Source organism: Ventrimonas faecis, assembly GCF_040096075.1.
Taxonomy (GTDB): domain Bacteria; phylum Bacillota; class Clostridia; order Lachnospirales; family Lachnospiraceae; genus Brotaphodocola; species Brotaphodocola faecis.
Genome location: NZ_JBBMFJ010000031.1, coordinates 1 through 43,631 on the forward strand (window position 1 = coordinate 1; position 43,631 = coordinate 43,631).

Below are 43,631 nucleotides of genomic sequence, written 5' to 3' on the forward strand. Positions count from 1 at the left end.
ATAGGCGGCGGAGCGCACGAAGTACAAAATTCCACTCAGTGTCTGCGGTTTTGTATGACCGCCCCGGAACTTCGGACTTTTATTAGGTTTTGCAATTTTTTTATTCGTGATAGTGATAGCTGTCCAGCAGTTCATTCTTCATATCCCACAGCGGCTTGGACAGATCCACATGCACTCTGTGCGGGAACTCCAGTCGCAGGGACTCTTCCCAGAGCGTTGCAAGCTCGCTCTTGCAGTATTTCTGGATATCCATCACCCTCGGGGACTCGTAAACACATTCTCCCTTTAAGAATACCGGGATCATCATCTCGCGCATGGTGTAGGTTCCCGGTGCGAGGTGGGTCTTTTTCCAGGTTTCCTTCGGGTCGAAGAGCAGGAGAGATTTGTTGGTGTCGTACTCCTCATCGACCAGGCAGATCAGGTCTGCGATGATCTTGCCGTTTTCCTTATCGTAAATACGGCGGATGGTCTTGTTGCCAGGATTGGTGATCTTTTCTGCGTTCTCGGACAGTTTGATCTTCGGAATGAATTTTCCGGTTGCTTTATCCTGGATTGCAGCCAGCTTGTACACGCCGCCGAAGGACGGGCAGTCCTTGGAGGTAATCAGGTTGGTGCCAACGCCCCAGGAGTTGATGGTGGCGCCCTGCAGCTTCAGGGAAGAAATCAGGGTCTCATCCAGGTCATTGGAAGCGGAGATGACTGCATCCGGGAATCCGGCAGCGTCCAGCATCTTCTTGGCTTTCTTGGACAGGTAAGCCAGGTCGCCGCTGTCTAAGCGGATTCCGTAGAAGGTAAGCGGAATGCCGGCTTCGCGCATTTCTTTAAAGACCTTGATGGCGTTCGGAATACCGGAGTTTAAGGTATCGTAAGTATCAACCAGAAGGATGCAGGCATTCGGATACAGCTTTGCGTAGGTGCGGAATGCGGTCAGCTCATCCGGGAAGCTCATGATCCAGCTGTGGGCGTGGGTGCCTTTGACCGGAACGTCAAACATCTTGCCGCAGAGCACGTTGGAAGTACCGATACATCCGGCAATCATGGCAGCGCGGGCACCGTAGATACCGGCGTCCGGACCCTGGGCGCGGCGCAGGCCAAACTCCATAACACCATCGCCCTGGGCTGCGTAAACCACGCGGGCTGCCTTGGTGGCAATCAGGGACTGGTGGTTGATGATATTTAAAAGTGCAGTCTCAATAAGCTGCGCCTCCATGATCGGAGCAATGATCTTTACAAGGGGTTCTCTCGGGAAGATGACACTGCCTTCCGGGATGGCGTAAATATCACCGCTGAAATGGAAATGGCGGAGATAGTCGAGGAAATCTTCCTCGAACATGCCGGTGGTGCGTAAGTAGTCGACGTCATCGTCATCAAAATGCAGGTTCTTTACGTAATCGATCACCTGGTCTAAGCCAGCGCAGATCGAATAGCCGGAGCCTACCGGGTTGTTTCTGTAAAACGCGTCGAAAATAACAGTTTCATTTGCATCTTTTTCTTTAAAATAGCCCTGCATCATGGTCAGCTCGTAAAAGTCTGTGAGCAGGGTCAGGTTACGTTCACTCATGCCGGTTCTCCTTCTGGTTATGGGATTATTGTTAAAATTGTGTAAAACAATAGTAGTATACCATCAGTTTTCGCAAAAAACAATGCACCTGATATAAACTTAACAAATAGACCACCTATAGAAACCTTGACAATTCTCAGTCAAATTAATATAATGAGAAAGAATGTAATATCAAAAAGGCTATGACGGAGACAGTAGCGCTGCAAAGAACGTAAAGGCAGGACGCAAAAATTTGCGAGATGCAGGAGCGAGCCGGGGGCGGTGGAAGCCCGGTGCAAGTAAGGCAGCAGTCGAAGATCACTCCCGAGCCGCAGGCTGAACAAATTTACAAACGGTTTCAGTAGGCCCCGCCGGCATTCCACCGTTAGTTGGAACTCATATGTTTGTATGCAGTAATAGGTGGTCAAAAGTGGCAAGAAGTGTCGTTTCCTGTTTGCAGGAAGCGGCTTTTTTTATATCAATGGATCGTCTCGGCAGTCCTGCTGCGGCGCCAGAATCCGGCAAGCTGGATTCTTCATTGATACCCAAACACAAGATGTCCCGCTGCATGCGTCAAAGATTGGAGGCAAAGAAAAGCATGTATGAGAAAGTACCTACAAATATGAATTTTGTAGAGCGAGAGAAAAAAATTGAAAAGTTCTGGGATGATGAGCACATCTTCCAGAAGAGCATGGATTCCCGCAAAGAGGGTCCGACCTACACCTTCTACGATGGCCCGCCAACCGCAAACGGCAAGCCTCATATCGGCCACGTACTGACCCGTGTCATCAAAGACATGATTCCGCGTTACCGCACCATGAAAGGCTGCATGGTTCCGCGTAAGGCAGGCTGGGATACCCACGGACTTCCGGTAGAGCTGGAGGTAGAGAAGATGCTTGGCCTGGATGGCAAGGAGCAGATCGAGCAGTATGGTCTGGAGCCGTTCATCGAGCATTGTAAAGAGAGCGTCTGGAAATACAAAGGCATGTGGGAGAAATTCTCCGGCACCGTTGGTTTCTGGGCCGACATGGACAATCCGTATGTTACCTATCACAATGACTTCATCGAGTCCGAGTGGTGGGCATTGAAGCAGATCTGGGAGAAGGGACTCCTGTACAAGGGCTTCAAGATCGTTCCTTACTGCCCGCGCTGCGGCACCCCGCTTTCCTCCCACGAGGTAGCTCAGGGATATAAAGATGTCAAAGAGCGTTCCGCTATCGCGCGATTCAAAGTAAAAGGCGAAGATGCTTACATCCTGGCATGGACCACCACCCCTTGGACCCTGCCGTCCAACGTAGCACTCTGCGTAAACCCGAACGAGACCTATGTTAAGGTACAGAACGGTGATTACACCTATTACCTGGCAGAAGCACTTTGTGATACGGTCCTGGAAGGTGAGTATACAGTCCTGGAGAGTTATAAGGGCAAAGACCTGGAGTACAAAGAGTACGAGCCGCTGTTTGACTGCGCAGTAGCAATCTGTGAGAAGCAGAAAAAGAAAGCATTCTACGTTGTCTGCGATACCTACGTAACCCTGACCGATGGTACCGGCGTGGTACACATCGCTCCGGCATTCGGTGAGGACGACTCCAAGGTCGGAAGAAAATACGACCTGCCGTTCGTACAGTTAGTAGACGCCAAGGGTGAGATGACCAAGGAGACTCCTTGGGAGGGCGTATTCGTAAAGAAAGCCGATCCGCTGGTATTAAAGGCACTGGATGAGAAGGGCCTGTTATTCTCCGCACCGAATTTCGAGCACAGCTATCCGCACTGCTGGAGATGTGACACCCCGTTAATTTACTACGCAAGAGAGTCCTGGTTCATCAAGATGACCGCTGTGAAGGATGACTTAATCCGCAACAACAACACCATCAACTGGATCCCGGAGAGCATCGGTAAGGGCCGTTTCGGTGACTGGCTGGAGAATGTTCAGGACTGGGGCGTAAGCCGTAACCGTTACTGGGGCACCCCGCTTAATATCTGGGAGTGTGAGTGCGGCTGCCAGCATTCTATCGGAAGCCAGGCAGAGTTAAAATCCATGAGTCCGAACTATGCGGACGTCGTAAAGAAATACGCAAAAGAGATGGACAAAGAGGCCAACGGAGAGGTAGAGCTGCATCGTCCGTTCATCGATGATGTCACCATCACCTGCCCGCAGTGCGGCAAGCAGATGCACCGTGTACCGGAGGTTATCGACTGCTGGTTCGATTCCGGTTCCATGCCGTTCGCACAGCATCATTATCCGTTTGAGAATAAGGAACTCTTTGAGAAGCAGTTCCCGGCAGATTTCATTTCCGAGGCGGTAGATCAGACCCGTGGCTGGTTTTACTCCCTGCTGGCTATCTCCACCCTGATCTTTAACAAAGCTCCGTACAAGAACGTTATCGTTCTGGGTCATGTACAGGATGAGAACGGCCAGAAGATGAGTAAGTCCAAGGGCAACGCGGTGGATCCGTTCGATGCTCTGGAGACCTACGGCGCAGATGCGATCCGCTGGTATTTCTACATCAACAGCGCACCGTGGCTGCCGAACCGTTTCCACGGCAAAGCCGTACAGGAAGGGCAGAGAAAGTTCATGGGTACCCTGTGGAACACTTACGCCTTCTTTGTACTGTATGCAAACATCGATAACTTCGACGCAACCAAATACACCCTGGATTACAGCAAGCTTCCGGTTATGGATAAGTGGCTGCTTTCCAAGTTAAACTCCATGGTCAAGGATGTGGATGACAACCTGTCCAACTACCGCATCCCGGAGGCTGCAAGAGCCCTTCAGGATTTCGTGGATGACATGAGTAACTGGTATGTAAGAAGAAGCCGTGAGCGTTTCTGGGCAAAGGGCATGGAGCAGGATAAGATCAACGCTTACATGACTCTGTACACCGCCCTGGTAACCGTATCCAAGGCAGCAGCTCCGATGATCCCGTTCATGACCGAGGACATCTACCAGAACCTGGTAAGAAGCATCGACAAGACCGCTCCGGAGAGCATCCATCTGTGCGACTTCCCGGCAGTCGATGAGAACTGCATCGACAAGCAGCTGGAGTCCGACATGGATGAAGTCTTAAAGATCGTTGTATTCGGCCGTGCGGCAAGAAATACCGCAAACATCAAGAACCGTCAGCCGATCGGCAAGATGTACGTCAAGGCAGAAAACAAGCTGTCCGATTTCTATGTAGAGATCATCGAGGATGAGTTAAATGTCAAGAGCGTTGAGTTCGTAGACGATGTCAGAAACTTCACCTCCTACAGCTTCAAGCCGCAGCTTAAGACCGTCGGACCGAAATACGGCAAGCAGCTGGGCAACATCCGCAAGGCTCTGTCCGAGATCGACGGCAATGCCGCTATGGATACCTTGAAGGCAGAGGGCGCACTGAAGTTTGACTTCGGCGGCGAGCTGGTAGTTCTGACCGAAGATGACCTGCTGATCGAGATGGCCCAGACCGAGGGCTATGTATCCGAGGGTGACAACTACGTAACCGTAGCCCTGGATACCCACCTGACTCCGGAGCTTCTGGAAGAGGGCTTCGTCCGCGAGGTCGTAAGTAAGATCCAGACCATGCGAAAAGAAGCAGGTTTTGAGGTTACCGATCATATTAATGTATATCAGGATAACAACGACAAGATCGCTGATATCTTAAAGAAATACGCAGACACCATGAAAGGCGAAGTACTTGCCGATCACATTTTCCTTGGACAGATGAGTGGATACGCAAAAGAGTGGAATATTAACGGTGAGACCGGAATGTTGGGTGTTGAGAAAGCAACAGACGGCAGCTGCCAGAAATAAGCGTGTAAAGATACACCCGGGGCCTCGCAATACGGGGCCTCTTCTGGGAGATCGTAACTGAGGAGAGGAGATCCAGTATGACAGTAATGGCAAACAAAGGGTTTGACAAAGAAACATTTAAAAAGAGCGTGGTCGATAATGTAAAGAATCTGTACCGCCGCACCATCGATGAGGCTACCCCGAACCAGGTGTTCCAGGCAGTCGCTTACGCGGTAAAAGATGTCATCATTGACGAGTGGATCGCAACCCACAAGGAATACGAGAAGAAGGATGTAAAGACCGTTTACTATCTTTCCATGGAGTTCTTAATGGGACGCGCGCTGGGCAACAATATCATCAACATTCGTGCAAGACAGGAAGTCCGGGAGGCTCTCGATGAGCTCGGCTTTGACTTAAATGTGATCGAGGACCAGGAGCCGGATGCGGCCCTTGGAAACGGCGGTCTGGGACGTCTTGCAGCATGCTTCCTGGATTCTCTTGCAACCCTTGGATACCCGGCATACGGCTGCGGCATCCGTTACCACTATGGCATGTTCAAACAGAAAATCGAAAACGGTTATCAGGTCGAGGTGCCGGATAACTGGTTAAAGGACGGCAACCCGTTTGAGGTACGCCGCTCCGAGTACGCAACCGAGGTCAGATTCGGCGGCTATGTGCGCACCGTATGGGAGAACGGCAGAGAGCATTTCGTACAGGAAGGCTATCAGTCTGTTATGGCGGTTCCGTATGACCTGCCGATCGTGGGCTACGGCAACAACGTAGTCAACACTCTGCGTATCTGGGACGCACAGCCGATCAACACCTTCAACCTGGATTCCTTCGATAAAGGTGATTATCAGAAGGCCGTGGAGCAGGAGAACCTAGCTAAGACCATCTGTGACGTGCTTTACCCGAACGACAACCACTATGCAGGTAAAGAGCTGCGCTTAAAACAGCAGTACTTCTTCATTTCCGCAAGTGTACAGCGTGCGGTAAGCAAATACATGGAGAAGCATGATGACATCCGCAAGTTCTACGAGAAGAACGCATTCCAGTTAAACGATACCCATCCGACCGTAGCCGTTGCAGAACTCATGCGAATCCTTCTGGATGACTACAACTTAACCTGGGAAGAGGCGTGGGATGTTACCACCAAGACCTGTGCTTACACCAACCACACCATCATGGCTGAGGCACTGGAAAAATGGCCGATCGAGCTGTTCTCCAGACTGCTTCCGCGTATCTACCAGATCGTCGAGGAGATCAACCGCCGCTTCATCATTGAGATCCAGCAGAAATATCCGGGCAACCAGGAGAAGATCGCGAAGATGGCAATCATTTACGACGGTCAGGTCAAGATGGCTCACATGGCCATCGCAGGCAGCTTCTCTGTCAACGGCGTAGCAAGACTGCACACCGAGATCCTGGAGAAGCAGGAGTTAAAAGACTTCTACGAGATGATGCCGCAGAAGTTCAACAACAAGACCAACGGTATTACCCAGAGACGTTTCCTGCTTCACGCAAACCCGCTTCTGGCAGACTGGATCACCGACAAGATCGGGGATGAGTGGATCACCGACCTTTCCGCTATCAGCAAATTAAAGCTGTATGTGGACGATGAGAAGTGCCAGCACGAATTCATGAATATCAAATATCAGAATAAGGTGCGTCTGGCAAAATACATCAAGGAGCACAACGGCATTGATGTTGATCCGCGTTCCATCTTCGATGTTCAGGTTAAGAGACTGCACGAGTACAAACGCCAGCTTATGAACATTCTGCATGTGATGTATCTGTACAACCAGCTGAAAGATAACCCGAACCTGGATATGGTTCCGAGAACCTTCATCTTCGGTGCTAAGGCAGCAGCGGGATATAAGCGCGCGAAACTGACGATCAAGCTGATCAACTCCGTTGCAGATGTCATCAACAACGATAAGTCCATCAACGGCAAGCTGAAGGTTGTCTTCATTGAGGATTACCGCGTATCCAACGCTGAAATCATCTTCGCGGCAGCCGATGTCAGCGAGCAGATCTCTACCGCAAGTAAAGAGGCATCCGGTACCGGCAACATGAAGTTCATGTTAAACGGTGCTCTGACCGTGGGAACCATGGACGGCGCAAACGTGGAGATCGTAGAAGAGGTTGGCGCAGAGAATGCGTTTATCTTCGGTACTTCCTCCGACGACATCATCCGCATGGAGCATGACCACAGCTACGATCCGATGCAGATCTTCAACAACGACCAGGATATCCGCCGTGTGCTGATGCAGCTCATCAACGGCTACTACGCACCATATGATCCGGAACTGTTCCGTGATATCTACAACTCTCTGCTGAACACCTTAAGTAGCGACCGCGCAGATACCTACTTCATCCTGAAAGACTTCCGGATGTACGCAGACGCGCAGAAGCGTGTAGATGAGGCATACCGCGACGAGCAGTGGTGGGCAAAGGCAGCTATGCTCAACACCGCATGCAGCGGCAAGTTCAGTTCCGACCGTACCATTGAAGAGTACGTAAGAGATATCTGGCATCTGGATAAGGTGAAGGTAGAGCTGTAAAAGACTGCCTGAACCAAATGCACACAAGTACAGGAAAAGCCTGTCATGGATGCATGAAAAAATCTCAGGAATAAAATAAGAAATCCCTCCGTAGATTAAACTGACGGAGGGATTTTTTATGCGCAAAATCGGGATTGTGTTTGCGGTGGTGTTTGTGGTGTCCTGGATGTTTTCGCTGTTCTGCATGCGTGCGGCAGGACAGGCTGGGGAACGTTCTTTGGGAGAAAATGGAAATGTTGTGAGTGGAGAAACTATATCGGATGGTCAGGCAGGAATGGAACGAAGTGTGTCCGGACAGGTGGCAGACTGGAGTCTGAATGGTGACAGCCAGAGCAGTGGGAAAACAGGTGGGTGGAACGGCAATTCCCACAGTGCGGATCAGGGGGATGGAGAATCTGTGCCAGACTCAAATGTGCCGGGGCAGCAGGTAAATCAGATGGGGCCAGACTCAAACGTGGCGGATCAGCAGCAGGCGAATCAGGCGAGGCCAGACTCTGCTGCGAAAGCGCGCTCCCGCCGCGTCATTCTGGAGCGCTACGGTGTCCGCACCTACCTTTTGGTGGAGGATTACCTTCCGGGCGTCATGGTCTGCCAGACCGGGCCGGAGATGGGAATGGAAGCACTGAAGTGCCAGGCAGTCATTGCCCGCACCTACATATACCGCCAGATGGGCGAGCGGGAGGAGATACAGGAGGAAGAACTGGATCTCGACTATCTGGGGGACTATACGGCACAGGCAGGAAAAACACTGACCGTGCACCAGAAGGAAGAACTGGCAAAGCGTCTGGAGCAATGTAAGCAGGCGGCAGACGCCACGGCAGGAACGGTGATGAAATATGAAGGCCGCTATATTTTGCCGTTGTTTCATGAGCGCAGCGCCGGACGGACACGCACCGGGGAGGCAGATTATCCGTATCTGCAGTCGGTGGAAAGTAAGTGGGATGTCATGGGAAGCAATGAAAACGGAAAATCACAGGAATTGCAGCAGGGAAACGAGTCGGAAACCGAAACGGGAACCGTGGCAGTAAAGGAGACTGGGGCCGGAGTGTCGGAAGTTTCTTTCAGTCCGTCGGAATTCGTACAGCGCATCAAAAATTTGAGTGACGCTCCTGCGTTGGATCCAGACCGTATTTCCTCGGAAATCCAGATTGTAAAGCGGGATGATGCCGGGTATGTGCTGCAGATTAAGATTGGCCCGCGCACCTACACAGGAGATGATGTGCAGTACGCGCTGAATCTGCCCTCCGCCTGTTTTACCATCAGCACCAGAACATCGGGAACCATCACGGTGACAGTGAAAGGACGCGGCCATGGTTACGGCCTCAGCCAGAACGGCGCCCAGGCCATGGCAGAGGAGGGCTGGAGCTATTCCGACATTTTAAACTATTATTATAAAAATATTTCACTGGTGACTGAATAAGAAAAAGCACTTTGGCAAAACTACTACCGAGGTGATAAACGGTGAAAGAAAAAATGAATCAGATGTTCCGGGATAAATTATTCCTGGTCATGTTGGTGCTGGGCCTGCTGACTATGGTTGCCGCAGCAGGCGTCGTTACGATTCGAAGAGGAAACGGACAGGAACAGAAACCATATGTGGATATGCAGGGGCAGGATGAATATTTTGCAGAGGAAGCAAAAGATCAGGCGCCGGTTGCAGGAAATTCCAATGCGGAGAATTCCGGATCCGAAATCACACAGGAGGAACAGGTTCTGGCTGAAGCTGCGTCTAATCAGGACAACGCAGCAGCAGAACAGGGACACATTGCAGAGGAGGCAGGGCCGGAGACCGGAAACGGACAGAATACCGGACTTGCAGCAAATGGTACAAAGGATGACGGGGCAGATCCGGCTGTGAAAGAGGCCGGTGCAGGCGGAAGTGCCGCCACCGCGCTGGTATTAAATTTTGTCGATACCAGCAAGATGCTGTGGCCGGCAAGAGGCAATGTCCTGCTGGATTACAGCATGGATTCCACCATCTATTTCCCGACCCTGGAACAGTACAAATGCAATCCAGGCCTGGTCATCCAGAGCGAGGTCAGCACCCCGGTGTATGCTCCGGCTGCCGCAAGGGTACTGGAAGCAGGAAACAACGAGGAAATTGGGGACTATGTGGTTCTCGACCTGGGAAATGATTACACGGTAACCTGCGGGCAGTTAAAAGAGATTACCGCCGTGCAGGGAGAGTACCTGGAAGCAGGACAGCTCCTGGGTTATGTGGCAGAACCAACCAAATATTATACCATTGAGGGAAGCAATGTCTTTCTGGAAATGCGCCACGGAGAAAAAACGGTAGATCCGCTGGATTACCTGGAATAGGATTACAGCCGGTAGAGCAGTATTATGGGAGTGTTGAAATTGTTCCACTCCAGGGGTTTCGAAAGAATTTAGAATTTGTTCATAGAATGGTCGAAATTGTATGGTATGCTTTTGGCATAAGATGAAAGGCAGCTGCGCCTGATCCATTCGCCGGGCCGCAGTGCTGCGAAAAATACAATTTGAGGTGAACTATGAATATCCTGTTTTTTCTGACTCCAAAGAGCGAGGTAGCTCACATTTACGAAGATGACACGGTGCGTCAGGCACTGGACAAGATGGAAGGCTTCCGCTATTCCACCATCCCGCTGCTCTCCAAAGACGGCACCTACGTCGGAACCATTACGGAAGGAGACCTGCTCTGGGGAATCCGGGAAGAATACCAGATGAACTTCAAAGAAGCAGAAAACGCGCCCATCGCATCAATTCCGCGGCGCGCAGACTATAAACCGGTCACAGCCGAATCTAAAATGGAAGACATGATTGACCGGTCTCTGAACCAGAACTTCGTGCCGGTGGTGGATGACCGGGGGTTCTTTATCGGGATCATTACGAGAAAAGATATTATCAAATACTGTTATTCGAAACTGGAAAAGGAAAATTAAAAAATTCCGGGCAGATCCAAATGGGCTGCCCGGTTTTATTTTATACCAAGATATTAACTATTCCCAGAATTTTTCGTTCTCCGGCCTGGATCAAACGCTGGGTTAAAGGCATAGAAATTCTTGCTGTTCAGCTGATCCTGCACATGCCGCAGGGTCTCTCCAAAACGCTGGAAATGCACGACTTCCCTTGCCCGCAGATACCGGATCGGATCGCAGACTTCCGGATCTTTTACGACGCGAAGGATGTTGTCGTAAGTGCTCCGGGCTTTCTGTTCTGCAGCGAGGTCTTCAAATAAATCTGTAATCGGGTCACCCTTAGACTGGAACTCACAGGCATTAAACGGAACACCGCCTGCTGCCTGAGGCCAGATTCCGGTGGTGTGGTCAATATAATAAGGGCCAAAACCAGAATCTTCGATTTCCTGTGGAGTCAGGTTGCGAGTAAGCTGGTGAACGATGGCTGCCACAATCTCCAAATGCGCCAGTTCCTCGGTTCCGATATCGGTCAGAGAAGCTTTTGCTACGTCATAAGGCATAGCATATCTCTGGGATAAATAGCGCATGGCCGCACCCATCTCGCCGTCGGGACCACCATACTGACTCATGATAAACTGCGCCATCTTCGGATTCGGCTGTGAAATCTTTACCGGATACTGCAATCGTTTTTCATACCTCCACATCAGCGCATTCCTCCTTCCCAGGGCCATGGGCCGTTGATCCAGTTCCAGTTATTGGAATCGGCATCAGCAACCTGGAGTGGTCCATCTACTTCTTCATACGCTTTCATGGCCTGGCGGTTCATGCGCCGGGCATTCTGAAAATACTGCATGGCTATCGGGCAGTTTGGATGAGTGTCGAGATACAAGGTTGCCTCATCCAGGGCAAATCCGGTTTCATATACAGCCTGCAGGAGTTTGTCATCGCATCCACACATCATCGGCACCTCCCTATCACGAACGGCAGATCCAGTTCCGGGAAAATGGTTCCCCGGGTAAGTCCGCGGCTCATATCATACACCTGGTTCCAGCGCTGCATGGGGACATAAGCCATGGCAATGGACATGTCACTTAAGCAGTCTCTTTGTGTATTTTCTCGATCCGGCTGCAGGGGACGCTGGGCCGCCCATCCGCAGGAACTGGCTGTCGGACGATTGTCTGAGCATCCACCTGAATTGCCTGACATACGCTGGTTCACAGACCCGCAGGAGTTCCCTGTATTGGTATGCGGCGGTTCGGGCAGATGTGGTCTCTGCATACAGCCGCACCGGTTATTGGAATAATCCATGATCATAAATCCTTTCCAGAGTTTCTAGTATCATCTTATGTGAAAGCAGAAACAGCGGTGCATTGGAATCTATCATATGACAGAAAGCAGGGTTGTCACCCTTGTCTGCATTTGCTCATAAGATACAGTACAAACAGCAAAAAAGGAGATTTCGATATGTGTAGCTGGAATGGTTGTGGTAACAATTGTGGCGGCTGCGGCAATAACTGCAGCGGTTGTGGATGGAATAACTGGGGATGGGGCGGTTCCTGCGGATGGAACCGGAATAACCGGGAAGCATTCCGTAACGGATTCCGTGAAGGATATGATGCCGGCTTCCGCGATGGATTCCGGGAAGGACGGGACGATGACCGCAGACCGGGTGGACCTGGAGGTCCGGGGCGGCCGGGAGATGGCTGCAATTCCGGGTGCGGATGCAGCTGAGTTATGGGAAATTTCGATGCCACTGATGTGCGTCGTAAATAGTTGACAGATCTGTCATTCCATACTATACTAATAACACAATCGAGATTTGGGCGTGTTACTGGTAAAGCAGGCATTAACCGAAAGGGCATCGAAGAGATGTCCTTTTGGTTGATGCCTTTTTCATTTTCCAAATAAAACTACACTTCCGAGAAGCGACTGAAACGGACTGTTTTGGGTATGCTGATAGGAGCGGGTTTCTTTTCTGCACAGGTGAAATACGTAAAATGGAAAGACGTTTGTGCGTTTGCAGGAAGAATTTTCGGGAGATGTGAAAACTGTCAGAAAGACACACCCGAATACTCAGAAAAAAAGGAGAAAGAACATGAAAGACAAGATTTTTGGGGTGCTTCAGCGAGTAGGACGCAGCTTCATGCTTCCGATTGCGGTGCTTCCGGTTGCTGGCCTCCTGCTGGGGATTGGAAGTTCCTTCACCAATGAGACTACCATTGCAACCTATGGCTTACAGGGGATTCTTGGTAATGGAACCGTCCTGCATGCACTGCTTATGATCATGAGCAAGGCCGGAAACGTCATTTTTGATAATCTGCCGATCATCTTTGCGGTGGGTGTTGCCATTGGCATGGCGAAGGCGGAAAAAGAGGTTGCGGCACTTTCGGCTATGATTTCTTTTTTTGTGATGCATGCATCAATCAACGCAGTGCTTTTATTGGCAGGAAAAGTCTTAGCGGACGGAACAATTGCGCCGGATGTACTTGAGGGAACCATTGCCAGCGTCTGCGGTATTCAGACCTTGCAGATGGGTGTATTTGGCGGTATTCTTGTGGGACTTGGTGTGGCAGCACTCCACAACCGGTTTTATAAGATTGAACTGCCAAACGCGCTGTCATTTTTTGGCGGCTCCCGTTTTGTACCGATTATTTCTACCGTTACTTACGTTGGTATCGGTATTCTGATGTACTTTATCTGGCCGGCTGTCCAGAATGGCATTTTCGCGCTGGGGGGTCTGGTTACAGGAACCGGTTATTTCGGAACCCTGATTTTTGGTATCATTAAGCGTGCGCTGATCCCGTTCGGTCTGCATCATGTGTTTTATATGCCTTTCTGGCAGACTGCGGTAGGCGGCACCATGATGGTGGATGGAAATCTGATTCAGGGCGGCCAGAACATTTTCTTTGCGCAGCTGGCTTCGTCAGATGTGACGCATTTCAGCGCGGATGCTACCCGGTATTTTTCCGGTGAGTTTATTTTTATGATTTTTGGACTTCCTGGTGCGGCGCTGGCCATGTACCGGTGCGCAAAACCGGAAAAGAAAAAGGCAGCAGGAGGTCTGCTTTTAAGTGCGGCGCTGGCCTGCATGTTTACCGGTATCACAGAACCAATTGAGTTCTCTTTCCTGTTTGTAGCACCAATGCTGTTTGCGGTTCAGGTGATTCTGGCCGGAAGTGCCTATATGGTTGCGCATATTTTGAACATTGCAGTGGGCCTTACATTTTCCGGTGGTCTTCTGGATCTGGTGATTTTCGGTGTGCTTCAGGGCAATGCGAAAACCAGCTGGCTTCGCATCATTCCGGCAGGAATTGTGTATTTCCTTCTGTATTACTTTTTGTTTAGTTTTCTGATTAAAAAATTTGATTTGAAAACACCGGGACGTGAGGACGATGACGAGGAGACGAAGCTCTACACGAAGGCTGATGTGAATGCCCGCAGGACTGAAGCGAAAGAGGGAGAAAGCTGCAGCCAGGCAGAAAACAGGAAAGACAGCCGGAGTGCAGCCATTGTAATGGGTATGGGAGGAAGAAACAATATCACTTCCGTGGACTGCTGCGCGACACGGCTCCGCTGCTCTATCACAGACTCGTCGCTGGTTGATGAAAAGCTGTTGAAGTCGACCGGCGCGGTAGGCGTTATCGTAAAAGGGCAGGGAATCCAGATTATTTACGGACCGCAGGTGACTGTGATCAAATCCGAGCTGGAAGCTTATCTGGCAGAGGAACATGAGGAGGATACCGCAGAAGCTACAGATGGTGTAGAGAATATGGGCACCAAAGTGACTGCGGAAACCGAAGCATCTGTGAATCTGGCAGAGAGCAAGAACATCGCAGAAAACGTCCATAAACTTTACTCTCCGTTCCAGGGCGTATTAAAGCCGATTACGGAGGCACCGGATGAGGCTTTTGCCAGCAAAGCGATGGGCGATGGCTACCTGGTTATGCCGGAAGATGGAATCGTTGCGGCACCGGAAGATGGTGAAGTCATGTTTGTATTTCCGAGCAAACATGCGATTGGCCTGAAAGCAGCGGATGGTATGGAATATCTGCTCCATATCGGTGTAGACACTGTGAAACTGAATGGGGAGGGTTTTACCGTATTTGTAAGCGATGGACAGAAAATCAAAAAGGGAGATAAGCTCATGGAATTTGACCCGGCCTATATCCGGGAACACGCAGTGAGCGATGCCTGCATCGTTATTTTTACAGGACTGACGGAAGGAGAAAGCTTAAGCTTAGAGGGAGAAAAGCAGGTAAAACGGCTGGATCCGATCGGACAGATCTGCAAGTAAGATAAAAACTTAGGGAGTATTTATCATACGAAACAAAAAGTACTTCCTGCATCCTAAGGTTGTCGTGTATAATAACAGGACAGGCATAAGATGCAGGAGGTATTTTTTATGTATCGGGTAATCAAAGTATTGAACAATAACGGGATTCTGGTGCTGGATGATGCCAACGGTCAGGAGCAGATTCTTCTGGGAAACGGGGTCGGCTTCGGACATCGTATGGGAGAGCGGATGGCAGAACTTCCTAAGGGACGCCGTTATGAGCTTGTGAGCGAAAAAACATCTGCATTGACCTGCGTAAATGGCATAGATCCGATTTATATTGAAGCAGCCGGAAAAATCATAGAGATGGCAGAAGCGGCGATGGGACCACTGCAGCATGATATTCTGATCCCAATGGCAGATCACATTGCTATGGCAGCAGCACGGGCCAGAGAGAAGAAAGAAATTCCCAATCCGTTTCAGCATGATATTGCAGCCTTATTTGGAGATGAGTACGAAGCAGCCAGAAAAGGATGCGAAATCTTAAAAAAGATGACGGGAACCGTCCTTGGGGAGGATGAAGCAGGCTTCATTGCCCTGCATATCCACGCCGGACTGGCGCAGGAGAATGTGGCGGATTCCCTGGAAACAGCCCGTCTGGTAGGTGTCTGCATGACCATGATTGAGGAAGGAACCGGAAAGAAGCTTCCTTATGGCTCTCTCGGTTACAACCGGCTGATGAGTCATGTCCGCTATATGCTGGCCCGGGCCAGAAAGGGAGAATGCACGGATCTTGATCTGGAAGCATACGCAAAAGAGCAGTTCCCATTCGAATACGCGCTGGCTGAGCAGATTTTGAAAAAACTGGAACAGGAGCTGAGGCTGGTTCTTGCGAAAGAAGAAACCGGATTTCTTGCGATTCATATCAGGCGGGTAACTGGGGGAGAATCTGAAACATAAATGCAAAAACACAAAAACGTAAAAAATTTCGGAAAACACTTTTCAAGTCCATATATTTTTGCTATACTATTATAGTTCGATCGGGGTATGGCGTAGCTTGGTAGCGCGCTCGGCTGGGGGCCGAGAGGTCGCAGGTTCAAATCCTGTTGCCCCGATTAACTGATAGAATTCAAGCACGGAAAACCACGCAGGAACGGTGGCCCGTGCTTTTTTTATACTTTACAGTCCCCCCGTACTTTGTTATCATGGATACTAGAATTACCGGCGGCTGGCGGATTGCTCGCAGCCGCGATTACAGAAGGAAAACGGAGAGTTATTTATGAAGGGAATCGTCAGCTTTGACATGGACATGACACTGCTGAACCATGCAGATTATAAGATCCCGGACAGCGCCATCAAAGCGCTGGATCTGCTTCGCAAAAATTACTATATCGTGATCGCTACTGGCCGCGATATGGATGCCAAGTTCAGCGAGGGCCTGGCAGATGAGGTGAAGCCGGATGCCATCATTCATTTAAATGGCAACAAGATTACCATCGGCCCGGAGCTGATCTATGAACATTGTATGAAGCGGGAACTGGTAGAAGAACTGTTGCATTTCGCGGAAGGAAAGGATTACGCCATCGGGATGACCGTGGGAGATATCGATTATTTCGTCAATCCGTGGTGCGTGACCCGCCACGACATGGTGCGCTGGCAGATGTCGGACCGGAAATTTCGCGACCCGTGGAAGCTTCTGGACATGCCGGTGCGCACGCTGGCCTACATTGGCCGGGAGCCTGGAGCGAAAGAAGTGGAGGCGGCATTCCCTATGCTGAAGCTTCCGCTGTTTTCCAGCCGGGAAGGGGCCGATATCATAGAAAAGGACGCCTCCAAAGCAGAAGGCCTCAAACGCCTCTGCAAAGCCTGGAATATCCCGCTGAAGAACACGATCGCCTTTGGCGACAGTATGAATGATTATGAGATCGTGACTACCGCAGGCATCGGCGTGGCTATGGGCAATGGGCATCCGCAGCTGAAGGAGGCAGCGGATTACGTTACCGCGCCCATTGGCGAGGACGGAGTTTATAAGGCTTGCGAAGAGCTGCATCTGTTTTAGGCAGGTGCGGCTGCAAATTGCTGCGCAGGTACAATGACAGAAAAAAATCGTGACAGAACGAAAGGAATACAAATTTATGGCAACATATTATGATCTGGTGATTATCGGAGCAGGGCCGGGCGGCTACACGGCGGCCATCAAAGGCGCATCCTTCGGCATGAAGGTGGCCGTGGTGGATGAGAACAAGCTGGGCGGCATCTGCATCAACCGGGGCTGCATTCCCACCAAGGCGCTGCTGCACGCGTCCAACATTTTTTCCATGATGCAGCACGGGGATGAATTCGGTGTCTCTACCGATTTTATCTCCTTCGATTTCGCAAAAATGCAGGATTACAAGAAGCGTTCTGTGCGCCGTTACCGGGGCGAGATCCAGAAGCTGTTTGATAAAAATAACATTACTTTTATCAAAGGAAAGGCGACTATCCGCCGGGAAAAGACCATCGAAGTGGTGGGAGAGAACGGCAAGGAATATCTCCGGGCAAAGAATATCATTATCGCTACCGGTGCGAAGCCGATCATGCCGAACATTCCCGGCATCAATCTGCCGGGCGTTATCAACAGTGACCGTCTGCTGGCAGTGCCCACCTGGAATTATGACCGCATTGTGATTATGGGCGGCGGTGTCATCGGTGTAGAGTTTGCTACCATTTTTCAGGCACTCTGCTCTAAGGTGACCATTGTAGAGAAAGGACCGCATCTGTTAGGTCCGATGGATGAGGAGGTCTCCGAAGCATTAAAGGAACAGCTCGTCAAGAAGGGCATTACTGTTTACTGCAATGCTATGGTAGAGGAAATCCAGCGGGAGGAAGGTCTGGTATGTACCGTGCGCCATCTGCTGACCGATGAGACGACCCAGATCAAGACCAATCAGGTCGTGGTAGCCGTGGGACGAACGCCTTACACGGAAGGTCTTCTTGGAGAGGATATGAGCCTGCAGATGGAGCATGGAAGACCGGTGGTAAATGCGGACTTTGAGACTAGCGAACCGGGAATCTATGCGATTGGAGATGTTTCTGCAAAAACACAACTGGCCCATGTGGCTATGGCGCAGGCAACCTACGTCATTGAAAATCTGGCGGGAAAGCCGCATACCATCCGTCTGGAGGCAGTGCCAAACGGCATGTTTGTCTCTCTGCCGATCGTGCCGAGCTGCATCTATACCGAGCCGGAGATTGCTACGGTTGGCCTCACGGAGGCGAAGGCCGGAGAACTTGGCATGAAAGTGCGCTGCGGCGTTTACGATATGGGAGAGAACGGCAAATCCATCATTGCCAGGGAGGAGCACGGCTTTATCCGCCTGATCTTTGAGGCATATTCCAATACCATTGTGGGGGCGCAAATGATGTGCCCACGCGCCACGGACATGATCGGAGAAATGGCTACGGCCATTGCAAACGGACTGACTGCCGAGCAGCTTTCCCTGGCGATGCGTGCTCATCCAACCTACAGTGAAGGCATTGCGGCAGCTATTGAGGATGCCATGCGTCAGAATGAAAAGTGAGGATAATAACATGAACGAAATTACAGAGAGAATTGCGCGTCTCCGCAGACTGATGGAGACTTATCATATGGATGCCTATCTGGTGCCGACAGCAGATTTCCATGAGTCGGAGTATGTGGGGGAGCATTTTGCATGCAGAAAGTACATCACCGGATTTACCGGTTCTGCGGGTATTTCCTTGATCATGAAGGACTGGGCCGGTCTGTGGACCGATGGCCGCTATTTCGTGCAGGCGGCAGCAGAGCTGAAGGACAGCGGCGTAGAACTTATGAAAATGGGCCAGCCGGGAGTTCCAACCGTGGAGCAGTACCTGGCAGACCACATGCCGGAGCAGGGTGTGCTTGGCTTTGATGGCCGTGTCATCAACAGCAAGACCGGAGAAAGCTTACAGGAGCGTCTTTCCCGGAAGCAGGCATCCATCTGTTCCGAGCATGACCTGATCGGCGAAATCTGGGAAAACCGCCCGGAGCTTTCCGCAGAGCCGGTATGGATCCTGGAAGAAAAATACGCAGGACAGGCCGCTGCTGAGAAGATTAAAAACCTGCGCGAAGCCATGAAGAAGGCTTACGCGGATGTGCATATCATCACCACGCTGGACGATATTGTCTGGCTGTTCAATATCCGTGGCAACGACATTCCGTGCAATCCGGTGGTGTTGTCTTACCTGATGGTAACCGGGGAGAACCTGTATTTCTATGTGAATCCGCAGGTGATTTCGGATGAGGTGCGTGCTTACCTGGAATCTCTGGGCGTGTCCATCCGTCCGTACAATGACATTTACGCGGATGTGAAGGAGCTAAAAGACCATACCGTGCTTCTGGAGAAGAGCCGCGTGAACTTTGCCATTTATGAGAGCGTGCAGGCGCAGAATCAGATCATCGATCAGATGAATCCGACTGTATATGCCAAGACTCAGAAAAATGCGACCGAGATTGAAAATATGAAGAAGGCTCACATCACCGATGGCGTGGTCATGACAAAATACATTTACTGGCTGAAGAAAAACATCGGCAAGATCCCGATGGATGAGTGCAGCGTGGCTGACCGTCTTGACCAGATGCGCCGGGAGCATGGAGCACTGGATATCAGCTTCAACACAATCTCTGCATATGGGGAAAATGCGGCGCTGTGCCATTATCATGCCGTGCCAGAGCATTGCGCGAGCCTGCAGGCAAGAGGCCTGTACCTGGTAGATTCCGGCGGCCAGTATTACGAGGGAACCACCGACATCACCCGTACCATCGCCCTGGGACCGGTGACCGATGAGGAAAAAGAGCATTACACCCTGGTTCTGATGAGCATGCTGCGCCTGGGCCATGTGAAATTCCTGGAAGGCTGCAGCGGACTGAGCTTGGACTATGCAGCGAGAGAGCCGTTCTGGAAGCGCGGACTGGATTTTAATCATGGAACCGGTCATGGCGTGGGTTATCTGTTAAATGTACATGAGCGACCGATCGGCATCCGTTACCGTGTGGTTCCGGAGCGTCAGGAAAACACGCCGTTTATGCCGGGTATGGTATGTTCCGATGAGCCGGGAATCTATATTGAAGGCAGCCATGGCATCCGTACAGAGAATCTGATTTATTGCAAGAAAGATGAAAAGACCGACTATGGCCAGTTCTTAAGCTTTGAATATCTGACCTATGTGCCGATCGACCTGGAACCGGTGGATGTGTCTTTGATGGAAGAGCAGGATCTGGCATGGCTCAACGAGTACCACGCACAGGTATACGAAAAGATCGCGCCGCATCTGGACGCAGAAGAAGCGGCCTGGCTGAAAGAAGTCACCAGACCGCTGAGTAAATAAGAAATGAGTAACTGGTTCCATGGCAGAAACTGTGCGCAGGCAGTCCGGACATCGGATTTGGCCATTTATCTGCAGTTCTGACATGGAATCAGATCAGTCTTCCCATGGAAGATTGACGATCGTATATTCATGATGGACTGCCGGGAGAAACTTCTCCAGAATGTCCTTCGTGTAAAGCTTTAAGCTGGAGGTGTTGATGCATGGATGACAGCCCACAAAGGTGTGGTGGTCGATCACATCCTGGTCGATGAGCAGCCGCACACGGTTATTCTTGTCATTCATCAGCCCCAGCACGCTGACAGAACCCGGCGTGATATCCAGAAATTCCTCCATGAATTCCGAGCTTGCAAAGGAAAGGCGGGCGCTTCCAATCTGTTTGGAAAGCTTCGCCGTCTTAAACTTCTTGTGACCCGGCATCATGAGCATGTAAAAATCGGTTTTCTGGGCATTGCAGAGGAACAGGTTCTTGCAGATCTCAATGTCCAGCCGGACATCCACGTCATGGCAGGCGTCAATGGTGGCGGTGGCATCGTGATCCAGCCGCCAGTAAGGAATCTGGAGCTCATCTAACAGGTCATAGGTGCGGATCTCCTTCTCCAGCCGCCCGGAGCAGTCCGTCGGACGCCCGGTGTAGAGAACCGGATCCATATAAAAAGAATCCTCGCCGGTGTGTAACGCACCGGCTTGTGTGTTGTTATCGGATGTATGGGACATAAGGGTTCCTCCTGAAGGTATGTAATCGTATTTTTTGGCGGGTTCCGAGGTCAGAAATCTTCCTGCAAGCAAGCTTGCGTCAGATTTTGACTTTGGAACCCTGGTATCATTATATTATAAATATTTTAAAGAAAAAGACAAGGGGCTTGAATACTGTGAAACAGGATAGAAATGTAAGAAAAGAAAATTGGAAGAAGAAACCGGCTGCCGGAAAGCAGGGACGGAGTCTGGACGATAAATTTGAAGAGTGGGTTGGAGAGAAGCAGGTGAAAAAGGCCGGAAAATCTTCTGAGCAGAAAACAGACCAGAAAGAGGCTTGGAGCCGGGCTAGGAAGAAAGATGGCAAGGATGCAGATCAGAAATCAGCGCGGGATTTTGCTTGTGGAAAAGTTGAAAAATTCGGAAAAGCAGATGGAAAGTCTGTGCAGAAGAGTTTCGGAAAATCTGCCCGTAAGGATACTATGAACTTCGGCAAAAAATCAGAACCGAAGCGTGGATTTGGCGATTCCCCGAAATCAGGAAAACTTCAGTCTGCAGCAGAAGAGAAAAAGGCACCAAAGAAGAAAGGTCTGTGCCCGGTGGCGCACCGCTGCGGCGGATGCCAGTATCTGGACATGCCATACGCAGAACAGCTTCAGATGAAACAGAGCCAGATGCAGAAGCTTCTTGGAAATTACTGCAAAGTGCACGGTATCAAAGGCATGGACGATCCCTTCCATTATCGCAACAAGGTGCACGCCGTATTCGGCTACCGCAAAGGCGAAGCCATCTCCGGCGTTTACGAAGAGAAAACCCACAACATCGTTCCGGTGGAAACCTGCATGATCGAAGACCAGAAAGCAGACGAGATCATCGGCACCATCCGCGGTATGCTGAAATCCTTCAAGATCCGCACCTACGATGAAGATACCGGCTACGGCCTGCTGCGCCACGTGCTGGTTCGCCGTGGCTTCACCAGCGGCCAGATCATGGTCGTGCTGGTTACCGCATCCCCGGTATTCCCGTCCAAGAACAACTTTGTCAAAGCCCTGCGCCAGAAACACCCGGAGATTACTACCATTGTCCAGAACATCAACAATCGCGGCACCAGCATGGTACTGGGGGATAAAGAACATGTTCTGTTCGGCAAAGGCTACATTGAAGATGAACTGTGCGGCTGCAAATTCCGCATCTCCCCGAAATCCTTCTACCAGGTCAACCCAGTCCAGACTGAGTACCTGTACGGCAAAGCCATCGAACTGGCCGGCCTGACCGGCAACGAGCGCGTGCTGGACGCCTACTGCGGAATCGGCACCATCGGCATCATCGCCGCGTCCAAAGCCAAAGAAGTCATCGGTGTAGAACTGAACGCCGATGCTGTCCGCGATGCCGTCCAGAATGCCAAGTGCAACGAAGTCAAAAACATCCGCTTCTACTGCAATGACGCTACCGAATTCATGATGCAGATGGCTGAATCCGGCGACACTGTAGACGTCGTCCTTATGGACCCGCCAAGAGCCGGAAGCACTGAGGCGTTTATTAAGGCCGTGGCAGCAGTGAAAGCAAAAACCGTGATCTATGTGTCCTGCGGTCCTGATACACTGGCAAGAGACCTGGGCGTGTTTAAGAAGATGGGGTATCAGGCTGAAGGGGCCTGGCCGGTGGATATGTTTCCGGAAACGGGACATTGTGAAGTGATTTGTTGTTTGGAGAGGAAAGTCTGATAAGGTTAAAGGTTTTTGTGGTTTTAAGAAAATTGAGAAAGAATGTTTTTCATAAAAATGAAGGTGCTTGGGAGGAAAAATGGAAAATTACGGAACATGTCCTGTGTGCGGAGCTAAAGCATATATTCAACAATCAATGGATCCTGTCAAATTTTTTTATTCATGTCCGATTTGTGGTAGATATGAGTATTATGTACGATTGACAGAATTAGAAAAATTCAATTTGAATCATTTGAGTTCATATCTACTGTATAATGGATTTAAGGAAAGTATGAACGAATACAGATATTTTACTACTATGAGTAAAGAACGCTGTGATGAGTATAATATAAAGTTTAGACATGGAGATGTTACATATGGACATCCAGTCAGATTGGAAAATGAAAATGTAGAAAATTGGTATCCGAAAACTTTTTCAGAAAAAGTGGATAATATTTTGCTTTATTTAAATTCTCGTATTATGCATATGGGGGAATATGTAAAATTATCAAAAGAAGAAATGATTAGTTGCTTTTTTGTTGATAGGTATGATTATAAAGATGGAAATTGCGCAAAAAGAACAGACACTGAAATACAAGCACAGCAGAATTATATATTAAACTTTTTAGTTAGTAGAAATTATATTTTATCACCACAGTCATGGGCAGGGGGAGAAAACGAGAGACCCGTTACATTGTCACCGGAGGGTTATGACAGAATCGATTCTATTCAAAAGAATATGGTGGATGGCAAAAAGGTTTTAGTTGCTATGAAATTTGGAGAGGATACTCAAAAACTGAGAGAAATGATACGCCAAGGTATAACATTAGCTGGTTATGTGGCAATTTTTATTGATGAAGTGGAACATAATGATTTTATAACACCAGAGTTATTAAAATATATAAAAGATAGTAAATTTATTGTAGCGGATTTATCGCATCAAAATAATGGAGCGTATTCTGAAGAAGGGTATGCGATGGGTTTAGGAAAGCCTGTGATTCAATTATGCAAAAAAGATGTGAAATTACATTTTGACATAGCACAGAAGAATACAATTATTTGGAAAACAGAAGAGGAAATTCCGGAAAGATTAAAAAATCGAATAATAGCAACTATTGATTAGAGTGTACAGGGGGAATTTGAAAGCAACAATTTATTATTGATTTTTAAGATTATTTGTGATAGCCTTATAAACATTAATCATAAGTTGTGCTAGAAATATGGGGTGAAAATGTCTATTAGTTATAGAGTGATTTGGAAGTTACTTGTTGATAGGGATATAAAGAAAGATTTGCGTTTTAACTCGAAAATCAGCACAAATGTTCTTGCTAAATCAGGAAAGAATGACAAGGTAACCATGGACGTTTTGGAAAAAATATGTATTACTTTGAGTTATGATGTTGGTGATATTATGGAAAAAATGAATTATATAATTGCATTAAACAGTAACGGTGAAGGAGAAGTGTGACGATGAAAATCTCTTTGATAATGGATGTTCTTGCTGATAAAAGTAAGTGGGGATGCATGGATTTAAGGGGGGAAAAAAGAGATTTTATCAAAATGATTCAGAAATCTTTGACTTCTTTTTCGCCTGTATCGCCAAATACATTTGCTAATAATCCAATACAGTTAATTGATTTTTTCTGCGGTGCAGGAGGAACTTCTCTTGGGTTTGCAGCAGTAAACTCTATTTTGCCTGCGTTCAAAATGTTGGGTGGATGTGATATAAATAAAGTTTCGGCAACCACTTATAGTTACAATTATGGCACTCCGTTGATCCATGAAGATATAACAAAACTAGCTTATGAGGATGGGGCATTGGAGGCGTGTCTTACAAAAATTGGTTATGATCCAGGGGCACCGACAGTATTGATTGGCTGTGCTCCATGCCAAGGCTTTTCTTCTCATAGAAAAAAGCATTGGCATGAAGAAGACGATATAAGAAACAGTTTAATTATGGCTTTTGCTGAAATCGTGAAAAAACTTCAGCCGGAAGTTATTATAATGGAAAATGTTCCAGAATTTCTTTCGCAGAGATATTGGAAATATTTTTCCTCTGCAAAAAAAATATATGAAGAGAATGGTTACATAGTTAGAGCAAGCATCTTTAATGCAGCATCTTTTGGAGTACCGCAAGAACGTTTTCGCTCTATTATTATGGGGATGAAAAAAGAGTTCGTTTTGCCAGAAGGATATTTGCAGCCCGGAGAGTATAGAACGGTTCGTGATGCCATTTCACATTTGCCAGTGGTGTCAGCTGGGGTGGCAGCGTCAAATGACCCAATGCATAAAAGTGCAGCGCATAAGCAAAGTACAATAGATATTATTCGTCAGGTGCCTCATGATGGCGGCAACCGGCCTGCAGGTGTTGGACCTGAGTGTTTGAATAAAACTAAGGGCTTTTCTGATGTTTATGGACGGTTATATTGGGATCGGCCATCAATTACAATAACACATTATGCTAGAAATCCTGCAAGTGGAAGATATATTCACCCGGAGCAGGATCGAGGTTTGACAGCACGAGAGGCTGCGATTCTTCAAAGTTTTCCAGATGGTTTTGTATTTACTGGAAAATCTGATGATATATATAGGCAAATTGGAGAGGCTGTGCCTCCAATGCTTTCATCAGCAGTTGCAGCGAATGTTCTTATTGAACTTTTATCGGCAATACCAACAGAAGAAGAAATTAGTAGTAGTCCAAGTTCCATTGTTGAACCTGTGAGTAGTTCTTATTCTAGCGTTATTGCAGGAATAAAAACTAGAAAAAAGGCAGGAAGATAAATGGAATATACATGTATTGACAGCTTTTGTGGTGCTGGAGGTCTGGGATTCGGATTAGAAAAGGCTGGATATAAAATACTATTAAGTTTCGATATTGATCAATTATGTATCAATACTATAAAAGCAAATAATCAGTATTTCCATCATCCGGCCGAAGTTGCAGATATAGCAGATATGCTTAGTGGCAAGCTTTTGAAAAAATGCGGTTTGAAACGTGGGGAGTTGTTTCTACTTGCAGGTGGACCACCTTGTCAGGGGTTTTCTGTCCAGCGAAGAGGCAGTGATCTTGATCCGAGAAACGATCTTGTTTTGAAATATGGTAAGCTTATTAATGAACTTTATCCATGCTATTTTGTAATGGAAAATGTTTCGGGACTCGGTGGAAAACGAGGAAAGACAATCCTTGAAGAATTAATAAGAAGTGCTGAGGCAATCGGGTATATCGTGCATGTTAAACTTGTGGATGCTCAGGAATATGGAGTGCCTCAACGGAGAAAGAGATATATTATCATTGGAGAGCGTCAAGATATACATTCATTTTATGAGTATCCAAAAGTGTCTGATGCAAGAATAACCGTTCGAGATACAATTGGGAAATTGCCGGAACCACCAGTAGATGGAACTGATTATCCGGGTATTTCATGGCATAGACGGGACAAACTATCTGAATTAAACTTAAAGCGAATAAATGCTTTAAAAGAAGGTCAAGGTAGAGATGATCTTCCATTTGAGTTGCGTGCGGATTGCCATAAGGTTAATAGTTCAATAATTGGTTATCGTAATGTTTATGGCAGAATGGCTTGGGATGAAGTGGCTCCAACAATAACTGCTCGGTTTGATAGTTTTACACGTGGAAAATTTGGTCATCCAGATCAGCCTAGGAGTATTTCACTAAGAGAGGGGGCCTTACTGCAGACATTTCCGATGGATTTTATTTTTACTGGAAATAAAGTGGATGTTGCACGACAAATAGGGAATGCTGTACCTCCTGTTTTAGCTGAGCAAATCGGGCGCAGTATTATTACTTGTTATGAAAAGGCGGTGAATGTAGGTGACATTTGATGCAAATATTAAAAATTATCTTAGAGCTTATCAACGAGAATTTAATGCTGCGATGCATGGTGGTCAACATACGGCAGAACTTTCTTTTCGAGTTCCAATGCATAATATGTTTAAGCAAATAGCACATAATTTAAATCCGAAAGTGTCTTTTGATATCATTTTAGAACCGAAGAATCAAGGAAAAATGGGTAGACCTGATTGGATGGTACAAGACAACGTGTCATTAGGTGTATACGGATATATAGAGGCAAAAGGACCATCTGCGGAGCCATTTGATATAACCCCATACAAGAATCAGATTGCTCGATACATGTCTTTACGTCATAAACTTATCATTACAGATGGCATTGATTATGTTTTTTGCTTTAATGATACACTCGTTGTGATTTCTATTATTGAGAAAAATAAAATGGGAGTGGAAGATTGGTCCGGATTAACTGTAAATCCATTGTTCAAGTTCTATATGGAGCAGTTTTTCGCCAATCCAACACCACAGCATATTGATGAGGAAAAGCTTGTAGAACTTGTGGCAATTCGCACCAGAAATTTGTCAGATGATATTCTTGCACATGCGGATTTGTCTGTCGATGAAGCACTCAATGATGCGGAGCGTCAGGTTATTAATCTTTTAAATGGGCTTAAGAAATTGGTATATAATCACAATGACCCTGCATTAAGAACAGGAGCAGTATTTGCAGATTTTACTGCACAGGTTGTTATGTTTTGCCTGTTGTATGCACAGCGGGTTCTTTGTACAAGTAGTGATACCCCGATTCAGAAAGCAGAGAAAATTCGAAAATATGCGTTTAATGATATAGTTGAAGGAGAGGCACTTCTTCCTTTTCGTAATCTAATGGTTTATTTGCGTGATCATTCTGGAAGTGATACATTTATTGGTCAATGGGTAGATGAATGCATAGCCTTCTTATCTTTTGTAGAAATGACAGATAATCAACTGATGAATCCGGATTATCACAGGCTGTTTGAGTTATTTCTTACTAAATTTGATCGGCAGTCGAGATTTGATTATGGTGCTTATTACACACCAAAGGCTTTAGCTGATTTTATCGTGAGATTGACAAATCGAATTGTTACGGATCATTTTGGGGGCGCATCCATTTATGATTCTGGTAATACTATCATAGACCCTTGCTGTGGAACGGGATCATTTTTAGAGCGAGTTGTGTCCTATGACCCTGGTGATGGTGCTTATAAGTTATGTGGATTTGAGATTTTACCGGCTCCGTATATGCTAGCAAATTATCGAATGGCTGTTGTTGGGCGCCAGTATGCACGCAAAAATTTGGAGACAAATATTTTACTTGCAAATACGCTTTGCAATTGCCTTTTTAATGAAAAAGCCAATGTATCTTCGATTGAGGGAAAAGAACTAATGCGGGCCAAAGAGTTATCTTCTCTGCCAATAAAATTAATAATCAGTAATCCACCGTGTTCAGATTCTACTCGTAATAATACAACGAAAGATTTTTCACAAATCATTAATTTGATGGAGGATTTTCGCCCTCCGATCGAAAAGCGTCATGGACGGCAGAATATTCAAAAACAGATTAATAATCCTTTTATGCAGTTCCTGAGATGGAGTTGTGATAAATTGCTTGCTTCAGAGAATCATTCGGTTCTTGCAATGGTTGTACCTCTGTCATTCTTGGAGGCAGAATCATATAAGTATGCTAGAAAATACTTAACTGAGCATTTTTCAAATATTTGGGTTGTTGCTGTTGATACTGATGCTCGCACCGGAATCAGAGGAGATAGTTTGTTTTGTACCATGCAGGGACGCGCGGTTATTTTGCTGACGAGAAAATTTGGGGAAGTAATATCTATTAGAAAAATAAATTTTCTTGATATTTCTCGTGAGAGACGAGCGCGGAAACTTGAAATGCTTGAAATGGATATAAATAACATTATGGATTCCTTTGAAAGTTTCAATATATCGGATGCAATGTATTCATTTATGCCGTCTAAGCCATTTAACGAAACATTATACTCTCAATTTTGGCCGATAAGTAGTGAACATGGCAATAGAGCAGTTTTCTTAAATCAGTGTTCCGGAGCAAAGATGGCACCAACAGCGTTGCTTACGCATGTTAAGCAGCCTATGTTGAAACGGCGAAGCAGGGAAATAAGTAGTGGCGGTATACAGAAAGCAAGAGAATGGATTGGTAGACAAGATAAAAATGTTGTTGATGAAAAAATCACAGCGTTTCAAGATGCATTAAGAACATGCAATACAAGACAAGAACTGGATGGAATTTTGAGTGAAAATATTCGGCCGTGCTCATTTAGACCATTTGTGAATTCTAATGCTTTATTGTGGGAGAAGATTTTTGATTATCAAGCGGGTGTTGGTGGCGGTGGCGCAAGGATTAGGCCAGAAATTAAAGCGGTCTATAGTTCAGAAGATACTGTTGGATTTGCACTGGCACATGCACCGAAAGATCTCGCGGAATCTCTCGGTCAATTTACCTCGTTCTGCTGGTACTTTCCAGATAATGATTTGAGTCGCAGAGGCGATGGACACATATATCTGAATCAATATATACCAAACACGCGGACTAATGAAATTGTAAACAACCTACATCCGGATATTATTGAACACATTTCCAAGATGACGGGGCTGTCTGCAAAACAATGTGCTAAAAAGATGGTTTTTTATTCTTATGCTGTTTTTTGTTCACAAGTTTATTTGGAAGAGTTTTATGGTGCACTTTTCGTTGTTAATCAATCTGCGAGTCGTGCTCGTATTCCGGTAGTAGATAATGCAGCTGTTTATTTAAAACTTTCTGGTATGGGAGAAAAGTTAGCAGATTTGGAAAAAAACGATGTAAAGATTGAAAATATTTTAAAATATGATTATGATAATATCATTTCTCAGTTGCCAAAAGGATTTCGGCTTGAACATAGTCGGGCTGCATCTAAAAATCCTTATGATGAAGAAAATGAACAGTTTATACTCCGTGATGAGGTGAGTGGAACAGAAATACGTGTCTATTGCCCTTTGGCAATTCAAAAATTTACTGTAGCAGGGTATAATGTTGTAAAAGATTGTTGGATTAAATTTCATTCGTATCGCTTTACTCACTGTGAATTTTTGGCTGAGGATTTGAAAGCCCTCCTTGATCTTTTCAATATAATCGCTACTCAGATGAGATATGTAGCGGAAATTGATGAAGTAGTTCATGGTATTGTGGATGGAGATATTCCGCTTTTGAATTACAACAGTGGGGAATGATTTAAACTATTAATATCAACCTGAAAATATAAAGATTGTTATGAAAAGATATACTATTTATGGTCTTGTATTTTATGTTGAAGGGTTTTGGGACTTTCTATCGGATTTTTCATTTGTGAAGACGATTATTATTATGATGCTTAGCTTGAATTTCATATAGTTCTAAAAGGGATGGAAGACATATAGACATAAGAATGCTGCTGCAGGAGGATTTTATGGATGTACTTACACCAGATCAACGTAAAAAGAATATGCAACACATCAAATCTAAGGATACAAAGATTGAAGTATTGCTACGAAAAGCATTGCGACAAAAAGGATTTGGGTATAGAAAAAATTATAAAGGACTTCCTGGCAAACCGGATGTAGTATTGACCAAGTATAAAATTGCAATTTTTTGTGATAGTGAGTTTTTTCATGGAAAGGATTGGGAGGTGCTTAAGCCACGTCTCGAAAAAGGTAAAAATAGTGAATTTTGGATTAAGAAGATATCTGGAAATCGAGAACGTGATGATGAAGTAAATAAAAAATTACTTTTTATGGGATGGACGGTAATTCGTTTCTGGGGAAATGATATCATGAAAAATACGGATGAGTGTATCAAAGTAATCGAAGAAGTTATTTTTGATATGAAGCTTGATGAATGTGAAGATTAGTGGAATATAAAGATGCCTGGTGGTTTGAACTGCAAACTGCTGGGCATCTTATAATATGAAGAAAAATCAAACATATAATAGTGATTTTGATTCAATTTACATTGAATGAATTGTATGATTCGAGAGATATTTTTTTTAAGATATGGTATGATTATAGAATATACAACTGATAGATGATGATTGTATTTAAAGTGAAAAGCCATCAATTATTATCTGCAACAATAAGAAGTGGAGATAATAAAAATCAAAAAGGTTTGCTGCATCTACTCATTGAAATATGTATGAACGGTGTTGGTTGAATGATAAAATAAAAAGGTTTGTATAGTAAAAGAGTCAGTCGAAGTCAATTTTGATTTTATGTAATTGACAAATTAGATGTATGTTTATTCACTTTCAGTTGAGACATAAAAGTTTGCATAGTTCCGATAACCGCACATATGCTAAATTTTGTGGCGTAGTTATGGATAATTCAGATAAAGGCAGGAAATGAGGTAATCAATGGTAATATTTTCTTTCTTCTCCGGTGTGGGCATGTTGGATTTGGGTTTTCAAGAGGCCGGATTTGAAATTGTTTTTGTAAATGAATATGAGGAGCTTTTTATGAAGGCATATCAATATGCCAGAAAAAAACAAAAAAATAACATTTCATTTTCAAGTTATTATGCGGGGGATATAAATGATTTCATGAAAGCGCCTTTAAAACATAAAATTGAAAAACAAATTCAAGATTTAAAGGAAGATGGAGAATTAATAGGTTTTATTGGAGGTCCACCTTGTCCGGATTTCTCAGTTGCCGGAAAGAATCGTGGGAGAGATGGGGAAAATGGAAAATTGGCTAAAAGCTATATAGATGTTATTAATTATTATAAACCGGATTTTTTCTTGTTTGAGAATGTAAAAGGTTTGATACGAACGGAACGGCACAGGAAATATTTTGATGAGTTAAAGGGCAATTTACAAAGAAATAATTATGTTCTTTCAGAGGCATTACTGAATGCCTTGGAATTTGGTGTTCCGCAGGATAGAGAAAGAGTAATATTGATAGGAGTTAATTGTTTTTCGGCTCTGTCTAAAAGGTTAATTTATGTAAATAATACATTTTATTTTCCTTGGGGAATGCACAAAAGATATAATATAAAGAATGTAAAAGATATGAATTGGCCTACTACGCAGAGATATATACAGTATAGTAAGCGGAAATTTAGGTATAATGTCCCAATTGAATTAACAGTGGAGTATTGGTTTAGAAAAAATAATGTTTATAAACATGCGAATTGTAAAGATAAATTTAAGGTTAGAAATGGACAAGATCGAATACGAAATGTAGAAGAGGGGGATGTTAGCAGAAAGTCATTTAAACGGTTGCATAGGTGGAGATATTCACCGACAGCAGCGTATGGGAATAATGAGGTACACTTGCATCCATACAGAAGTAGACGTTTAACAGTTGCTGAAGCGATGGCAATACAGTCTTTACCAAAATGGTTTGAATTGCCATCTGATTTAGCTCTTACAGATAAGTTTAAGATGATTGGAAATGGTGTGCCATACCTTATGTCATATGAATTGGCAAAAACAATATGTGAATTTTTTCAGATATAAAGAGAAGGTGGAAATATGGAGTATAAGGAATTTAAAATTAGTAGAAGGGTAATTCAGCATTTAGGTAAAGATTTAATAACAGCATCTGACGTTGCACTAACAGAATTATTGAAAAATTCTATAGATGCAAAATCAGCTGAAATCAGAATTCATGTTGCAGATAATATGAATGAGATAAAAAAGAATTGCGGAGAGTTTTTGGTTAATTATAATCCACAAATTGAAGATAGCATACCTAAAGAAATTTGGGAATTTCCTGTTTGTGTCATTGAGGATAAGGGAAAGGGAATGAATACACAAGAATTAGATAAAGGATTCTTGACAATTGGTACAGATTTAAAAAAAGATGAAAGTGGAATGATGTTTGGCGAAAAGGGTATTGGAAGACTCGCCGCACAACATTTGGGGAACTATTTGTTAATAGAAACAGCATCATCAGAGGAGCCATTTGCAAGTACTACATTTATCGATTGGAATGGAAAGTTACTTATGGAAAATGAAGATGATGAGGCCTTACTTCCATATAGGAAGATAGAAAAAACATTTCCTAATTATACTAGATTATGGATATTTAATGTTAATTTATATGATTTTCTGGAAACTCCGGATCAATTAGAATTAAATATAGATACATTTGGGACGGTATTAGTAAATGCCCAGCTTAAAAGTGCAATTAATTTTTTAATGTCTCCATTTGAGGAAACATCAAAAAAAATATCTTTTTTTTATAATGGGAAAGAAGCAGACATCGATTTTCCGAAAGAATTACTCGATTTGTCAGAGAGTGTTCATTCATTCAAGCTAGATTGGTCTGGTAGTGAATTAAAACTGGATTATTCTATGGAAATAACCCCCTGGTATATTGAAAGAATACACAAAGTTGCTGTAAAGGATGAAGCATTTAAAAAATTAAAAAAGGAACATCAATTTTATTTAGGTTTATTAAAAGAAAATAGTAAGAGAATAAATAATGTATTGATACGGAAAGAAAAAGGAAGTGGAATAAAACAATTATTGATCAGATATTTCGATAATGTTTATAAAAATAGTATAGCTGAGAGAAACACGCGAGAAGAATATGTCTCACATCTTGCAGACTCTGTAATAGAGCAATTAAAATTGATATTACCAATTAAAGGAAAGGTTTACTCATTTAAGCAAGGAAGAAAAATTGGTAAAGATATAATTATTGAGTCTGTAAATGAAGAACGAAAAAGAGTAGGAAAATCTGAATTCACATTAGGAATAATGAGTAATTTCTTGAAGCTAAATAATGGGGTAAAGCTTTATCGGGGAAATTATAGAATTGGTTTTTTGGGGAATCAGGAGAATGACTGGTTAAAATTGCAGCAGTATAGGACAAAGGGGCAGCAGTATTATAGATTTGATTTAGCAAATATTATTGGTTATGTATCTGTACATGATGACGATCAAGAGTATATTCAGGAAATTAGTTCTAGGCTTGATATAAAAGAAAACAAAGTATCAAATTCATTTAAAAATTTGACAGATATTGTTTTTAATAGTTTGTTTTATGAATTAAATAGATCTGCGACCAATATATTGCGTGTGATTTTGGAAGAACAAGGTTTGCTTTTTATAAATACAGAAAAAAATATAAAAAAGCAAAATCAAGAATTAATTAAATCATTAAAAAAAGGAGTTGTTGCAGAAAAAAAGATAAAAAGGGCTATAGATATAATGAAGGAAACTTCTGATGACGAGGATAGTAAAAGGTTTTCTAAAAAAGAGGTAGAAGAACTTCGGTCTATAATAAAAGATATTTTTGATCATTTAGTGGAAGAAAAAAAGAACCAAAAACAAGCAGTGCAATTATTGGAGGAAGCAGACGAACAATTAAAAGCAGTAGAAGTTGATGCATATAATAATTTTAAATTAATGGCGAATGGCCTTATTACTGAAACAATTACTCATGAGTTAGACTCTGTTTGTCGGACTAGTAATATGGATAATATGCAACCACATTTTGATAATTTGAAAAAAGAGCTGATGGATAGTCAAAAAGTGTTTGTGATTAATCATGATGTACAACCGATTAAAAAGAGCTATTATGCGATAGCTGACAAGATGGAAGAGGTAGCAGATTTATATAATTTTGTTGAAAAGACATTTATTAAAAGAGGAAGTTATGATGAATTTGAAAATCAAAATATTAAGCAATTAATTGATGATATTCATAAGAATATAGATGAAATTGATAGAGAAGAAATAGAGATTATATGCACAACGGATGATTTAATATGGTTTGTTCCAAAAGGTGTTTTAGTACATGTTTTTTATAATTTGATATCCAATTCATTGTATTGGATAGATAGAAGAAGAAAATATTCAATTTCGGATGGATATTATCATTATGAAGGCAAGGATTGTATTGTAATCGAATCCAATGATCCAAATGAGATACTAGTATATGATACGGGAACAGGGGTAATTAGAGCAATGGAGGATATACTGTTTCAACCACTAGAGTCAGGAAAAGAAAACCATACCGGGAGAGGAATGGGATTGTATATAGTGCAGCAATTATTACGTTCATTTTCAGCAGACATTGAGCTTACAGATGATAGAAATGAATATGGAAATAGATATAAATTTCGCATTACATTAAATACACAGGAGAATTAAAATGGAAGGTATAGATTATAATCTGTTGTTTTCATTAATACAGCAAGATAGTATTGTGTTTTTTGAAGATGATTTTTATTTTGATCATAATAAAAAGTCGATTATATACTCATTAATGCGACAAAATAAAAATGCGCAAAAAGAGATGCTTGAAGAGATAGAGCAGGTTGATGGGCAATTCTATAATTTGTTTCAGGGGATCATAAGTAGTTTATCTGAAATAGAACTTACGAGAGAAGATATTCAGAATATTGTTGAAAATGATATTGAAAGTGCTTTTCAGATTCCTATGTTGAAGGAAAAATTTAAATCTTTCGAAGAGGTATATAATAGAATTGAAATTAAAGTTATTCCTAAGGCGGTTGAACAAATATTAAAATATTTTGGGATAGGATCAAATTATCCTCAAATATTTGAAAATATTTTCACGCAGTACATTTTTAATGATGTCGAATGGAAAGATTTTAGAGTATTTACTGAATTTTCATCAAAGGATCTAAAAAGATTTCGAGATTATTTGTGTAGGAAAAAACCACAATTGGTTGTTTGTATTGTTGATAATCAGCTTGGACAGAATGAATGTGCAAAAGAGATAATAAATGTGATAAAGGAAAACGGAAAAGATAATGACCGTTTTGTAATTGGAGCGATTTTTAGTTCAACAATTGATGACGGAAACATAGATAATAATGTATATTTTGAACTTGTAAAGAAAGAAGAACCATCTAAACTACAATCTGCGATTGTATGCAGTGGATATAGTTATATTTTAAAAAAATTAGAATATACATATGTGGAAACATTGAAAGAAGCGTTTGAAAATGCTGTAAAAAATAGAAATATCGCATTTTATTTGTCTAATATGGCCTCGACGGAAGGCATTACAAATTATCAGGTAATTACTGAATGGATAAAATTAATATTTGACTGGAAACTAAGTGAGAACCAAGAATTGTATAAAATGTTAAGGTTCACAAAATTAATTAATTTATTAGATGAAAGGGAGATGGAAACTCACACAGATTTGAAAAAAATTGACATATTCGAAGCTTTTGATTTAAATGTTAATCGTTATAGTGAACCGATTGCTTCAGGAGATATATTTATTGTTAATGAAAAAGGAATCGATGAAAAAATATATATTTTACTAGGTCAAGATTGTGATATGATGTATAGTCCGGAGCGCCCTGTAAAAAATGGAATTAGTGAATTAGTAGAAGCGGAGGCGGTTTGTCAAATTGATATTGGGAAAGAAGTAGAACAGAATAGACAGAATATAAGAATATCGAATTTCCCAAAAGATAATAATCAGACAAGAACATTGGAGATAAAATATACTTCAAGAAAATATATTGATAATCAAATTTTAAATTTATGTCAATTTAATGAAGCGGGAGAATGTAAGATTAATTTGGAACAAAAGTTAAATGATGAAAAAATGATTATGCCAGATTATTATATGGATCTTTATACGGATTTACAAAATTATTTTAGCGCAATCGAAAAATTAAAAAACGCCTCTGGTGAATCATTGGAAATAATGTTAAATAGTAATCAATCCCCGCGAATAATAAAATTGCATGAGTATAATATAATTGAGAATAATACGCTGAAATATCCGATTAGACGTCTTGGGAGATTGAGGAGCCCGTATACATTATTTTTATATAAAATGTATTTGGAGTACAGGGGAAGACATCCGTTTAATACAATTAACATGTCAAGGTTACAAGAAGGAATTGTTGAAGTAGAAGGGGATGAAAATAAAAAGATTAATATTACATATATGCTTTCTCCTGACAGAACAATTAATAGAAAAGATTCTAGGAAACTTGTGTGGATAATTAAAACAGAGAATATTAATGTTTTGTTAAAAGATATCGACAATGAGAATGGCGAATTAAATGATAAGACAGAAAATATATATTTGGATAAAATAGTTTCTCCATATGATAAGCAATTTCAACTGAGTACAGGAAAGACACTAATTATCACAAAAAGAAAAAAGGGGAAAATGTCTTTGGAAATAAGAAAGTAATTCTATTGGTGGTAGGATATGGCATTTGATAATAAGTAGTGATGGAATATAGAATTTTGAAACAGGTAAATGTTAATGACTTATGAAAAGTGTGTTATTAAGTAATGGTATTTGGGGAAGGAAATGGTATGATCAGCAATATGCAAGATATGAAAAATAAAACCCTAGACTACTACAACCACCACGCCCAATCCTTCATCTCCACCACCGTATCCGTAAATTTCAAACCAGTCCAGGACAAGTTCATCCACGCCTTAAACGGCCCTAAAGTCCTTGATTTTGGCTGTGGCTCTGGTCGGGATACAAAGTATTTCTTAGAATCCGGTCTTCAGGTAACTGCGGTGGATGGATCGGAAGAGATGTGCCGGTATGCCAGTGAATTTACTGGAATTCAGGTTCAGAATATGCTGTTTCAGGATTTGGATGCACAGAATCTGTATGATGGAATCTGGGCCTGTTCTTCGATTTTGCATCTTCCGAAGAACGAATTGCACGTTGTATTATTGAAGATGGCGGATGCGCTGCGTGATGATGGAATTATCTACACATCGTTCAAATATGGAGATTTTGAGGGCGAGCGCAACGGTAGATATTTTACTGATTTTACGATGGAAACATTTACGGATTTCATAAAGGATCTGGAGAAAATCAGGATGGAAACATACTGGATTACAACGGATGTAAGACCTGGAAGAGGCGAGGAAAAATGGCTGAATGTAATGCTGCGAAAACATTAGATAGTGTGGTTTTAGAAGAATATGACACCGATGTCATGACGGGTGACCGGGATAAAAGAAGGTATTTGTATTATCAGCTGATCCACAGCATGCGCAAGGCGGAGCGCATCGATATCATCGTATCTTTTTTGATGGAATCCGGTGTGAAAATGCTTTTGGAAGAACTGAAAAAGGCTATGAAGCGCGGAGCGAAGGTCCGCATTTTGACTGGAAATTATCTTGGCATTACGCAGCCATCGGCCTTGTATCTGATTAAACATGAGCTGGGAGAGCTTGTGGATCTGCGGTTTTATAATGAAAAGAATCGGTCTTTTCATCCAAAATCTTATATCTTTCATTATGCAGATCACAGCGAGATTTACATAGGTTCTTCCAATATTTCCCGCAGTGCTCTGACATCCGGGATTGAGTGGAATTACCGGTTCAGCAGCCACCGGGATCCTGAAAATTACGAGAAATTTTATTGTACATTTGAAGATTTGTTCCAGAATCATTCCATTGTGATTGATGATAAAGAATTAAAGCGGTATTCGAAAACCTGGCACAGGCCTGCGGCTTCCAAAGATCTGGATCGTTATGACAATGTGGAAGAAGAGGAAGATACAAAGGTTAGACTTCTGTTTGAGCCGCGGGGAGCACAGATTGAAGCGCTTTGTGCGCTGGAAAACAGCAGGGCAGAGGGTGCTTCGCGGGGAATTGTCCAGGCGGCTACGGGTGTTGGAAAAACATATCTGGCGGCTTTTGATTCCAGGAATTACCAGAACGTGTTGTTTGTGGCGCACCGGGAGGAGATTCTGAATCAGGCAGCGGTTTCTTTCCGGAATGTCAGAAATTCGGATGATTATGGATTTTTCCATGGAAAAGAAAAAACGACCGGCAAGTCGGTGATATTTGCGTCTGTCTCTACACTGGGGCAGAGCGAATATTTGACAGAAAAGTATTTTCCGAAAGATTATTTCGATTATATTGTCATTGATGAATTCCATCACGCAGTAAACAATCAGTATCTTCAGATCGTGAATTATTTTAAGCCGAAGTTCCTGTTGGGCCTGACTGCCACGCCGGAGCGGATGGATGGCCGCAATATATACGAAATATGCGATTATAATGTGCCTTATGAAATTTCATTGGGAGAGGCGATTAACAAGGGAATGCTGGTGCCGTTCCGCTATTATGGCATTTACGATGATACCGATTATTCCAAATTGCATGTGGTAAAGGGCCATTATACGGAAAAGGAATTGAATGAAACGTATCTGGGAAATGTCCATCGGCATGAACTGATTTACAAATATTACAATAAGTACGGATCGAAAAGAGCATTGGGCTTTTGCTCCACCAGGGAACATGCGGAAGAAATGGCAATGGAATTCAGCAAAAGAGGAATTCCATCGGCTGCGGTTTACAGCGGTGCGCCCGGAGCGTATGCAGAGGAGCGAAATGCAGCAATTGAAAAGCTGAAGTCCGGCGAAATCCGGGTGATTTTTTCGGTGGATATGTTTAACGAAGGTGTGGACATTCCATCCGTGGACATGGTCCTGTTTTTGCGGCCAACGGAATCGCCGATTGTATTTCTGCAGCAGCTTGGCAGGGGCTTAAGACGCAGCGCCGGCAAGGAATATCTGACTGTGCTGGATTTTATCGGGAACTATGAGAAGGCAGGAAATGTGAGAAGATTCCTCACCGGAAATGTCGGTTTCACGGCAATGTCATACCGCCCATCGGACCGGGAGGGCATCCCGGATGACTGTCTGATCGATTTCGATATGCGGCTGATTGATCTGTTTGCGGAGATGGACAAAAAACAGCTGAGAATCCGGGATCAGATCCGGGTGGAATATTTCCAGGTAAAAGAAAAGCTGGGAAGAAGACCTTCCCGCATGGATTTATTTACCTACATGGACGATGATGTCTATCAGCTTGCCATGTCGCATACGAAAGACAATATTTTCAGGGATTATCTTGGTTTCTTGCATGCATTGGGTGAGACTACGGAAATGGAAAATGAGTTGCTGCAGGGCATTGCAAGGGAATTCTTAAATGTTCTGGAAACGACGAGCATGACCAAGGTCTATAAAATGCCTGTTTTGATGGCATTTTACAATGACGGTGATATCCAGACAGACTTGACTGCTCCGCAATTGCTGCAAGCCTGGAAACAGTTCTTCGACCAGAACCGAAACTGGAAAGATCTGGACAAGCAGATAACCTATGAAAAATATAAAGCAATGTCGGATAAAGATCATTTAAAGAAAATCATTTCGATGCCTGTTCATTTCCTTCTGGAATCAGGAAAAGGATTTTTTGAGGAGAAGAGTGGCTATGTGATTTCCCTGAGAAGCGAGTTGCAGAGCTGGGTTAAGAATGAGGCGTTGAAAGAGCAGATGAAGGATATTATAGAATATCGTGCGATGGATTATTATCGGAGGAGGTATCGGGAGACGAGATAGGCTTGTTGGCAGGAGGTATTTAGATTGACAAAGAAGAAAAATGAAATCACTATCCGTTCCAGTGCGGCAGAATATCTTACTTATGTTGCATCAGTTGGAGAGCAGCAGGATAGTATTGAAATGGGCGGCAGCACCAGAAGGAAAAATTGTAAAAAGTGATGTCAGCATTGCGAAAAATTATTTAACAGATAAGGAAATGCGCTCATTGGCAAGATAAAATCAGTCAGACACTGTCTGACCAATTCGAAAATCTTCCAACGGTTGGCACCGGCAGAAAGTTTTATCTGAGCTGGTTGCATTATTTGAAGCTTAAGTATGATAAGATTGAGAGGTATGGTATCAAATCATGTTAACCTGGTCAGAATTTTACAATCAATTTTCCTTACAACTGAATGAACAGCAGCAAAGTGCCGTGCAGAGTGTGACTGGCCAAGTGCTTCTTCTTGCGGTTCCGGGATCAGGAAAAACGACGGTACTGGTTACACGCCTGGGCTATATGATCTTTTGCAGGGGGATTGCTCCGGAGAAAATTCTGACGGTAACGTACACGGTGGCGGCGACAAAAGATATGTCGGAGCGTTTTGCAAGTCGGTTTGGGCAGGATCTGGCAGACCGCCTGGAGTTTCGTACCATTAACGGAATTTGCGCCAGAGTGATTCAGTATTATGGACGGAAAACGGGGCGGACTGCTTTTTCGCTTCTCACGGATGAGAAACGGATTTCCGCGATTTTGTCTGCAATCTATCAGAAAACGGAGCGGGTTTATCCGACGGAAGGCGATCTGAAGAATGTCCGGACCCTGATCACGTACATAAAAAACCGGATGCTGGATGAGAAAGAAATTGAGGCGTTGGATGAGACGGCGGAGATTCAGATTTCTGCGATTTACAAAGAATATTGCAGTCATTTGCGGGAAAATCAGCTGATGGATTACGATGATCAGATGGTTTATGCCTACAACATGCTGCGAAAAATTCCGTGGCTGTTAGAGTATTTTCAGGATCAGTATCCGTATATCTGTGTGGATGAGGCCCAGGACACTTCCAAAATCCAGCATGCGATCATTGCGCTGCTGGCATCCAGAACGGAAAATCTTTTTATGGTAGGAGATGAGGACCAGAGTATTTACGGATTCCGTGCAGCTTATCCGGAGGCGCTGCTTGAGTTTGAGCAGCATCATCCTGGGGCAAAGGTTCTTCTGATGGAAGAAAATTTCCGCTCCGATGCGAACATTGTTCAGGCCGCGGATTGCTTTATCCAGAAAAACACGTTGCGTCATGAAAAACATATGCGTCCGTCAAGGTCAAAGCAGAGGGATCTGAGGGAGGTTTCGGTTGCGAACAGAAAAGCGCAGTATTCGTATCTTTTGAAGGTGGCAGCGGGGTGCACAAACCAGACTGCAGTTCTTTACCGGGATCATGAATGCGCTCTTCCGTTGATTGATCTTCTGGAACGAAACAGAATTCCATATCGGATGCGCAATGCGGACATGACATTTTTTACGAACCGGGTTGTGATGGATATCAGCAATATCATAAAGCTGGCGGCTGATCCGCAGAATACGGATTTGTTTTTGCAGGTTTATTATAAGCTTGGGACGTATCTGCGCAAACAGGATGCTCACAAAATCGCGGATATCAGCAGAAAGCAGAAATTGTCCGTCTGGGAGGCAGCCCTTCAGTACGGAGATCTGGATGGTTATGTAAAAGGAAGCATCAGCGCCATCCAGACACATATGAAGCATTTGCTGGAGGAACCGGCTGGCCGGGCAATTTACCGGATTGTTCAGTACATGGGATATCAGGATTACCTGACCAGAAATGAGATTAAGGATAACAAACTGGATACTTTAAGGATTCTTGCGGCATTGGAGGAGTCACCAATCCGTCTGGTGGAGCGTCTGAGTGAGCTGCAGCAGATCATAAAGGAGAAGCCGCCGGACTACAGCTGCCCGTTTATTTTGTCCACGATTCATGCCAGCAAGGGACTGGAGTACGATACGGTGTATCTGCTGGATGTGATTGATGGAATTTTGCCGGATCAGGTTTTACAAAATCCCAGAACGGCCGCCAAGGAAGAACTGGAAAGCTATGAGGAAGAACGCCGTTTATTTTATGTAGGGATTACGAGAGCAAAAAATCAGCTGAATGTATTTACCATGAAGCCGCAAAGTTCAGATTTTTGTGATGAATTATTTGGTCGGAAGGTTCTAAAAAAGCCAATGGAAATACCAAAGAGAGCAGCTACAGTGAACCAGCTCAAAATAAAACGTGAACAGCCGAAAACAATTTCCGATACAGCGTATCAGGCATTTCTGGAGCAGCTTGGAGTTGGTATGGTCGTGGAGCATAAACGCTTTGGAGAAGGCGTGATCACAGGAATGCCAAAAGGAAAAATTCGGATTGCTTTTGAAGAAGGTACAAAGTCATTTCAGGCCAGGGCACTGGCTGAAAGCGGAATGCTGAAGCTGTGATCAGATACGCTATCTATTTTAGACGAATATCATCACCATAGAAAAGAAATTTTCAAGAAGTTCTCAATATAATAAAACTGGAGGAAAAAATATGAGCAGAGTATTAATTGTAATCGATATGCAGAATGATTTTGTGACAGGATCTCTTGGAAGCAAAGAAGCACGGGCCATTGTTCCTAATGTGCAGGCTAAAATCAAAGAATATGCGGATCGCGGAGATCGGATCATTTTTACCAGGGACACACATGAAGAAAATTATCTGGATACAGCGGAAGGAAAAAAACTTCCGGTAATACATTGTATCAAAGGCACAGATGGTTGGCAGATTATACCGGAACTGGAAATGGAAGGTTGTGAATACATAGATAAACCGACCTTTGGATGGCTTAACTGGGGTGGATTTGGTGAGCATGATGAAATAGAGCTTGTGGGTGTATGTACCGACATCTGCGTGGTTTCCAATGCTTTGATTTTGAAAGCCATGTATCCAGAGGCGGTAATTTCGGTAGATGCAGGCTGTTGTGCAGGGGTTACACCGGAAAAACATGAGGCTGCGCTGGAGACAATGAAGAGCTGCCAGATTGATGTGTGGGGCGAGTAGAAGAATTTGTGCTGAAAGAAATCGTATATGAATAATACCTTGCCGGGCTTCATTTTCGCTGGAGCCCGGCTTTTTATATCCAGAAGCAGTATTTCCTATGTCGGCAAAAAGTACAGTGATCCGGTTTGAACATTATTGGTGTTTTTGCTGATGATATGGTATACTATGTAATAGATTAACGTAGTTTTTGATAGATTTTATGACGGAGGATCATAGATGCGATATCTTTCAGTTACTGAAATAGCGAAAAAGTGGGATGTGTCAGAGCGCAGTGTTAGAAATTACTGTGCCCAAGGGCGTATGAACGGTGCGTTTCTTGCCGGCAAGACATGGAACATTCCGGAAAATGCAGAAAAACCGGAGCGTACCAATAAAAGGAAAGATAAACAGATTACTCTGTTGGATATTCTGCAAGAGCAGAAGGAAAGTGGATGCTCCGGTGGAATCACAAATTGAACTAAGTCGCTGCGCGACGGCCTGCCAAGGTTGTTGCGCAGCTTTTTCTTTCTCAAATAAAAAAGCAGTG

Annotated in this window: 32 protein-coding genes, 1 tRNA gene and 1 pseudogene; 29 read left to right on the top strand and 5 right to left on the bottom strand. The window is 44.2% G+C overall.

From position 1 onward, the window contains the following. Positions 1 to 100 precede the first annotated feature (100 nt). Positions 101 to 1,561, bottom strand: coding sequence for a nicotinate phosphoribosyltransferase (locus WMO41_RS13135; protein ID WP_349230144.1), 1,461 nt, complete (start codon positions 1,559 to 1,561; stop codon positions 101 to 103). A gap of 577 nt (positions 1,562 to 2,138) precedes the next feature. Here WMO41_RS13135 and ileS point away from each other — a divergent pair. From ileS to WMO41_RS13160, 5 genes are all read left to right on the top strand, one after another. Beyond that, the gene (gene ileS / locus WMO41_RS13140; protein WP_349230145.1) at positions 2,139 to 5,330 is read left to right on the top strand and encodes an isoleucine--tRNA ligase; all 3,192 of its coding nucleotides are present in this window, start codon (positions 2,139 to 2,141) and stop codon (positions 5,328 to 5,330) included. A gap of 86 nt (positions 5,331 to 5,416) precedes the next feature. Continuing rightward, positions 5,417 to 7,873 carry a glycogen/starch/alpha-glucan phosphorylase gene (locus WMO41_RS13145; protein ID WP_349230175.1) on the top strand — a complete coding sequence of 819 codons (2,457 nt, stop codon included), beginning with the start codon at positions 5,417 to 5,419 and terminating at the stop codon, positions 7,871 to 7,873. A gap of 118 nt (positions 7,874 to 7,991) precedes the next feature. Further along, positions 7,992 to 9,293 (top strand): SpoIID/LytB domain-containing protein, encoded by a 1,302-nt coding sequence (locus WMO41_RS13150; protein WP_349230146.1) that lies wholly within the window; start codon positions 7,992 to 7,994, stop codon positions 9,291 to 9,293. Positions 9,294 to 9,334: 41 nt separating this feature from the next. Next, positions 9,335 to 10,192, top strand: a complete 858-nt coding sequence (locus tag WMO41_RS13155; RefSeq protein ID WP_349230147.1) for a peptidoglycan DD-metalloendopeptidase family protein — start codon at positions 9,335 to 9,337, stop codon at positions 10,190 to 10,192. Between the two features lie 191 nt (positions 10,193 to 10,383). Then, positions 10,384 to 10,794 carry a CBS domain-containing protein gene (locus WMO41_RS13160; RefSeq protein ID WP_349230148.1) on the top strand — a complete coding sequence of 137 codons (411 nt, stop codon included), beginning with the start codon at positions 10,384 to 10,386 and terminating at the stop codon, positions 10,792 to 10,794. A 53-nt stretch (positions 10,795 to 10,847) separates the two neighbouring features. Here the strand turns inward: WMO41_RS13160 and WMO41_RS13165 are convergent, their stop codons facing one another. From WMO41_RS13165 to WMO41_RS13175, 3 genes are read right to left on the bottom strand one after another with little or no spacing between them, the layout of a single operon-like run. After that, positions 10,848 to 11,474 (bottom strand): manganese catalase family protein, encoded by a 627-nt coding sequence (locus WMO41_RS13165; protein WP_349230149.1) that lies wholly within the window; start codon positions 11,472 to 11,474, stop codon positions 10,848 to 10,850. Next, entirely contained in the window at positions 11,474 to 11,731 is a 258-nt protein-coding gene (locus WMO41_RS13170) for a spore coat protein CotJB (RefSeq protein WP_349230150.1), read from the bottom strand. The genes WMO41_RS13165 and WMO41_RS13170 overlap by 1 nt, the downstream gene beginning before the upstream one ends. Continuing rightward, positions 11,728 to 12,078 carry a spore coat associated protein CotJA gene (locus WMO41_RS13175; protein WP_349230151.1) on the bottom strand — a complete coding sequence of 117 codons (351 nt, stop codon included), beginning with the start codon at positions 12,076 to 12,078 and terminating at the stop codon, positions 11,728 to 11,730. The genes WMO41_RS13170 and WMO41_RS13175 overlap by 4 nt, the downstream gene beginning before the upstream one ends. 217 nt (positions 12,079 to 12,295) lie before the next feature. Between WMO41_RS13175 and WMO41_RS13180 the strand changes: the two genes are divergently transcribed. The 7 genes from WMO41_RS13180 (at position 12,296) to WMO41_RS13210 (ending at position 20,410) form a co-directional block, all read left to right on the top strand. Further along, the gene (locus tag WMO41_RS13180) at positions 12,296 to 12,547 is read left to right on the top strand and encodes a hypothetical protein (RefSeq protein ID WP_349230152.1); all 252 of its coding nucleotides are present in this window, start codon (positions 12,296 to 12,298) and stop codon (positions 12,545 to 12,547) included. Between the two features lie 318 nt (positions 12,548 to 12,865). Next, on the top strand, positions 12,866 to 15,064 hold the full coding sequence (locus WMO41_RS13185; protein WP_349230153.1) for a PTS sugar transporter subunit IIABC: 2,199 nt from the start codon (positions 12,866 to 12,868) through the stop codon (positions 15,062 to 15,064). Between the two features lie 108 nt (positions 15,065 to 15,172). Then, a complete protein-coding gene (locus WMO41_RS13190; RefSeq protein ID WP_349230154.1) occupies positions 15,173 to 16,003 on the top strand; it encodes a PRD domain-containing protein in 831 nt (276 codons plus the stop codon). 81 nt (positions 16,004 to 16,084) lie between these two features. After that, positions 16,085 to 16,158: transfer RNA gene (locus WMO41_RS13195), tRNA-Pro, on the top strand. A gap of 164 nt (positions 16,159 to 16,322) precedes the next feature. Further along, positions 16,323 to 17,102: a Cof-type HAD-IIB family hydrolase gene (locus WMO41_RS13200; protein ID WP_349230155.1), complete on the top strand. Its 780-nt coding sequence runs from the start codon at positions 16,323 to 16,325 to the stop codon at positions 17,100 to 17,102. Positions 17,103 to 17,178: 76 nt separating this feature from the next. After that, positions 17,179 to 18,603 (top strand): dihydrolipoyl dehydrogenase, encoded by a 1,425-nt coding sequence (gene lpdA / locus WMO41_RS13205; RefSeq protein ID WP_349230156.1) that lies wholly within the window; start codon positions 17,179 to 17,181, stop codon positions 18,601 to 18,603. A 10-nt stretch (positions 18,604 to 18,613) separates the two neighbouring features. After that, entirely contained in the window at positions 18,614 to 20,410 is a 1,797-nt protein-coding gene (locus WMO41_RS13210) for an aminopeptidase P family protein (RefSeq protein ID WP_349230157.1), read from the top strand. Positions 20,411 to 20,503: 93 nt separating this feature from the next. On the opposite strand, the gene WMO41_RS13215 is transcribed toward WMO41_RS13210, so the two are convergent. Further along, complete coding sequence (locus WMO41_RS13215) at positions 20,504 to 21,124, bottom strand: prolyl-tRNA synthetase associated domain-containing protein (RefSeq protein ID WP_494338471.1); 621 nt, start codon at positions 21,122 to 21,124, stop codon at positions 20,504 to 20,506. A gap of 155 nt (positions 21,125 to 21,279) precedes the next feature. Between WMO41_RS13215 and rlmD the strand changes: the two genes are divergently transcribed. The 17 genes and pseudogenes from rlmD to WMO41_RS16115 all read left to right on the top strand — a co-directional run. Beyond that, positions 21,280 to 22,827 carry a 23S rRNA (uracil(1939)-C(5))-methyltransferase RlmD gene (rlmD, locus tag WMO41_RS13220; protein WP_349230158.1) on the top strand — a complete coding sequence of 516 codons (1,548 nt, stop codon included), beginning with the start codon at positions 21,280 to 21,282 and terminating at the stop codon, positions 22,825 to 22,827. Positions 22,828 to 22,906: 79 nt separating this feature from the next. Beyond that, on the top strand, positions 22,907 to 23,929 hold the full coding sequence (locus WMO41_RS13225; RefSeq protein ID WP_349230159.1) for a hypothetical protein: 1,023 nt from the start codon (positions 22,907 to 22,909) through the stop codon (positions 23,927 to 23,929). Positions 23,930 to 24,055: 126 nt separating this feature from the next. Then, complete coding sequence (locus WMO41_RS13230; protein ID WP_349230160.1) at positions 24,056 to 24,274, top strand: helix-turn-helix domain-containing protein; 219 nt, start codon at positions 24,056 to 24,058, stop codon at positions 24,272 to 24,274. 2 nt (positions 24,275 to 24,276) lie between these two features. Beyond that, positions 24,277 to 25,587 carry a DNA cytosine methyltransferase gene (locus WMO41_RS13235; protein WP_349230161.1) on the top strand — a complete coding sequence of 437 codons (1,311 nt, stop codon included), beginning with the start codon at positions 24,277 to 24,279 and terminating at the stop codon, positions 25,585 to 25,587. Next, positions 25,588 to 26,649, top strand: a complete 1,062-nt coding sequence (locus WMO41_RS13240) for a DNA cytosine methyltransferase (RefSeq protein ID WP_349230162.1) — start codon at positions 25,588 to 25,590, stop codon at positions 26,647 to 26,649. Continuing rightward, entirely contained in the window at positions 26,639 to 29,902 is a 3,264-nt protein-coding gene (locus WMO41_RS13245; protein WP_349230163.1) for an N-6 DNA methylase, read from the top strand. Before WMO41_RS13240 ends, WMO41_RS13245 begins: the two co-directional genes overlap by 11 nt. A 215-nt stretch (positions 29,903 to 30,117) precedes the next feature. Continuing rightward, complete coding sequence (locus WMO41_RS13250) at positions 30,118 to 30,558, top strand: very short patch repair endonuclease (RefSeq protein ID WP_349230164.1); 441 nt, start codon at positions 30,118 to 30,120, stop codon at positions 30,556 to 30,558. A gap of 173 nt (positions 30,559 to 30,731) precedes the next feature. Beyond that, a complete protein-coding gene (locus WMO41_RS13255) occupies positions 30,732 to 30,857 on the top strand; it encodes a hypothetical protein (RefSeq protein ID WP_349230165.1) in 126 nt (41 codons plus the stop codon). A gap of 199 nt (positions 30,858 to 31,056) precedes the next feature. Then, positions 31,057 to 32,160, top strand: coding sequence for a DNA cytosine methyltransferase (locus WMO41_RS13260; RefSeq protein ID WP_349230166.1), 1,104 nt, complete (start codon positions 31,057 to 31,059; stop codon positions 32,158 to 32,160). 15 nt (positions 32,161 to 32,175) lie between these two features. Continuing rightward, positions 32,176 to 34,806 (top strand): ATP-binding protein, encoded by a 2,631-nt coding sequence (locus WMO41_RS13265; RefSeq protein WP_349230167.1) that lies wholly within the window; start codon positions 32,176 to 32,178, stop codon positions 34,804 to 34,806. Between the two features lies 1 nt (position 34,807). Continuing rightward, complete coding sequence (locus WMO41_RS13270; RefSeq protein WP_349230168.1) at positions 34,808 to 36,844, top strand: hypothetical protein; 2,037 nt, start codon at positions 34,808 to 34,810, stop codon at positions 36,842 to 36,844. A 149-nt stretch (positions 36,845 to 36,993) separates the two neighbouring features. After that, positions 36,994 to 37,581 carry a class I SAM-dependent methyltransferase gene (locus WMO41_RS13275; RefSeq protein ID WP_349230169.1) on the top strand — a complete coding sequence of 196 codons (588 nt, stop codon included), beginning with the start codon at positions 36,994 to 36,996 and terminating at the stop codon, positions 37,579 to 37,581. Then, the gene (locus tag WMO41_RS13280) at positions 37,551 to 40,031 is read left to right on the top strand and encodes a DEAD/DEAH box helicase family protein (RefSeq protein WP_349230170.1); all 2,481 of its coding nucleotides are present in this window, start codon (positions 37,551 to 37,553) and stop codon (positions 40,029 to 40,031) included. The genes WMO41_RS13275 and WMO41_RS13280 overlap by 31 nt, the downstream gene beginning before the upstream one ends. A 24-nt stretch (positions 40,032 to 40,055) precedes the next feature. Continuing rightward, positions 40,056 to 40,190, top strand: coding sequence for a hypothetical protein (locus tag WMO41_RS13285; RefSeq protein WP_349230171.1), 135 nt, complete (start codon positions 40,056 to 40,058; stop codon positions 40,188 to 40,190). 187 nt (positions 40,191 to 40,377) lie between these two features. Beyond that, positions 40,378 to 42,504, top strand: a complete 2,127-nt coding sequence (locus WMO41_RS13290) for an ATP-dependent helicase (RefSeq protein ID WP_349230172.1) — start codon at positions 40,378 to 40,380, stop codon at positions 42,502 to 42,504. 91 nt (positions 42,505 to 42,595) lie between these two features. After that, positions 42,596 to 43,105, top strand: coding sequence for a cysteine hydrolase family protein (locus tag WMO41_RS13295; protein WP_349230173.1), 510 nt, complete (start codon positions 42,596 to 42,598; stop codon positions 43,103 to 43,105). 216 nt (positions 43,106 to 43,321) lie between these two features. Then, positions 43,322 to 43,552: pseudogene (locus WMO41_RS16115) on the top strand (cell filamentation protein Fic); the annotation flags it as partial. Positions 43,553 to 43,631: the final 79 nt, after the last annotated feature.

Excerpts from the sequence above, each read along its gene's own strand:
- WMO41_RS13170 (WP_349230150.1), bottom strand. The coding sequence starts at position 11,731 with ATGATGTGTGGATGCGATGACAAACTCCTGCAGGCTGTATATGAAACC.
- WMO41_RS13185 (WP_349230153.1), top strand. The coding sequence starts at position 12,866 with ATGAAAGACAAGATTTTTGGGGTGCTTCAGCGAGTAGGACGCAGCTTC.
- lpdA (WP_349230156.1), top strand. The coding sequence starts at position 17,179 with ATGGCAACATATTATGATCTGGTGATTATCGGAGCAGGGCCGGGCGGC.
- WMO41_RS13145 (WP_349230175.1), top strand. The coding sequence starts at position 5,417 with ATGGCAAACAAAGGGTTTGACAAAGAAACATTTAAAAAGAGCGTGGTC.
- WMO41_RS13295 (WP_349230173.1), top strand. The coding sequence starts at position 42,596 with ATGAGCAGAGTATTAATTGTAATCGATATGCAGAATGATTTTGTGACA.
- WMO41_RS13235 (WP_349230161.1), top strand. The coding sequence starts at position 24,277 with ATGAAAATCTCTTTGATAATGGATGTTCTTGCTGATAAAAGTAAGTGG.
- WMO41_RS13260 (WP_349230166.1), top strand. The coding sequence starts at position 31,057 with ATGGTAATATTTTCTTTCTTCTCCGGTGTGGGCATGTTGGATTTGGGT.
- WMO41_RS13160 (WP_349230148.1), top strand. The coding sequence starts at position 10,384 with ATGAATATCCTGTTTTTTCTGACTCCAAAGAGCGAGGTAGCTCACATT.
- WMO41_RS13270 (WP_349230168.1), top strand. The coding sequence starts at position 34,808 with ATGGAAGGTATAGATTATAATCTGTTGTTTTCATTAATACAGCAAGAT.
- WMO41_RS13280 (WP_349230170.1), top strand. The coding sequence starts at position 37,551 with ATGGCTGAATGTAATGCTGCGAAAACATTAGATAGTGTGGTTTTAGAA.
- WMO41_RS13165 (WP_349230149.1), bottom strand. The coding sequence starts at position 11,474 with ATGTGGAGGTATGAAAAACGATTGCAGTATCCGGTAAAGATTTCACAG.
- WMO41_RS13175 (WP_349230151.1), bottom strand. The coding sequence starts at position 12,078 with ATGGATTATTCCAATAACCGGTGCGGCTGTATGCAGAGACCACATCTG.
- WMO41_RS13255 (WP_349230165.1), top strand. The coding sequence starts at position 30,732 with ATGATGATTGTATTTAAAGTGAAAAGCCATCAATTATTATCTGCAACA.
- WMO41_RS13200 (WP_349230155.1), top strand. The coding sequence starts at position 16,323 with ATGAAGGGAATCGTCAGCTTTGACATGGACATGACACTGCTGAACCAT.
- WMO41_RS13250 (WP_349230164.1), top strand. The coding sequence starts at position 30,118 with ATGGATGTACTTACACCAGATCAACGTAAAAAGAATATGCAACACATC.
- WMO41_RS13215 (WP_494338471.1), bottom strand. The coding sequence starts at position 21,124 with ATGTCCCATACATCCGATAACAACACACAAGCCGGTGCGTTACACACC.
- WMO41_RS13190 (WP_349230154.1), top strand. The coding sequence starts at position 15,173 with ATGTATCGGGTAATCAAAGTATTGAACAATAACGGGATTCTGGTGCTG.
- WMO41_RS13240 (WP_349230162.1), top strand. The coding sequence starts at position 25,588 with ATGGAATATACATGTATTGACAGCTTTTGTGGTGCTGGAGGTCTGGGA.
- WMO41_RS13135 (WP_349230144.1), bottom strand. The coding sequence starts at position 1,561 with ATGAGTGAACGTAACCTGACCCTGCTCACAGACTTTTACGAGCTGACC.
- WMO41_RS13225 (WP_349230159.1), top strand. The coding sequence starts at position 22,907 with ATGGAAAATTACGGAACATGTCCTGTGTGCGGAGCTAAAGCATATATT.
- ileS (WP_349230145.1), top strand. The coding sequence starts at position 2,139 with ATGTATGAGAAAGTACCTACAAATATGAATTTTGTAGAGCGAGAGAAA.
- WMO41_RS13290 (WP_349230172.1), top strand. The coding sequence starts at position 40,378 with ATGTTAACCTGGTCAGAATTTTACAATCAATTTTCCTTACAACTGAAT.
- WMO41_RS13265 (WP_349230167.1), top strand. The coding sequence starts at position 32,176 with ATGGAGTATAAGGAATTTAAAATTAGTAGAAGGGTAATTCAGCATTTA.
- WMO41_RS13210 (WP_349230157.1), top strand. The coding sequence starts at position 18,614 with ATGAACGAAATTACAGAGAGAATTGCGCGTCTCCGCAGACTGATGGAG.
- WMO41_RS13275 (WP_349230169.1), top strand. The coding sequence starts at position 36,994 with ATGAAAAATAAAACCCTAGACTACTACAACCACCACGCCCAATCCTTC.
- WMO41_RS13150 (WP_349230146.1), top strand. The coding sequence starts at position 7,992 with ATGCGCAAAATCGGGATTGTGTTTGCGGTGGTGTTTGTGGTGTCCTGG.